This window comes from Aeromonas bivalvium (assembly GCF_000819765.1).
Taxonomy (GTDB): domain Bacteria; phylum Pseudomonadota; class Gammaproteobacteria; order Enterobacterales; family Aeromonadaceae; genus Aeromonas; species Aeromonas bivalvium.
Map to the genome: position 1 here is coordinate 220,555 of NZ_CDBT01000063.1, position 55,827 is coordinate 276,381.

The 55,827-nt window shown below is 61.9% G+C and carries 51 protein-coding genes and 7 tRNA genes (2 of these 58 cut by a window edge); 37 read left to right on the forward strand and 21 right to left on the reverse strand.

Annotated elements, in window-relative coordinates:
- Both znuA and BN1119_RS19105 read left to right on the forward strand, forming a co-directional pair.
- On the forward strand, nt 1-635 hold the 3' portion of the coding sequence (gene znuA / locus BN1119_RS19100; protein ID WP_042001998.1) for a zinc ABC transporter substrate-binding protein ZnuA. 307 nt of this gene lie to the left of the window's left edge; only the last 635 of its 942 coding nucleotides appear in the window; its start codon lies off the left edge, out of view; the stop codon is at nt 633-635.
- A gap of 47 nt (nt 636-682) precedes the next feature.
- A complete protein-coding gene (locus BN1119_RS19105) occupies nt 683-1,357 on the forward strand; it encodes a transglutaminase-like cysteine peptidase (RefSeq protein WP_042002000.1) in 675 nt (224 codons plus the stop codon).
- Here BN1119_RS19105 and BN1119_RS19110 read toward each other — a convergent pair.
- Together BN1119_RS19110 and BN1119_RS19115 are read right to left on the reverse strand one after the other, a co-directional pair.
- Nucleotides 1,352-2,293, reverse strand: coding sequence for a TAXI family TRAP transporter solute-binding subunit (locus BN1119_RS19110; protein WP_042002003.1), 942 nt, complete (start codon nt 2,291-2,293; stop codon nt 1,352-1,354). The genes BN1119_RS19105 and BN1119_RS19110 overlap by 6 nt on opposite strands.
- Nucleotides 2,290-3,591, reverse strand: a complete 1,302-nt coding sequence (locus BN1119_RS19115; protein ID WP_042002006.1) for a LapD/MoxY N-terminal periplasmic domain-containing protein — start codon at nt 3,589-3,591, stop codon at nt 2,290-2,292. Before BN1119_RS19115 ends, BN1119_RS19110 begins: the two co-directional genes overlap by 4 nt.
- Before the next feature lie 259 nt (nt 3,592-3,850).
- Between BN1119_RS19115 and mepM the strand changes: the two genes are divergently transcribed.
- Entirely contained in the window at nt 3,851-5,188 is a 1,338-nt protein-coding gene (gene mepM, locus BN1119_RS19120) for a murein DD-endopeptidase MepM (RefSeq protein ID WP_042002008.1), read from the forward strand.
- Between the two features lie 88 nt (nt 5,189-5,276).
- Here mepM and BN1119_RS19125 read toward each other — a convergent pair whose 3' ends face one another.
- Entirely contained in the window at nt 5,277-6,221 is a 945-nt protein-coding gene (locus BN1119_RS19125) for a D-2-hydroxyacid dehydrogenase (protein WP_042002010.1), read from the reverse strand.
- A 158-nt stretch (nt 6,222-6,379) separates the two neighbouring features.
- On the opposite strand from BN1119_RS19125, the gene BN1119_RS19130 reads away from it, so the two are divergent.
- Nucleotides 6,380-6,961 carry a YjaG family protein gene (locus BN1119_RS19130; protein WP_042002012.1) on the forward strand — a complete coding sequence of 194 codons (582 nt, stop codon included), beginning with the start codon at nt 6,380-6,382 and terminating at the stop codon, nt 6,959-6,961.
- Between the two features lie 60 nt (nt 6,962-7,021).
- Here the strand turns inward: BN1119_RS19130 and BN1119_RS19135 are convergent, their stop codons facing one another.
- Nucleotides 7,022-7,492, reverse strand: a complete 471-nt coding sequence (locus tag BN1119_RS19135) for a MarR family winged helix-turn-helix transcriptional regulator (protein ID WP_042002016.1) — start codon at nt 7,490-7,492, stop codon at nt 7,022-7,024.
- A 161-nt stretch (nt 7,493-7,653) separates the two neighbouring features.
- On the opposite strand from BN1119_RS19135, the gene BN1119_RS19140 reads away from it, so the two are divergent.
- Complete coding sequence (locus BN1119_RS19140; RefSeq protein WP_042002298.1) at nt 7,654-8,181, forward strand: hypothetical protein; 528 nt, start codon at nt 7,654-7,656, stop codon at nt 8,179-8,181.
- A 9-nt stretch (nt 8,182-8,190) separates the two neighbouring features.
- Nucleotides 8,191-9,792 (forward strand): BCCT family transporter, encoded by a 1,602-nt coding sequence (locus BN1119_RS19145; protein ID WP_042002019.1) that lies wholly within the window; start codon nt 8,191-8,193, stop codon nt 9,790-9,792.
- Nucleotides 9,793-9,954: 162 nt separating this feature from the next.
- On the opposite strand, the gene mutS is transcribed toward BN1119_RS19145, so the two are convergent.
- The gene (gene mutS, locus BN1119_RS19150; protein ID WP_042002022.1) at nt 9,955-12,534 is read right to left on the reverse strand and encodes a DNA mismatch repair protein MutS; all 2,580 of its coding nucleotides are present in this window, start codon (nt 12,532-12,534) and stop codon (nt 9,955-9,957) included.
- Nucleotides 12,535-12,695: 161 nt separating this feature from the next.
- On the opposite strand from mutS, the gene BN1119_RS19155 reads away from it, so the two are divergent.
- The 12 genes from BN1119_RS19155 to BN1119_RS19210 all read left to right on the forward strand — a co-directional run bounded on the left by BN1119_RS19155 (nt 12,696) and on the right by BN1119_RS19210 (nt 20,708).
- A complete protein-coding gene (locus BN1119_RS19155) occupies nt 12,696-13,187 on the forward strand; it encodes a CinA family protein (RefSeq protein WP_042002025.1) in 492 nt (163 codons plus the stop codon).
- 76 nt (nt 13,188-13,263) lie between these two features.
- A complete protein-coding gene (recA, locus tag BN1119_RS19160; RefSeq protein ID WP_042002028.1) occupies nt 13,264-14,328 on the forward strand; it encodes a recombinase RecA in 1,065 nt (354 codons plus the stop codon).
- 34 nt (nt 14,329-14,362) lie between these two features.
- On the forward strand, nt 14,363-14,869 hold the full coding sequence (locus tag BN1119_RS19165) for a regulatory protein RecX (protein WP_042002031.1): 507 nt from the start codon (nt 14,363-14,365) through the stop codon (nt 14,867-14,869).
- 793 nt (nt 14,870-15,662) lie between these two features.
- On the forward strand, nt 15,663-18,287 hold the full coding sequence (gene alaS, locus BN1119_RS19170) for an alanine--tRNA ligase (RefSeq protein ID WP_042002034.1): 2,625 nt from the start codon (nt 15,663-15,665) through the stop codon (nt 18,285-18,287).
- Nucleotides 18,288-18,303: 16 nt separating this feature from the next.
- On the forward strand, nt 18,304-19,551 hold the full coding sequence (locus BN1119_RS19175; protein WP_042002038.1) for an aspartate kinase: 1,248 nt from the start codon (nt 18,304-18,306) through the stop codon (nt 19,549-19,551).
- Nucleotides 19,552-19,644: 93 nt separating this feature from the next.
- Nucleotides 19,645-19,833, forward strand: a complete 189-nt coding sequence (gene csrA, locus BN1119_RS19180) for a carbon storage regulator CsrA (protein ID WP_005315760.1) — start codon at nt 19,645-19,647, stop codon at nt 19,831-19,833.
- A 214-nt stretch (nt 19,834-20,047) separates the two neighbouring features.
- Nucleotides 20,048-20,140 (forward strand) — tRNA-Ser (locus tag BN1119_RS19185).
- A 4-nt stretch (nt 20,141-20,144) separates the two neighbouring features.
- Nucleotides 20,145-20,221 (forward strand) — tRNA-Arg (locus tag BN1119_RS19190).
- Between the two features lie 98 nt (nt 20,222-20,319).
- Nucleotides 20,320-20,396, forward strand: a tRNA-Arg gene (locus tag BN1119_RS19195).
- A gap of 24 nt (nt 20,397-20,420) precedes the next feature.
- Nucleotides 20,421-20,497 (forward strand) — tRNA-Arg (locus tag BN1119_RS19200).
- 29 nt (nt 20,498-20,526) lie between these two features.
- Nucleotides 20,527-20,603: transfer RNA gene (locus tag BN1119_RS19205), tRNA-Arg, on the forward strand.
- 28 nt (nt 20,604-20,631) lie between these two features.
- Nucleotides 20,632-20,708 (forward strand) — tRNA-Arg (locus tag BN1119_RS19210).
- 342 nt (nt 20,709-21,050) lie between these two features.
- Here the strand turns inward: BN1119_RS19210 and pbpG are convergent.
- The 6 genes from pbpG to pepA form a co-directional block, all read right to left on the reverse strand.
- Nucleotides 21,051-21,809, reverse strand: coding sequence for a D-alanyl-D-alanine endopeptidase (gene pbpG / locus BN1119_RS19215; protein WP_409337756.1), 759 nt, complete (start codon nt 21,807-21,809; stop codon nt 21,051-21,053).
- A 200-nt stretch (nt 21,810-22,009) separates the two neighbouring features.
- Nucleotides 22,010-22,681 carry a DedA family protein gene (locus tag BN1119_RS19220; RefSeq protein ID WP_042002045.1) on the reverse strand — a complete coding sequence of 224 codons (672 nt, stop codon included), beginning with the start codon at nt 22,679-22,681 and terminating at the stop codon, nt 22,010-22,012.
- 5 nt (nt 22,682-22,686) lie between these two features.
- Nucleotides 22,687-23,991 carry a hemolysin family protein gene (locus tag BN1119_RS19225; protein ID WP_042002048.1) on the reverse strand — a complete coding sequence of 435 codons (1,305 nt, stop codon included), beginning with the start codon at nt 23,989-23,991 and terminating at the stop codon, nt 22,687-22,689.
- A 153-nt stretch (nt 23,992-24,144) separates the two neighbouring features.
- On the reverse strand, nt 24,145-26,997 hold the full coding sequence (locus BN1119_RS19230; protein WP_042002051.1) for a valine--tRNA ligase: 2,853 nt from the start codon (nt 26,995-26,997) through the stop codon (nt 24,145-24,147).
- Nucleotides 26,998-27,050: 53 nt separating this feature from the next.
- A complete protein-coding gene (locus tag BN1119_RS19235; protein WP_042002054.1) occupies nt 27,051-27,503 on the reverse strand; it encodes a DNA polymerase III subunit chi in 453 nt (150 codons plus the stop codon).
- 162 nt (nt 27,504-27,665) lie between these two features.
- Nucleotides 27,666-29,174 (reverse strand): leucyl aminopeptidase, encoded by a 1,509-nt coding sequence (gene pepA / locus BN1119_RS19240; protein ID WP_042002056.1) that lies wholly within the window; start codon nt 29,172-29,174, stop codon nt 27,666-27,668.
- A gap of 171 nt (nt 29,175-29,345) precedes the next feature.
- On the opposite strand from pepA, the gene lptF reads away from it, so the two are divergent.
- Nucleotides 29,346-30,470, forward strand: a complete 1,125-nt coding sequence (gene lptF, locus BN1119_RS19245; protein WP_042002059.1) for an LPS export ABC transporter permease LptF — start codon at nt 29,346-29,348, stop codon at nt 30,468-30,470.
- 124 nt (nt 30,471-30,594) lie between these two features.
- Nucleotides 30,595-31,665 (forward strand): LPS export ABC transporter permease LptG, encoded by a 1,071-nt coding sequence (gene lptG, locus BN1119_RS19250; RefSeq protein WP_042002062.1) that lies wholly within the window; start codon nt 30,595-30,597, stop codon nt 31,663-31,665.
- A 65-nt stretch (nt 31,666-31,730) separates the two neighbouring features.
- Here the strand turns inward: lptG and BN1119_RS19255 are convergent, their stop codons facing one another.
- The gene (locus tag BN1119_RS19255; RefSeq protein WP_042002066.1) at nt 31,731-32,255 is read right to left on the reverse strand and encodes an RDD family protein; all 525 of its coding nucleotides are present in this window, start codon (nt 32,253-32,255) and stop codon (nt 31,731-31,733) included.
- 142 nt (nt 32,256-32,397) lie between these two features.
- Between BN1119_RS19255 and BN1119_RS19260 the strand changes: the two genes are divergently transcribed.
- The 11 genes from BN1119_RS19260 (at nt 32,398) to BN1119_RS19315 (ending at nt 43,167) form a co-directional block, all read left to right on the forward strand.
- Nucleotides 32,398-32,483 (forward strand) — tRNA-Leu (locus BN1119_RS19260).
- A 135-nt stretch (nt 32,484-32,618) separates the two neighbouring features.
- Complete coding sequence (rlmD, locus tag BN1119_RS19265; protein WP_042002069.1) at nt 32,619-33,974, forward strand: 23S rRNA (uracil(1939)-C(5))-methyltransferase RlmD; 1,356 nt, start codon at nt 32,619-32,621, stop codon at nt 33,972-33,974.
- A gap of 122 nt (nt 33,975-34,096) precedes the next feature.
- Nucleotides 34,097-34,606 (forward strand): GNAT family N-acetyltransferase, encoded by a 510-nt coding sequence (locus BN1119_RS19270; RefSeq protein ID WP_209434939.1) that lies wholly within the window; start codon nt 34,097-34,099, stop codon nt 34,604-34,606.
- A 373-nt stretch (nt 34,607-34,979) separates the two neighbouring features.
- Nucleotides 34,980-35,753 carry a TatD family hydrolase gene (locus tag BN1119_RS19280; RefSeq protein ID WP_042002078.1) on the forward strand — a complete coding sequence of 258 codons (774 nt, stop codon included), beginning with the start codon at nt 34,980-34,982 and terminating at the stop codon, nt 35,751-35,753.
- Between the two features lie 225 nt (nt 35,754-35,978).
- Nucleotides 35,979-37,253 (forward strand): NupC/NupG family nucleoside CNT transporter, encoded by a 1,275-nt coding sequence (locus BN1119_RS19285; protein WP_042002081.1) that lies wholly within the window; start codon nt 35,979-35,981, stop codon nt 37,251-37,253.
- Nucleotides 37,254-37,374: 121 nt separating this feature from the next.
- The gene (locus BN1119_RS19290; protein ID WP_042002084.1) at nt 37,375-37,545 is read left to right on the forward strand and encodes a XapX domain-containing protein; all 171 of its coding nucleotides are present in this window, start codon (nt 37,375-37,377) and stop codon (nt 37,543-37,545) included.
- A 387-nt stretch (nt 37,546-37,932) separates the two neighbouring features.
- A complete protein-coding gene (deoC, locus tag BN1119_RS19295; protein WP_042002087.1) occupies nt 37,933-38,706 on the forward strand; it encodes a deoxyribose-phosphate aldolase in 774 nt (257 codons plus the stop codon).
- Nucleotides 38,707-38,788: 82 nt separating this feature from the next.
- Complete coding sequence (deoA, locus tag BN1119_RS19300; RefSeq protein ID WP_042002089.1) at nt 38,789-40,120, forward strand: thymidine phosphorylase; 1,332 nt, start codon at nt 38,789-38,791, stop codon at nt 40,118-40,120.
- A gap of 14 nt (nt 40,121-40,134) precedes the next feature.
- A complete protein-coding gene (locus tag BN1119_RS19305) occupies nt 40,135-41,343 on the forward strand; it encodes a phosphopentomutase (protein ID WP_042002091.1) in 1,209 nt (402 codons plus the stop codon).
- A gap of 145 nt (nt 41,344-41,488) precedes the next feature.
- Nucleotides 41,489-42,205, forward strand: coding sequence for a purine-nucleoside phosphorylase (gene deoD / locus BN1119_RS19310; protein ID WP_042002093.1), 717 nt, complete (start codon nt 41,489-41,491; stop codon nt 42,203-42,205).
- 197 nt (nt 42,206-42,402) lie between these two features.
- On the forward strand, nt 42,403-43,167 hold the full coding sequence (locus BN1119_RS19315; RefSeq protein WP_244463765.1) for an RT0821/Lpp0805 family surface protein: 765 nt from the start codon (nt 42,403-42,405) through the stop codon (nt 43,165-43,167).
- Between the two features lie 3 nt (nt 43,168-43,170).
- Here BN1119_RS19315 and BN1119_RS19320 read toward each other — a convergent pair whose 3' ends face one another.
- Entirely contained in the window at nt 43,171-43,809 is a 639-nt protein-coding gene (locus BN1119_RS19320; protein ID WP_042002096.1) for an AhpA/YtjB family protein, read from the reverse strand.
- 118 nt (nt 43,810-43,927) lie between these two features.
- On the opposite strand from BN1119_RS19320, the gene serB reads away from it, so the two are divergent.
- Together serB and BN1119_RS19330 are read left to right on the forward strand one after the other, a co-directional pair.
- Nucleotides 43,928-44,935 (forward strand): phosphoserine phosphatase SerB, encoded by a 1,008-nt coding sequence (gene serB / locus BN1119_RS19325; protein ID WP_042002099.1) that lies wholly within the window; start codon nt 43,928-43,930, stop codon nt 44,933-44,935.
- A 24-nt stretch (nt 44,936-44,959) separates the two neighbouring features.
- Nucleotides 44,960-45,865: an alpha/beta fold hydrolase gene (locus BN1119_RS19330; protein ID WP_042002102.1), complete on the forward strand. Its 906-nt coding sequence runs from the start codon at nt 44,960-44,962 to the stop codon at nt 45,863-45,865.
- A gap of 71 nt (nt 45,866-45,936) precedes the next feature.
- Here BN1119_RS19330 and BN1119_RS19335 read toward each other — a convergent pair whose 3' ends face one another.
- The gene (locus tag BN1119_RS19335; RefSeq protein WP_042002105.1) at nt 45,937-48,324 is read right to left on the reverse strand and encodes a PilZ domain-containing protein; all 2,388 of its coding nucleotides are present in this window, start codon (nt 48,322-48,324) and stop codon (nt 45,937-45,939) included.
- 100 nt (nt 48,325-48,424) lie between these two features.
- On the opposite strand from BN1119_RS19335, the gene radA reads away from it, so the two are divergent.
- The gene (gene radA / locus BN1119_RS19340) at nt 48,425-49,789 is read left to right on the forward strand and encodes a DNA repair protein RadA (protein WP_042002107.1); all 1,365 of its coding nucleotides are present in this window, start codon (nt 48,425-48,427) and stop codon (nt 49,787-49,789) included.
- Between the two features lie 70 nt (nt 49,790-49,859).
- Here the strand turns inward: radA and BN1119_RS19345 are convergent, their stop codons facing one another.
- Both BN1119_RS19345 and BN1119_RS19350 read right to left on the reverse strand, forming a co-directional pair.
- The gene (locus BN1119_RS19345; RefSeq protein ID WP_042002304.1) at nt 49,860-50,240 is read right to left on the reverse strand and encodes a PilZ domain-containing protein; all 381 of its coding nucleotides are present in this window, start codon (nt 50,238-50,240) and stop codon (nt 49,860-49,862) included.
- An 82-nt stretch (nt 50,241-50,322) separates the two neighbouring features.
- Nucleotides 50,323-50,808, reverse strand: coding sequence for an Rsd/AlgQ family anti-sigma factor (locus BN1119_RS19350; RefSeq protein ID WP_042002110.1), 486 nt, complete (start codon nt 50,806-50,808; stop codon nt 50,323-50,325).
- A gap of 339 nt (nt 50,809-51,147) precedes the next feature.
- On the opposite strand from BN1119_RS19350, the gene hupA reads away from it, so the two are divergent.
- Both hupA and BN1119_RS19360 read left to right on the forward strand, forming a co-directional pair.
- Entirely contained in the window at nt 51,148-51,420 is a 273-nt protein-coding gene (gene hupA, locus BN1119_RS19355; protein ID WP_005305063.1) for a nucleoid-associated protein HU-alpha, read from the forward strand.
- Nucleotides 51,421-51,522: 102 nt separating this feature from the next.
- Nucleotides 51,523-51,948: a hypothetical protein gene (locus BN1119_RS19360; RefSeq protein ID WP_042002116.1), complete on the forward strand. Its 426-nt coding sequence runs from the start codon at nt 51,523-51,525 to the stop codon at nt 51,946-51,948.
- A gap of 64 nt (nt 51,949-52,012) precedes the next feature.
- Here BN1119_RS19360 and BN1119_RS19365 read toward each other — a convergent pair whose 3' ends face one another.
- The 5 genes from BN1119_RS19365 to BN1119_RS19385 all read right to left on the reverse strand — a co-directional run bounded on the left by BN1119_RS19365 (nt 52,013) and on the right by BN1119_RS19385 (nt 54,933).
- A complete protein-coding gene (locus tag BN1119_RS19365) occupies nt 52,013-52,429 on the reverse strand; it encodes a DUF4426 domain-containing protein (protein WP_042002119.1) in 417 nt (138 codons plus the stop codon).
- Between the two features lie 21 nt (nt 52,430-52,450).
- Nucleotides 52,451-52,753, reverse strand: a complete 303-nt coding sequence (gene yggU, locus BN1119_RS19370) for a DUF167 family protein YggU (RefSeq protein WP_042002121.1) — start codon at nt 52,751-52,753, stop codon at nt 52,451-52,453.
- Nucleotides 52,753-53,304 (reverse strand): YggT family protein, encoded by a 552-nt coding sequence (locus tag BN1119_RS19375; protein ID WP_042002125.1) that lies wholly within the window; start codon nt 53,302-53,304, stop codon nt 52,753-52,755. Before BN1119_RS19375 ends, yggU begins: the two co-directional genes overlap by 1 nt.
- Nucleotides 53,305-53,317: 13 nt before the next feature.
- The gene (proC, locus tag BN1119_RS19380; RefSeq protein ID WP_042002128.1) at nt 53,318-54,142 is read right to left on the reverse strand and encodes a pyrroline-5-carboxylate reductase; all 825 of its coding nucleotides are present in this window, start codon (nt 54,140-54,142) and stop codon (nt 53,318-53,320) included.
- A gap of 89 nt (nt 54,143-54,231) precedes the next feature.
- Nucleotides 54,232-54,933, reverse strand: coding sequence for a YggS family pyridoxal phosphate-dependent enzyme (locus tag BN1119_RS19385; protein ID WP_042002131.1), 702 nt, complete (start codon nt 54,931-54,933; stop codon nt 54,232-54,234).
- 39 nt (nt 54,934-54,972) lie between these two features.
- Between BN1119_RS19385 and tapT the strand changes: the two genes are divergently transcribed.
- Nucleotides 54,973-55,827, forward strand: the 5' portion of a protein-coding gene (gene tapT / locus BN1119_RS19390) for a type IVa pilus ATPase TapT (RefSeq protein WP_042002134.1). The gene runs 180 nt beyond the window's last position; 855 of the gene's 1,035 nt are visible here — the first part of the coding sequence; the start codon lies at nt 54,973-54,975; its stop codon lies off the right edge, out of view.

The window sequence follows — 55,827 nt, forward strand, 5'->3', positions numbered from 1 at the left end:
CGCTGTTCAACTACGCGACCCAGGGCGCCCATCATGATGGCGAGCATGAGCATGAGCATGAGCATGAGCATGCCGCCCATGAGCACGGTGGCCATGATGAAGGCCATGAGGGGCATCACCACGAGGGAGTGGATCCCCATCTCTGGCTGGGGCCGACCCAGGCCAAGGTGATTGCCAAGGCGATCGCAACCGAGCTTGGCAAGCTGGACCCGGCCAATCAGGCCCGCTACACCGCCAACCTGGCCACGTTCGATGCCAAGGTGGATGCCAAGGACAAGGTGATCGCCCAGCAGATGAAGGCGGTCAACCAGAAGGGTTATTTCGTGTTCCATGAGGCCTATGGTTACTGGGAGCGTCACTACGGCATGAGTTCCAAGGGCCATTTCACCGTGAGCCCGGAGCGTCGCCCCGGCGCCAGGACCCTGGTGGAGATCCGCAAGGCGCTGGAAGAGAAACAGGCGAGCTGCATCTATGCCGAACCGCAATTCTCGCCGGCGGTGATCGAGTCGGTGGCCCGCAATACCGGCGCCAAGGTGCTGCTGCTCGATGAGGTGGGTGAAACGGTCGCCCTGGGGCCGGATGCCTATCCCAGTTTCATGCAGCAATTGGCCGATGCCTTCGGCCAGTGCCGATAGACCCAGGGGTCTATACTGACCTCCAGCCCTATTGCGGAGAGTCGTGCATGAACCGGATTGCTCTGATGTTATGGGGGGTTGCGCTGGCCAGTGCGCCGCTGCACGCCTCCCAGTTATCCACTTACCTGGCGGATCCCCAGTTGCAGGCGAAGCTGGCGGATGTGTATGGTCAGGGAGCCGTGAAGCGGGCGCAGGCCTATGCCCGCCTGTTGAGCCCTCGGGCCGGCACCACGGATCAACAGAAAATTACCTTGGTAAACAATTACTTCAATAACCTTACCTATAGCGTGGATCCCAGGCTGTGGGGCATGGATGATTATTGGGCCAACCCGATCGAGTTCATCGGTGCCAGGGGAGGGGATTGCGAGGATTACAGCATCGCCAAGTATTACACCCTGATGGAGCTGGGGGTGGAGGAGAAGAAACTGAGGCTGGCCTATGTCAAGGCGGTGAAGTTCAACCAGTTTCACATGGTGACGCTTTACTTCCCGACGCCCAAGTCAGACCCTCTGGTGCTGGACAACATCAATGGCCGTATCCTCCCCGGCAGTCAGCGCACCGACCTGATCCCTGTCTACAGCTTCGATGCCAAGAGCATCTGGGTCATGAAGTCACGTCGGGAAGGCACCCTGGCGGGCAGCGCCGACAGATTGGCACAATGGACTTCCATGAAGAGCCGCTTCTCCAGCGAGCACCTGCGATCCCCCCGTCGCCAGCTATAGTTTTCCCGCCGCCTTGAGCTCGGCGAAGTAGCGAGCCGCCCCGGCATGCTGGGGCGCCATCAGCACGGCGCCCGTCTTGTTGCGCGCCCGGTGAAACAGGTTGGCGTAACCATAGGTCTGTTCGTTGAACTGGATCTGCTGGCCCAGCATGGCCTTGGTGAGTCGGTAAACGTCCGCTTCCGATACATCTTCCCGGCTAACCAGAGTCGCTGCGATGGCGAAGGTGGGGACGGGCTTGGTATTGCCCGGATAGATCCGCGCCGGGATCCGGCTGGGTTGATAATAGGGGCGGCCCTTGATGAGTTGGTCACGCACAGCCCCTTCGATCGCCATGAAGGTGATGGGGCAGCGTTTGGCCGCATCGAGCACCATGCGGTTGGGATGGCCGATGACGAGGGCGACGGCATCTATCCGCTTGTCACACAGGGCTTCGGCCACGTTGCCCACGCTCTTGAGATCGAGATCCTGCTCCCGTGATCCCACTACGGCCATCAGGGCCAGAGCCGTCTTGCGCGTGCCCGATCCCTTGAGACCCAGATCGATAGGAGCCGTCTTGAGCTGCTCCAGGCGGGTGATATCGCCATCGGCGCGTATCATCAGGGTGAAGGGTTCGGCGTGGGTGGCAAACAGGCTCTTCAGCCCGGGTTGGGGGGCCCCCGCAAATGCCCCTTCTCCCTTGCTGGCTTGGTACAGCCAGTCCGACTGGACGATGGCGTAATCACTCTTCTTTCTTGCCAGTCGGTCCAGATTCTCCAGCGAGCCGGATGTCGCATTGGGCTGGCAGCGCATGTCCTCATCCTGTTCATGGGCCAGTCGGCAAAACTCCTTGGCCATCTGATAGTAAATGCCTTGCTCCGAGCCCGTGTCTATCTTGAGCGGGGAGGCGGCCTGAAGGGAGGGGGCCAGTATCAGGGGCAGCAGAGACCAGATCTTCATGATGATGCTCCCGCGGCATAGCCATCGATACCCCAGGCTCTCAGTATGTCGCTGTCAGTGATGGAGCTGGCCTCGGCCAGCACCGTATAGCCTGAGCCATGCAGGTTCTGGCTGACCAGGTTCCAGTAGAGGGGGGCGTTGGTGACGGCCAGACTGATGAAGGTGGGTTTGACGGGATCGAGCAGGGTCAGCACCTCGTTGTTGAGGGGAATGGCACTGAAGGCCTGCGCCACCCCGGCACGCTCCAGCGCCATGAAGGCGATGACCCCATTGGCCGGCAGGGTGGCCAGATCCCAGCGCCAGTCGATGACCCGTCCCTTGGGCACCCCGGCCAGGGTTGTCGCCAGCAGATCCCACTCTTCATGAGCGAGCAGGCTCAGGGGCAGGGATAGTCCATCATGGCCACGGTCGAGCCAGTCAGTCACGGCCTGTTGCAGTGCCGTGATGGAGGTCTCGCACGAGAATGGCTTAAGGGGCAGCAGGCGGCGATACAACAAGATGTCGCCCTGGGTGGAATAGAAATGCTGCTGCTGCCACCCCTCATCGAGGGGGCGCAGGTTGAGCAGCGGCAGATGGCTGCTCGCTTCCTGCTGTTTGCCGAGCTGGGCGATCTTGAGCCTCTGTTGCAGCATGTCCCGTTTGCGCTCCGAGACCAGCTGGTTGACCGAACCCGCCACCGCCTTGAGCTCCTTGAGCCAGGGAGTGGGCAGCTCAGAACCGTAGTGGTGTTTACGCACCAGATCGAGCTGTTGATTGATCTCGACCAGGGGACGCAACAGGCGATGGCAGATCCAGGGGATGAGCAGGCTGAACACCAGGAGGCCGGCAAGCAGGGCGAGGCCGGTGCGGCTGATGGCGCCCCACAGATGCTGGTAGGCATAACCGCTGTGCCCTTCCAGGGTCAGGCTGCCCAGTATGCGCCAACCATCGGTCAGCTCCTGCTCGACCTTGACCGGGGGCATGGCGATGAGGTGGGGCAACCAGGCGGGGACGTTCTGCTGGGTGCTGGCAAAGACCTTGTGAAACAACATCTGGCCATCCGGATCTATCAGGGTGATGGCGCTGACGAAGCCGCCGTCGAACATGGCGTTGACTATGGTCTCCGCCAGCACCTTGTCCTCGTTGAGCAGGGTACCTTGAAGCACCAGACCGAGGGCGGTAATGGCGGTCTCAAGATTGGCCGACATCTGGTCGAGGATAGATTGTCGCACCGTGGTGATTTCCAGCATGAACAAGAGTACGGCGCCAATCAGGAACAAGATGATGATGATCCCGTTTAACAATTTTGCTAACGACATAGCCACTCCCTGGACAAGGTTAAGCAACATGGGCGGGTCAGAGGCGATCAGGATCTGATCTGGTTCTTAAAAGTAGGAAAAAATGGCAGAAAGAGGGTGATCTTTTCTGCCAAAGCGTGCCTGTTATGAATAAAATGTGATTCTGGTGCGAATTGCAGTGAACTTTTCAGGTTATGCAGGGTCAAATGTGCAGCTTTATGCAAATTAATAACAACGAATTGACCCGATAACACTCTCAGAACTAATGACAGGAAAGCGGATGAAACGTCTTCGTCCCTTGGTGGCGAGTGCTGCCAACTGGGAACCCCCGGTTCCCCGCAAACATTTCTATGCCATGTTGTTGCTGACGGGGCTGACCCTGTCTGCGGTGGCCATATTGCCTGCGCCTGGCGATATTCTGGAGCGCCCCTTGCGTCTCGAGTTGCCGATCTCGACCAGCGGCACCGCCACCAATGAAGACAACACGGAATTCAACGCCATCCCGGACCATGAATTGATGGATCCGGCGCTGCCCGATGATGACATCCCCGCCGATACCGGTCCCGAGTGGCAGGACTACCGGGTGCGCAACGGGGAAAACCTCACCACCATCTTCAACACCCTGGGTCTGTCGACGACCACCCTCTACAAGGTGCTCGATGCCGATGGCAAGAACAACCTGGCCCGGCTCAAGCCGGGGCAGAACATAGAGCTTCTCATCGATCAGGACAACATCCTGCAAGAGATGAAGATCCGCCTCAATATCAAGCAATCCCTCGAGTTCAAGCGTGTCGACGACAACTACAGCGTCAACATGATCACCGAGGCGGTGGAGTGGCAGAAGCGAGGCTTCGATGGTGTCATCAATGGCAGCTTCTATGTCAGTGCGCGCAACGCCGGGGTGCCGGCCAGCCACATCAAGAAGATTGCAAACCTGTTCCAGTGGCGCCTCAATTTTGCCAGCGATCTGAAGAAGGGTGACAAGTTCAAGGTCCTGATGCAGCAGGAAACCGTCCAGGGCAAGAATACCGGCAACAGCCAGCTGCTGGGGGTCGAGGTGCTGAGCAAGGGCAAGCGTTTCTCCGCCTGGCTGGCGGAAGATGGCAATTATTACGATGCCGAGGGCCAGAGCCTGGAGCGCGGTTTCCGTCGCTATCCGACCCATAGCCGCTATCGCATCAGCTCCACCTTCAACCCGGCGCGTCGCCATCCCATCACGGGCCTGGTGCGCCCCCACGAAGGGACCGACTTCGCCATGCCCATCGGCAGCCCTGTGCTGGCGACGGGGGACGGTGTCGTCCTCAAGGCGACCCGTCACCCCCTGGCGGGGACCTATGTGGTCATCAAGCACGGCCGCACCCTGACGACCCGCTACCTGCACCTGAGCAAGCTGCTGGTGAAACCGGGGCAGAAGGTGAAGATGGGGGACAAGATAGCCCTCTCTGGCAACACGGGCCGCTCCACCGGTGCCCACCTGCACTACGAGGTGCGGATCAACAATCGCCCGGTCAATCCGATGACGGTCAAACTGCCGATGGCCGAGCCCCTCAGCGGCAAGGCCAAGCGCCAGTTCCTCGCCAAGGTACAAGGCTATCGAAAAGAGCTGGCGGCGAGCTGATCCCCGCCGGTATGGCCATCACGAAAAAGAGCCCGTCCGGGCTCTTTTTTGCTTTATGGGGAAGAGTTAGCCCAGGCTTGGCAGGGCCTTAGTAACCCTTGTCAAAATCGATGCGGCCATCGAGCGGCTGACCATCGAGGAAGCGAATGTAGTTGCGCACGAAGATCTGGGCCACGTCCTCGGGGAAGCTGTAGGCACTGTTGTGCGGGGTCAGGATGAGGTTGGGGGTCGACCAGAGCGGGTTGTCATCGGGCAGGGGTTCCTGTTCGAAGACGTCCAGTACGGCGTGGGCCAGCTTGCCGGCCGCCAGGGCGTCGAGCAGATCCTGGGTGTGGACGGCGCTGCCCCGGCCGACGTTGAACAGTATGCTCTGGGGCTTGCAGTGCGCGAAGCGTTCCCGGGTGAAGAGGTGATGAGTCTCGCGGGTGGCGGGCAGCACGCTCACGACCACGTCGCTCTGTCCCAGCAGGCGGTTCAGGGCCGCCAGTTGATAGACCTCGTCGAACCCGGCCCGCTCGTGGCCGCTGCGGCTCACCCCCAGTACCCGCATGCCGAAATGGCGGCCGGTCTGGGCGATATGCTGGCCTATGCTGCCGGTACCGAGGATCAGCAGCGTCTTGCCCTTCAGGCCCTGATAGGGATGGCTCTGCCAGATCCGCTGCGTCTGCTGCTCGCGATAGCGCGGCAGCTGGCGCGTCAGGCTGAGCAGCTGGCCGAACACATATTCGCTCATCAGCGGGCCGAAGATGCCTCGCACATTGGTGAGCTGATAGTCACGGCGGCAGCGGCTGTCGAGCAGCACATCGACCCCGGCATAGCTGGATTGCAGCCAGCTGAGCTTGTTCGCCTTGGCCAGCAGGGGTTTGGCGCGAGCGGGCTCGGCCAGCAGTATGTGCGCCTCGCCGATGAGCGACTCGGCCTCGGCTGGGGTGTCGGCGCGCAGAATGCGAAGATGGGGCAGGCGGGCAGCCTGGAGCAGGCGCTGATAGTGGGCATTGTCCTGACTGAGCAGCAGCAGGGTACGTTGGCTCATTGGCGAATTCCTCATAAGGCATGCGGCGGGGACAGGAGCCGCTGCCTTCATCTTACGCGACTTGCCAGGGCAACAAAGTCGACCAGCTCGCTTTTTCGTTTTCGCCGCGCCCCCCGTGGGCTACAATCTGCCCCACATTTTGTAAAGGATCCCCCGCCGTGTTTGGTGACAAGTTTTATAAGCGACTGGCCGAGCTGCAGCCTTGGCAGCAAACCGTCTATACCCTGGCCCTGGCCGAGCGTATGTATCCGAACTATGCCCTGTTTGCCCAGGCCTCTGGCTTCGGTGATGCCAAGGCCTATCGCCATGCCCTGGATCAGATGTGGAACTACCTCACGGTCAAGGGCTCCCGGGTCAATCTGGGGGCCATTCTGGAGGCGTTCGAGGTCTATATTCCCGAGCCCAGCAAGTTCGAGTCCTACGGCGCCTACCCGGCGCTGGATGCGTGCGTGGCGCTGGGCTGCGCCTACAACTCGGTTATCTGCCGGGTGGGGGAAGAGGCCACGGATGCCAGCCACGCCTCGGTGGGCACGGTGGCGGGTTTCATCGAGCTGCTGGCAGAGCGGGAGCTGACGGAAGAAGAGCTCTACGAGCACGAATACATGGAGGCGGAGCTGGAGTTTCAGGTCGAGCTGCTCAAGCGGGTCGCCCATGAGCGTGACAGCGACCGCATCCTGGCCATCAAGGGCTTCGCAGCCCAGGACGGTGTCTCCAATATCGGCATCTCGCTGGACGACTAGATCCGCGCGACGTTCAGATGAAAAAAAGCTCCCCTCGGGGAGCTTTTTCGTTGATGGGATTCAATCCGTGAGGGGGTTGACGCTGAGCACGGGGGCGGCATCTATGTCGCTGGCGTTCATCATGTGGGAGATGCGCTGCAGGGAAGAGAGCAGCAGCGTCTGCTCCCACCCTTCCAGTGCCTGGAAGCGCTGGATGAAATGATCCTGCAGCGGTGTCGGCGCATTGCTGAGCAGTTGCCTGCCTTGTTCCGTCAAGGTGGCGTGGACCTTGCGCTTGTCGGTCTGGCTGCGCACGCGCTCCACCAGCTGACGACTCTCCAGCCGATCCATGATGGTGGTGGCGGTGGCCTGACTCATGTTGGTGTGGTTGGCCAGCTGGCGCATGGAGATCTGCCCCAACTCATTTATTCCTTTGAGCAGCAATAGTTGTGGTGCTGTCAGGCCCGCTTCTTTGATCAGGCGCTTCGAATGCATATCGATGGCGCGGATGATTTGGCGCAGCGCGATCAACACTTCATCATGTTTTTCCATGGGTTCAGACCAGTAAAGGGGCGTTGTGGGAGCGGATTCTCGGACTTATCAGTATTCCGGTCAATAGGCTCAGCATGGCAATTAGTTTCAGGTCGAAGCATTTTTATGTTATTTTGTGTGCCCTTTGCCAAATTTAAACCTGATATTTGAGGAACGCTATGATGATAAACGATCTGGATATCAAGTCTCTGGTTTCCGAGTTAACCGTGGTGCGCGTGCGCTATGAGCTGCCTGACACCTCAGCCTTTATCCGTTATCAACCCCGTTATGATGAGGATCCCAACACCCTCAAGGTGCATCATTACGACGGCGAGATCCCGCTCTCTTGCACCAACACCGGGGAGTTCACCCTCAAGGCCCTGGTCAACGAGCTGCGTTATGCCTATGTGCTGGTCCATCTGTTCCCCGATGAGAGCGCCATGAACTTCTATCTCTCCGGCCTGGACAATGGTCTGGCCCAGCTGGAATTCATCGGCGGCAGCTACGACTTCAATCGCCTCTGGATCAGCAGCGGCATCTCCAACTGCGGCATTCCCATGGCCATCTTCCTCGGCAAGCGCCACGCGGTGAATGGCCAGCCCTCCGTCAGCCTGGTCGACCACAGGGAAGAGAGTGCCGGCAAGCTGGTCTACCGCGCCATCGGCGGCGCCGGTGACCATGTCGGCGAAGACTTTTACAACCAGGACTAAGGAGGGTCAATGCGAGCGACCAAAGGCATATTCAAAGGGCTCAACCCCACCATGGCGACCACGGCACTGACCGTGATCACCCTGTTCCTGCTGTTCGGGGTATTTGATCCCGACACGGCGGCGTCCTGGTTCAGCGGGGCGAAGGACACCATCATTGCAAGTTTCAAATGGTACTACATCCTGGTGGTTGCCCTCTTCCTGTTCTTCGCCATCTATCTGATGTTCAGCCGCTTTGGCAGCATCCGGCTGGGGGATGACGATCAGGAGCCGGAATTTGGCTACTTCGCCTGGTTCTCCATGCTGTTCAGCGCCGGCATGGGCATTGGACTGGTGTTCTGGAGCATCGCCGAACCCATGTATCACCTGCAGGCGAACCCTTTCATCGAGCAGGGCATGACGTCGGAGGCGGCCCAGGTCGCCATGCGACTCACCTTCTACCACTGGGGTCTGCACCCCTGGGCCATCTATGTGATCGTCGGCCTGTCCCTGGCTTTCTTCAGCTATCGGCGCAAGTTGCCCCTGGCCATTCGCTCCGTGCTCTATCCCATACTGGGCGACAAGATCTATGGTGGCTGGGGCCATGCCGCCGATGTGCTGGCGGTGTTCGGTACCGTGTTCGGGGTGGCGACCTCCCTCGGTCTGGGTGTGGCCCAGATGAATACAGGTCTCAATCAGCTGATGGGGATGGAGGTCTCTCAGGCCAACCAGCTCTGGCTCATCGCCGGCATCAGCCTGATTGCGACCCTGTCCGCGGTCTCCGGTGTGGGACGAGGAGTCAAGATCCTCTCCGAGCTGAACATCTGGCTCAGTGCCTTGATCCTGCTGGTGTTCGTGGTGATGGGACCGACGACCTACATCCTCAACTCTTATGTGCAGAACATAGGGGATTACCTGCAAAACCTGGTCAAGCTGAGCTTCTGGACCAACACGGAAGCGAACGGCACCTCGGCATGGCAATCCTCCTGGACTGCCTTCTACTGGGGCTGGTGGATAGCCTGGGCACCCTTCGTCGGCATGTTCATCGCCCGCATCTCCAAGGGGCGGACCATACGTGAGTTCGTCATGGGGGTGCTGCTGGTGCCGTCCCTGCTTGGCATGTTCTGGCTGACCGTGTTCGGCGGCAGCGCCATCCACCTCGAGCTGTTTGGCGCCGGTGGCGTCACCGAGGCGGTGAACCAGGATGTGACCCAGGCGCTCTACAAGACGGTGGATATGCTCGATTGGGGCAGCATTGGTCTGATCGCCAAGGGGGTGCTGACCCTGCTGATCTGCACCTACTTCATCACCTCCTGTGACTCGGGCACGCTCGTGATCACGACGCTGCTCTCCATCGGCGAGAGCGAACCGCCGGTGCGCCACCGTGCCATCTGGGGTCTGGGTCAGGGGCTGGTCGCCGCCATCCTGCTGATATCGGGGGGCCTGGCCGCCCTGCAGGCCGCCAGCATCATAGCGGCGCTGCCCTTCTCGGTGATCATGCTGGCCATGTGCTACTCGCTGATCCTCGGCCTCAAGCAGGAGAGCCAGCGTCAGATGGTATATCGCCAGAACCTCAAGCGGCACGATGGCTCGGTTCACATCAGCCTCAAGGATCGCATCGGTCCGGGCACCTGATGGGCGTCTTGCCGGGCACGTCGCAATGAAAGAGGGGAACCCCAGGGTTCCCCTCTCTTTTTGCCCTGACATTGACGTCGACGTGCCCCGGCGCAGATCGTCGGCAACAAGAAGGGAGCCAATGGCTCCCTTTTTTTCCTTGCGGACCCTTTGCCGGCAGCGTCAGAGCAACTGCTTGAGGCGATAGAGCAGATCCAGCGCCTGGCGGGGGGTGAGCTCGTCCGGTCGCAGCGCCTCCAGCTCCTCCACCACGGGGTGGGGCTGGGGGGCCGGCGCGGGCTGCGCCTGGCGCTCGTCGCCGCTGGGGGCGGGGACGGCGCGCTCCAGCTCCGCCAGCTTGTGGCGTGCCTGATGGATCACCGACTTTGGCACTCCCGCCAGGGCGGCCACCTGCAGGCCGTAGGAGCGGCTGGCCGCCCCCTCCTGCACCGCGTGCATGAAGGCGATGGTGTCGCCGTGCTCCACCGCATCCAGATGGACGTTGGCGAGATTGGGCAGCAGCTCGGGCAGGCGGGTCAGCTCGAAGTAGTGGGTGGCAAACAGGGTGTAGGCGCCAATCTTGCTTGCCAGCTGTTCGGCGCAGGCCCAGGCCAGGGAGAGGCCGTCGTAGGTGCTGGTGCCGCGTCCTATCTCGTCCATCAGCACCAGGCTCTGGGCGGTGGCGTTGTTGAGGATGTTGGCGGTCTCCGTCATCTCCACCATGAAGGTGGATCTTCCCGAGGCCAGATCGTCCGATGCCCCGATCCGGGTGAAGATGCGATCGATGGGGCCGATGCGGGCGCTGTCGGCGGGCACATAGGCACCGATATGGGCCAGCAGCACGATGAGTGCCGTCTGGCGCATGTAGGTGGACTTACCCCCCATGTTGGGGCCCGTGATGATCAGCATCTGCCGCCCCTGCTTCAGGCTGACCGGGTTGGCGATGAAGGGATCCTTCATCACCTGCTCCACCACGGGGTGGCGCCCCCCTTCTATCAGGATCTGATCCTCGTCGGTCAGGGTGGGGCACTGGTAGTTGAGGGTCTCTGCCCGCTCCGCCAGGTTGGCCAGCACGTCCAGCTCCGCCAGGGCGGCAGCCGACTCCTGCAGCTCGGCCAGCTGGGGCAGCAGGGCATCGAGCAGCTCCTCGTACAAGCGCTTCTCCAGCGCCAGGGCCCGGCTCTGGGCGGTCAGTATCTTGTCTTCGTACTGCTTGAGCTCATCTATGATGTAGCGCTCGTTGTTCTTGAGGGTCTGACGGCGGATATAGTGGCTCGGCACCAGATGGCTGTTGGCCCGGCTCACCTCGATGAAGAAGCCATGGACCTTGTTGTAGCCCACCTTGAGGGTGTTGATGCCGGTCTCCTGCTTCTCCCGCTCCTCGATGCGGGCCAGTACGGCGGTAGCGCCGTCCGCCAGATCCCGTATCTCGTCGAGCTCGGCATTGAAACCGGCGCGGATGACGCCGCCATCGCGGATCAGCACCGGAGGCGTCTCCATGATGGCGCGCTCCAGCAGATCCTGCAGCTCGGGGAAGGTGGCGGCCCGCTCCCTCAGCCGTTGCACCGCCTCATGCTCACTGCCCGCCAGCAGGGTCTGCAGGTGGGGCAGCTGGGCGAAGGCCTGGCGCAGCCGGGTCAGGTCACGGGGGCGGGCGGAGCGCAGGGCGAGGCGGGCTAGCACCCGCTCCATGTCGCCCACCTGGCGCAGCAGAGCCCCCAGCTCGTCATAGAGGTTCTGTTCGATCAGTTCGGATATGGTGCTCTGGCGGCCGCGCAGCAACACCCGATCGCGAATGGGCTGGTGCAACCAGCGTTTGAGCAATCGACTGCCCATGGGGGTCTGGGTGCGATCCAGCACCTCGGCCAGGGTATTCTCATAGCCACCGGCCAGGTTCTGGGTCAGCTCCAGGTTGCGGCGGGTGGCGGCATCCATGATGATGGCGTGGTCCGGTTGATCCAGTCGCACCGCACGAATGTGGGGCAGGGCGGTGCGCTGGGTGTCCTTGACGTACTGCATCAGGCAGCCGGCGGCGCACAGGGCTGTCTCGCTGCGCTCCACCCCGAAGCCCACCAGATCCTGAGTACCGAACTGCTGACAGAGCAGCTTGCGGGCCGTGCCCAGTTCAAACTCCCACTCGGGGCGGCGACGCAGGCCGCGGCGACCCGCGATATGGGTCATGAACTCGAAGGATTCCGGATAGAGCAGCTCGGCCGGGTTGGTGCGCTGCAACTCGGCGAGCAGGGTCTCTTCCTTCTCGAACTGGTTGATGAAGAAGCGGCCGGAGCCTATGTCCAGGGTGCCGTAGCCGAACTGGCGGCCGTCGTGATAGACGGCGGCGATCAGGTTGTCCTGACGCTCGCTGAGCAGGGCCTCGTCGGAGACGGTCCCCGGCGTGACGATGCGGATCACCTTGCGCTCCACCGGCCCCTTGCTGGTGGCCGGATCTCCCACCTGTTCGCAGATGGCGGCGGACTCCCCGAGCTGCACCAGCTTGGCGAGATAGCCCTCGATGGCATGATAGGGCACCCCCGCCATGGGGATGGGGGTACCGGCGGACTGACCGCGCTTGGTCAATGAGATGTCGAGCAGCTGTGCCGCCCGGCGGGCGTCGTCATAGAACAGCTCATAAAAGTCCCCCATCCGATAGAACAGCAGTATCTCCGGGTTCTCGGCCTTGAGGGTGAGGTACTGCTGCATCATGGGCGTATGCTGGCTGAGGGCGGCGCTGGGCGCCCCTGTGTGGGCGGATAATGCGTTCATGTTCGATCCCGGATGGTGGCCGAGTGGCCGGTGCGATGAGTCGTTTTGGCTGGCATTTTACACGGAACGGGGCAGGGGGGGGAACCTGTTGGCCATGACCCTGGCGGTTGCGATGGCCCCGAGGGGAATAGCATAATGGCCATTCGACCACGGGAGGTGCCATGACCCTTGATAGAGAGATAGCCAGCCTCGCCCTAGAGCTGGGCCAGGCCCTCACCGCCAGGGGCGGGCTGGCGACCACGGCGGAATCCTGCACCGGTGGCGGCGTCGCCTACGCCATCACTGAGGTGGCGGGCAGTTCGGTCTGGTTTGACCGCAGCTTCGTGACCTACAGCAACGAAGCCAAGCAGCAGATGCTGGGGGTGAGCGTCGACAGCCTGCTGCGCCACGGCGCCGTCAGCGAGACTGTGGTGCTGGAGATGGCGAGGGGAGCGCTGGCTCGCTCCGATGCCAGCATCAGCGTTGCCATCAGTGGCGTCGCCGGGCCGGGCGGGGGCAGCGATGACAAGCCGGTCGGCACCGTCTGGTTCGCCTGGGCCGAGCAGGGGGGGCGACAACGCTCGCTGCTCGCCCGTTTCGATGGGGATCGCCACCAGGTGCGACAACTGGCCATCAGACAGGCTTTGTCCGGTCTCCTCGCCTTGCTCAAGTAAAAGGGCTTGATACTGTATGAATAGACAGTATACTTGACCCAACTTCACCTTATCACGATTTCCAGCGGAGATTGGCATGGATCAGAACAAGCAGAAGGCACTGGCGGCAGCGCTGGGTCAGATTGAGAAGCAGTTTGGTAAAGGCTCCATCATGCGTCTGGGCGACAGCAAGACCATGGACATAGAAGCCATCTCGACCGGCTCCCTCTCTCTGGACGTGGCGCTCGGCATCGGCGGCCTGCCCTGTGGCCGTGTGGTGGAAATCTACGGCCCGGAATCCTCGGGCAAGACCACGCTGACCCTGCAAGTCATCGCCGAGGCTCAGCGTAAAGGCAAGACCTGTGCCTTCGTCGATGCCGAACACGCCCTGGATCCCGTCTATGCCGCCAAGCTGGGGGTCAATGTCGACGATCTGCTGATCTCCCAGCCGGATACCGGCGAACAGGCGCTGGAGATCTGCGACATGCTGGTACGCTCCAACGCCGTGGACGTCATCATCGTCGACTCGGTGGCGGCCCTGACGCCGAAGGCGGAGATCGAAGGCGAGATGGGGGATTCCCATGTCGGCCTGCAGGCCCGCCTCATGTCCCAGGCGCTGCGCAAGCTGACCGCCAACATCAAGAACGCCAACTGCCTGTGCATCTTCATCAACCAGATCCGGATGAAGATCGGCGTCATGTTCGGCAGCCCCGAGACCACCACGGGTGGTAACGCCCTCAAGTTCTACGCCTCCGTGCGTCTGGATATCCGTCGCACCGGCGCCATCAAGGAAGGGGACGAAGTGGTCGGCAACGAGACCCGGGTCAAGGTCGTCAAGAACAAGGTGGCGCCCCCCTTCAAGCAGGCCGAATTCCAGATCTTCTACGGTGCCGGTATCTCCAAGGAGGGCGAGCTGGTGGATCTGGGCGTCAAGCACAAGCTGATCGACAAGGCCGGTGCCTGGTACAGCTACAACGGCGAGAAGATCGGTCAGGGCAAGGCCAACGTCATGAAACTGTTTGCCGAGAACAAGGCGATGGCGGGGGAGATCGAAGCCAAGCTGCGTGAACTGCTGCTGACCAAGGGCGGCGCCCCGGACGAGAAGGTGGCCGTGGCCGCCATCGACGAGTTCGAGCCTGAAGATGAACAGGAATTTGAATAACAACAAGGCCGGGCTAACCCCCGGCCTTGTTGTTATGGAGGGGCAGGACGCACCGCCCGAGTTGACCTTCGAAGAGCGGTTCGCCGCCGCCCGTGCCTATGCCATGCGCAGCCTGGCCAGGCGCGAGAGCGCCGAGTCAGAGTTGCTGATGCGCCTGCGCAAGCAGGGCCATGATGAGGCGGTGAGTCAGGCCGTGCTCGATTATTGCCGCGACCATCACTGGGTATCCGACGAGCGTTACGGCGCCATGGCAGTACGGGCCGGGGCGGCCAAGGGTCATGGCCCGACCAGGATCCGCTTCGATCTGCGCCGCAAGGGGCTGAGCGATACCGAGCTGGAGCTGGCATTCGCACAACCCGAGCTGGACTGGTTCGAGCTGGCGCTGACCCTGCTTGAGCGGCGCACCGATGGCTCCGCGCTCAAGGAGTTCAAACCGCGCATGAAGTGGCTCAAGTTCCTGCTGGGGCGCGGTTTTAGCCAGGATCAGGCGCGTTATGCCATCGCCACCTTGCAGGAGCGAGCCGAGCAGGAAACGGAGTGACGCTGACAGATAGCCTCCTGGCGCACCTGGCTAGGGGCGCCGGATCCGTCCGTCAGGGACGAAGGCCGGGCTCTGGGCTGGCGCGCGGCTCGCTCGCCGTGCTCCCAAATCTGTCCTGTCGTTGCCAACGGGTTAGATCCCTTCAAGCCGGTTCCCTTTTTGAATGGCCTGCGCTTGATTCCCTGAATAGCCCCTTCATCGATACCCTGTTCCTGCGCCTCGAGCACACTCCTGACCGTCTTGTCCTATCTCGACGAGCGGGCCTCATGTTGAATGCTCTGCGCTTGATTCCCTGAGTGGCCTCTTCATCGACAACCGGTCCCAACATCTAAAGTTCGCTCTCTTGTCACCGGGTTCTGGATCTGTCTCGTAAGGCTATCCCCTCGTTGGCCGCGTTTTCCCTCCTTGTGTCCTTTTCCTGGCAGTGCGCCACGGGCCGGATCTCCCTGGTTAGGTCTCTTCACCGCCATGCAAGCCGACCCCCTATGTGGAACGGATCGCGTTTCACTTCGTCGGCTCGGTTCTTGGCGGGAGGGGAGTGGCGCCATCGATGGCGATGCTCATGGCGATTTACCCCGTCTGGCATGGCGGCTTCATGGGCTGGCGGCGCTTGCATCCAGCCGTCGATGGCGTCTGGCCGCTGCCGCTCAGCCCATCAGCAACAGTGCGTTCCTGTGAGGTCACGCCACCCCGGCTTTTTCGGGGCCCCGTGGCCTGCGGGTTTTACTTTACTGCGCAGAAAACTTACATTAGGGCGATTAAAAGTCCGTATCCGAATCAAGCAGGATTTTCCATGTATATGTCCACGTCAGAGATCCGCAGCGCGTTTCTCGAGTACTTCCGCTCTCAGGGGCACCAGGTGGTGTCGTCCAGTTCACTGGTGCCGCACAACGATCCGACTCTGCTGTTCACCAATGCAGGGATGAACCAGTTCAAGGATGTCTTCCTCGGTGCCGACAAGCGTGCCTACAACCGGGCCACCAGCTCCCAGCGCTGCGTGCGTGCCGGCGGCAAGCACAATGACCTGGAAAACGTGGGCTATACCGCCCGTCACCACACCTTCTTCGAGATGCTGGGCAACTTCAGTTTCGGCGACTATTTCAAGCAGGATGCCATCCGCTTCGCCTGGGAATTCCTGACCGGTACCCTCAAGCTGCCCAAGGAGCGCCTGCTGGTCACCGTCTATGAGACAGATGACGAGGCATTCGACATCTGGGCCAAGGAGATCGGTGTCCCGACGGATCGCATCGTGCGCATCGGTGATAACAAGGGGGCGGCCTTCGCTTCCGATAACTTCTGGCAGATGGGCGATACAGGCCCCTGCGGCCCCTGCACCGAGATCTTCTACGACCATGGCGACCACATCTGGGGTGGCCCTCCCGGCTCACCGGAAGAGGATGGCGACCGTTTCATCGAGATCTGGAACGTGGTCTTCATGCAGTTCAATCGTCAGGCCGATGGCACCATGGAGCCGCTGCCTCGCCCGTCCGTGGATACCGGCATGGGGCTGGAGCGTATCTCCGCCATCATGCAGGGCGTGCACTCCAACTACGAGATCGACATCTTCCAGGCGCTGATCAAGAAGGCGGCCGAGATAGTGGGTTGTAGCGACCTGAACAACCAGTCCCTGCGAGTCATCGCCGACCACATCCGCTCCTGTGCCTTCCTGATTGCCGACGGCGTCATGCCCTCCAACGAGGGGCGTGGCTATGTGCTGCGTCGCATCATTCGTCGCGCCGTGCGTCACGGCCGCAAGCTGGGTGCCACCGAGGTCTTCTTCTACAAACTCGCTGCCGAGCTGTCGGTGCAGATGAAGGATGTGGCCGAAGAGCTTATCGCCCAGCTGCCCCTGGTCGAGCGCGTGCTGCGCATCGAGGAGGAGCAGTTCGTCCGCACCCTGGACAGGGGGCTGCTGCTGCTCGAAGACGTGCTGGCAAACCTGGGGGATGCCAAGGTCGTGCCGGGCGAGGTGGTCTTCAAGCTTTATGATACCTACGGCTTCCCGGCGGATTTGACCGCCGACGTGGTGCGCGATCGCGACATCGCCATCGACGAAGAGGGTTTCCACGCCGAGATGGCGAAGCAGCGCGCCCGTGCCAAGGAGGCGTCCAGCTTTGGCGTCAACTACAACGACGTGCTCAAGCTCGACTTCGAGACCCCCTTCACCGGCTACAAGACCCTGACCGAGCAGACCCGGGTGCTGGGCATCTACAAAGAGGGCGTTCAGGTGAGCGGCCTCATCGCCGGCGAAGAGGCCGTGGTGGTGCTGGAGCAGACCCCCTTCTACGCCGAGTCTGGCGGTCAGGTGGGCGATACCGGGATCATCCGGGTGGATGACGGCATCTTCGCCGTGACCGACACCCAGAAGGCGGGCAAGGCCATCGTCCACACGGGTTACCTGGAGCTGGGCACCCTGGAAGAGGGCGCCGCAGTCGTGGCCGAGGTCGATGGCGAACGCCGTCAGGCCGTGGCTCTCAACCACTCCGTTACCCACCTGTTGCACGCGGCCCTGCGTCAGGCGCTCGGTGATCACGTGACCCAGAAAGGCTCTCTGGTGGGCGCCGAGCGTCTGCGCTTTGACTTCTCCCACTTCGAGGGGCTGACCATGGCGACCATTCGCCGGGTCGAAGAGCTGGTGAACGCCCAGATCCGTGCCAACCACGAGGTCGCCACCCAGGTGATGGATCTGGAAGCGGCCAAGGCGGCCGGCGCCATGGCGCTGTTTGGCGAGAAATACGAAGACGACGTGCGTGTCGTACGCATGGGTGACTACTCCACCGAGCTGTGCGGCGGAACCCACGCCAAGCGCACCGGTGACATCGGCTTTTTCAAGATCATCGCCGAGAGCGGCATCGCCGCTGGCGTGCGCCGCATCGAAGCGGTGACCGGCAAGGGCGCCATCGACTTCATGCACCAGATAGGTGAGCAAATCGAGGAAGCCGCGGCCCTGGTGAAGGGGGATCAATTCTCCATCGCCGATAAAGTGCGTCAGATGATGGACAAGGCCAAGATGATGGAGCGCGAGCTGGAGCAGCTCAAGGCCAAGCTGGCCGCGCAGGCCGGTAACGATTTGCTGGGCCAGGTGATCGAGATCAATGGCCAGAAGGTGCTGGTAGCGGCACTGGAAGGGGCAGATCCCAAATCCCTGCGCGGCATGCTGGACGAGCTGAAGAATCAGATGAAGTCCGGTGTCGTGCTGCTGGCGACCAGCGGTGAGGGCAAGGTCAATCTGATCGCCGGTGTGACCAATGACCTGACCGGCAAGGTCAAAGCCGGTGAGCTGGTCAACCTGGTGGCCCAGCAGGTGGGCGGCAAGGGCGGTGGTCGTCCGGACATGGCACAGGCGGGGGGCACCCAGCCAGAGGCCGTGCCTGCGGCACTGCAATCCGTTCACTCCTGGCTGGAAGAGCGCCTGTAATCGGGCGAGGTGATCTGTGGCACTCTATGTACAGAAATTTGGCGGTACATCGGTCGGTTCCCTGGAGCGGATCGAGGCGGTCGCCGAGCGGGTCGCTCAGACCAGGGCCCAGGGCCATGATGTGGTGGTGGTGGTCTCCGCCATGTCGGGGGAAACCAACCGCTTGCTGGGCATGGCCCAGCAGTTGGACCCAGATGCCAATCGGCGCGAGATGGATGTGCTGGTCTCCACCGGCGAGCAGGTCACCATTGCCCTGCTGGCCATCGCCTTGACCCGTCGGGCCTGTCCGGCGGTCTCCATGACCGGGGATCAGGTGCGTATCCACACCGATTCCGCCCATGGCAAGGCCAGGATCACCCACATAGACACGGCCTCGCTGCGCACCGAGCTGGGTGCGGGCAAGGTGGTGGTGGTGGCCGGATTCCAGGGACGTGATGAGCACAATGCCATCACCACCCTGGGCCGGGGTGGCTCAGATACCACTGCGGTGGCGATCGCGGCGGCACTCGAGGCTGACGAATGCCAGATATTCACCGACGTGGACGGGGTCTATACCACGGATCCGCGCATCGAGCCCAAGGCCCGTCGTCTCGCTACCATCACCTTCGAGGAGATGCTGGAGATGGCGAGCCTGGGGGCCAAGGTGCTGCAGATCCGTTCGGTGGAATTTGCGGGCAAGTACCGGGTGCCGCTAAGGGTGCTGTCGAGCTTCATCGATGGCGAGGGAACCTTAATCACATATGGAGGTGAGAGGATGGAAGCGCCCCTGGTATCGGGCATAGCGTTCAATCGCAACGAGGCCAGCCTGACCATACTCGGTGTGCCGGACAGGCCCACGGTCGCGGCCCAGATCCTGGGTCCCATCAGCGATGCCAATATCGACGTGGACATGATTGTTCAGAATACGTTGGGGGATGGCAGTGCAGATTTTACCTTCACGGTGAATCGCGATGACTACCGACGGGCCCGCGCCCTGCTGGAGCAGACCGCCAGCGACCTGGGGGCGGCCTGTGTGCAGGGCAATGGTGAGATAGCCAAGGTTTCCATCGTCGGGGTGGGGATGTGGAATCACCCCGGTGTGGCCCGCACCATGTTCAAGGTACTGGGTGAGGAGGGGATCAACATGCAGTTGATTTCCACCTCCGAAATCAAGATATCCGTGGTGATTGACGAGAAGTATCTGGAGCTGGCGGTACGGTCCCTGCATGGCGCCTTTGGGCTGGATCAGGCGCCGAGCGAACAGCCGCTGGGCAACAATCCCTGATTGATTTAGTTTCAACCATTTACCATATCGATATCTTTGTAAGATAATGTCCCATGTCGATATGAATACAAAACAGGATACAGGAGCAAGCGAATGCTTATTTTGACTCGTCGTGTAGGGGAAACCCTGATGATTGGTGACGAAGTGACTGTCACCGTACTGGGCGTGAAAGGCAACCAGGTACGCATCGGTGTGAACGCACCGAAAGAGGTTTCCGTACACCGCGAAGAGATCTACATGCGGATACAGGCCGAGAAAGTACCGGGCCAGCCAAATTTCTAAGCCGCTTTTCATAGCTGCGTTCAGGCGACACCTCCCCGTGTCGCCTTTTGTTTTTCTGGGGGCTCAGAACGCTTTGCAAGGCAGTAAACTGCGGGATAAGTATCGATTTTGTTTGAATATTCCACGCTTTGACCAAATGCTGAGCGAACACGCTTTTTTCTACAAAAAAGTGTTTGACTAAAAATCCCTGTGAAGTATTATCAGCCCCGCAAACGGAGAGGTGGCCGAGAGGCTGAAGGCGCTCCCCTGCTAAGGGAGTATGCGGCTTATACCCGCATCGGGGGTTCGAATCCCCCCTTCTCCGCCATTTTGCGCCCGTAGCTCAGCTGGATAGAGTACCTGGCTACGAACCAGGTGGTCAGAGGTTCGAATCCTCTCGGGCGCACCATATTACGACTCGAAAGGGTCATGTGTTGACCATCAGCAAGTCGACACGCTAGAAAAGGCTTACTGATGAGTAAGCTTTTTTTATCGCTTTAAATCAGGGCGCCCGTAGCTCAGCTGGATAGAGTACCTGGCTACGAACCAGGTGGTCGGAGGTTCGAATCCTCCCGGGCGCACCATTTAACGCACAACAGATTTCATGAGCGCCCGTAGCTCAGCTGGATAGAGTACCTGGCTACGAACCAGGTGGTCAGAGGTTCGAATCCTCTCGGGCGCACCATTTTGAAAGCAGTACACAAAAGTTTGTGAGCGCCCGTAGCTCAGCTGGATAGAGTACCTGGCTACGAACCAGGTGGTCGGAGGTTCGAATCCTCCCGGGCGCACCATTTTGAAAGCAGTACCAAAAGTTGATGAGCGCCCGTAGCTCAGCTGGATAGAGTACCTGGCTACGAACCAGGTGGTCGGAGGTTCGAATCCTCCCGGGCGCACCATACAGACAGCCTCGACCTAGGTCGGGGCTGTTTTTTTATGTGCGTGAGGCTGCGTTCTGTCGCCGCACAGCACGCACCGGCCATGCAGCTTCGCCTGCCCTCTCGCCCTGTCATGGCGTTCCGCCTTCTCTCCTGTCGCTTCGTCCATCCTGGGCCATGTCCTTGCCAGCAGGCACGGCTGTCCCTGTGCCTGGCAAGGTCGCCTCACCATGGTCTCCAGGCATCCTCCTCGCCCGTCGAGCCATCATCTCCCTTGCCCAGGTGGCTAGGTGTGCCTGAGTACGCTGTGCGGGCAATAAAAAAGGATGCCGCAGCATCCTTTCTCCTTCCTTTGTTCACGTCTCAGCTCTTGAGCCACTTGCGAATGCGGTTGGCATCACCGATGGGGGTGCGCTTGCCGAAGGAGTTGAGCAAGACGATGGCCAGCTCCTGGCGGTCCGGTTTGGCGCGCATCAGCAGGCAGCGTCCCGCTTCGTTGGTAAAACCGGTCTTGGAGAGGCGTACATTCCAGTCCGGGTTCTTGACCAGGGGGTTGGTGTTGTTGAAATGGAGGCTGTAGTCCGGGGTGCGAAAGCGCATCTCCTCATCGCCGTCCTGGGTGAACTGGCGGATCAGTGGCTGGCGATAGGCTGCCGAGAGGAGCCTGGCCAGATCCTGGGCGGTGGAGACATTGCTGCTGGAGAGGCCGGTGGCATCATGGAAGCGGCTGTTGCGCATGCCCAGTTGTCTGGCCTTGTGGTTCATGGCACGAATGAAGGCAGCGCGTCCCCCCGGGTAGTGGCGGGCAAGCGCCGAGGCCATGCGATTCTCCGAAGACATCAGCGCCAGGTGCAAAGCATCGCGGCGGCTGATCCTGGTGCCCATGCGTATCCGGGAGTAGGTGTGCTTGATGGTATCGCGATCATGGCCATCCACGGTGAGGATCTGGTCGAGATCCTGCTTGGCATCGAGCACCACCAGCGCCGTCATCAGCTTGGTGAGGGAGGCGATGGGGCGTCGGCTGGCGGCATTCTTCTGGTAGAGCGTCTTGCCGCTATTCACGTCCAGCACCAGGGCGCTGCTCGAGCGCAGCTGCAGCTTGGCCGGGTTGGGCGCAGCCATGGCCTGGCCGGGCAGAAACAGGCCAGCCAATGTACTCAACAGCGCCAAGGCGCGGATCTGACCCCTCATACAACACTCCATCCAACACGAGAAAAAAGGCGGTAGATTCACGCATTTTTGCCCCGGCTTTACAAGGGGAGCCACGGCTATTTTATTAATGAGCGTGATTAAAAAAGGCCATGTCACCATGGCCTCTTCGCTTACGGTGACAGGCGCCCCGGCGCCCGCTTGCGCCGCAGCAGGGTGCGCCAGAGCAGGGCCAGCAGACCGGCGGCGAGCAGCACCAGCGGCAGGTAGAGGATGATGCTGAGGAACTGGGTCTCGTACTGGGCCGCCAGCCTGGTGTGGCTCAGGTAGTAGCCCAGGCTGACCAGGGGGCTGACCCAGAGAATGGAGCTGACGAGATTCACCATCAGAAAACGCCCCTGGGGGATCTCGGTGGCCCCGACGATATAGGGGTAGACGGTGCGCACGAAGGCGATGTAGCGCGCCGTGATCAGGGTCAGGATGCCGTACTTGTCCAGCAGGTAAAACACCTTCTCCTTGTGCTTCTCGTCCATGTGGGACATCAGACGATGGTAGGCGCGGGTGTGGCCGAGCAGGCGGCCCTGCATGTAACCAAGCCAGGTGCCGACGAAGGTGGCCAGGATCAGCAGGGGAACCACCCAGAGGGAGAGTACCTCCTGATAGACGAGTACCCCCGTCAGCAGCAACAGGCTGTCACCGGGCAGAAATGCCGTGGGGATGAAGCCATTCTCCAGTACCAGAAACGTCAGCAGCACACCGCAGACCATGAACGCCATCTTGGGATCGGACAAGGTCACCAGGTCATGGTGCATGAAGGCGTGTGCCAGTTGATAGAAGTCTTCCATCGCGTTTACTCCGCGGCTTGCGCCGTCTGCTCGGGTACGGGCGTCGCCAGCACCTTGTCGATACGCAGACCATCCATGTCGACGATTTCCAATTGCCACTGGGCCAGGGCAACCTGATCCCCGGTCTGGGGCATGCGCCCCAGCAGCATCATGATGAGGCCGCCCAGGGTGTGATAGTGATGTTCCTCCTCTTCCGGCAGCCGGTTGAGCCCCAGGCAATCCTTCAGCTCGGGCAGGGGGATGAGGCCGTCGAGCAGCAGGCTGCCGTCGGCGCGCTGGTAGACCCAGTGATCCTGGGCCTCCCCTTGTTGAAAGTCACCGGCCAGGGCTTCCAGCAGATCCTGCTGGGTGACCAGCCCCTGCAACTCGCCATACTCATCCACCACCAGCACCATGTGCTCGGCATGACTGCGAAAATGGTTGAGCAGCTCCAGGCCGTTGAGGGTCTCTGGCAGCAGGCTGCCATCCTGGGTGAGGGCCGCCAGATTGATGTCCTCGCCGCGCACATAGGCGTGCAGAACCTTGTTGACGTTGAGTATGCCCACCAGGTTGGAGAGGCTGCCGTCGCAGACCGGGAAGAAGCTGTGACCATACTCCACCATGCGCATCAGGTTGACCTCGGTGGGTTGGGCCAGATCCAGATAGCGGATGTCGCTGCGGGGCACCATCATGGACTCGAGGCGGCGCTCGTCGAGGCGAAACACGTTGCGCAGCATGGTGCGCTCATGGTCCTCGATGACCCCGGCCTGGGAGCCCTCCTCCAGCATGGCGTGGATCTCCTCCTGGGTCAGTTGATGGCTGTTCTCCTGGCTGACCCGCAGCAGCCGCAGGCAGCCATGGGTCGAGGCGGAGAGCAGCCAGACGAAGGGGCGGGTCAGGGTCGCCAGCCAGAGCATGGGGCGAGCCACCAGGCAGGCGATGCGTTCCGGACTGATCTGGCCGAGACGTTTGGGCACCAGTTCGCCGACAACGATAGAGAGATAGGTGACGCTGACCACCACCAGTACGGTGGCGAGCAGGCTGCTGCCGCTGGCGCTCAGCCCCCACTCCTGCAACCAGAGGGCGAAGGGCTTGGCCAGCACGGATTCACCATAGATGCCGTTGAGCAGGCCTATGCTGGTGATGCCTATCTGCACCGCAGAGAGAAAATGGGTGGGGTCCTCGGCCAGACGCAGGGCGATGGCGGCCGATCCTGAGCCCTCGGCGGCGAGTTTGCCGAGCCGCGCCTTGCGGGCCGTGACGATGGCAATTTCAGACATGGCAAAAATGCCGTTCAGTACGATCAATCCAATCAGGATCAACATTTCCATACAGGAAGCTAACTCCACGGGGTGAATACTGCGGCAGTGTAATGAATTTGACGAGGCCGCGCTTGTAAAACTCATGATGGAGCGTCGGCGCGGCGGCCAGGGGACACAAAAAAGCCCCCTGCTGACAGGGGGCTCTTGGGAGGGACGTGACCCTTACAGGGCGGCGATCTCGGCCTGCTGGGCCTCGAGTTTCACCAGCTGGTGACGGTAATCTTCCAGCTTCTCGCGCTCCTTGGCGATGACGGCTTCCGGCGCCTTGGCGACGAAGGCCTCGTTGCCGAGCTTGCCTTCGATACGGCCGCACTCACCGACCAGACGGGCAACCTCTTTGGCCAGACGGGCCAGCTCGGCCTCCTTGTCGATGAGACCGGCCATGGGGATCATCAGCTCTGTGCTGCCGATCAGTTTCTTGACCGACAGGGGGGCGACTTCACCTTCGCCAAGCACGCGGATGGATTCCAGGCGGGCCAGGGACTTGAGGAAGGCCTCGTTGTCGGTGGCCCGCTGGGCGTCCTTGCCATCGCACTTGAGCAGCACGTTGAGGGGCACGCTCGGCGCCACGTTCATCTCGGCGCGGATGTTGCGGATGCTGACGATGAACTCCTTCACCCACTCACTATCCGCCATGGCGGCTTCGTCTACCTTGGCGGCATCGAACTCGGGGAAGGCCTGCACCATGATGGTGTCGGCGTTGACACCGGTCAGCGGCGCCACCGACTTCCAGATGGTCTCGGTGATGAAGGGGATGATGGGGTGCGCCAGACGCAGCAGGGTCTCCAGCACGGTCACCAGGGTGTGACGGGTGGCGCGCTGCTCGGCGTCCGAGCCCTTGCCCAGCACCGGCTTGGTCAGCTCCAGATACCAGTCGCAGAACTGGTTCCAGATAAATTCGTACAAGACGCCGGCCGCGATATCGAAGCGATAGGTGTCGAGGGCGGTGCGGAAGTCACGGATGGCCAGCTGCAGCTGGGACTGGATCCAGCGATCCGCCAGGCTGAACTGCATTTCGCCGCCGTTAAGGCCGCAATCCTGATCTTCGGTGTTCATCAGCACGTAGCGGGAGGCGTTCCACAGCTTGTTGCAGAAGTTGTTGTAGCCATCCAGGCGCTTCATGTCCCAGTTGATGTCACGACCGGTAGAGGCCAGCGCCGCCAAGGTGAAGCGCAGGGCGTCGGTGCCGTGGGCCTCGATCCCTTCCGGGAACTGCTTGGCGGTACGCTTGCCGATCTTCTCGGCCATCTGCGGCTGCATCATGTTGCCGGTGCGCTTCTCCAGCAGATCTTCCAGGGAGATGCCGTCGATCATGTCGAGGGGGTCCAGCACGTTGCCCTTGGACTTGGACATCTTCTGCCCTTCTTCGTCACGGATGAGCCCCGTGATGTAGACGGTCTTGAACGGGACCTGCGGCTGGCCGTTTTCGTCCTTGATGAAGTGCATGGTCATCATGATCATCCGGGCGATCCAGAAGAAGATGATGTCGAAGCCGCTCATCAGCACGTCGGTGGGGTGGAAGGTCTTGAGCGCCTCTGTGTTGTTCGGCCAGCCCAGGGTGGAGAAGGTCCACAGGGCGGAGCTGAACCAGGTGTCGAGCACGTCTTCGTCCTGACGCAGCACGGTCACGGACGGGATGTTGTGCTTGGCGCGCACCTCGGCTTCATCACGGCCCACGTAGACCTTGCCGGCCTCGTCATACCAGGCCGGGATGCGGTGACCCCACCACAGCTGACGGGAGACGCACCAGTCCTGAATGTCGCGCATCCAGGAGAAGTACATGTTTTCGTACTGCTTGGGCACGAACTGGATACGGCCATCTTCCACCGCCTCGATGGCGGTCTTGGCCATGGGGGCCACGCGCACGTACCACTGGTCGGTCAGCATGGGCTCGATGGGCACGCCGCCGCGATCGCCGTAGGGCTGCTGCAGCACGTGATCCTTGATCTCGGCCAAAAGGCCCAGCTCGTCCAGCCTGGCGACGATGGCCTTGCGGGCGGCGAAGCGCTCCATGCCGGCGAACTCGCTCGGCAGGGCGGCGTCATAGGCGGTGCTGGGGTTGCCGTTGGCATCGACCACTTCGGCCTCGGCACGCACGTGAGCGTCCAGGGTGAAGATGTTGATCATCGGCAGGTTGTGGCGCTTGCCCACTTCGTTGTCGTTGAAGTCGTGGGCCGGGGTGATCTTCACGCAGCCGGTGCCCTTCTCCATGTCGGCGTGCTCGTCGGCGACGATGGGGATCAGACGGTTCACCAGCGGCAGCAGTATGTGCTGGCCGATCAGCGCCTTGTAGCGCGGGTCTTCCGGGTTCACCGCCACGGCGGTATCGCCCAGCATGGTCTCCGGACGGGTGGTGGCGACGATCAGGTGATCCTGGCCATCGCTGGTCTTGGCGCCGTTGGCCAGGGGGTAGCGAAGGTGCCACATGTGGCCCTTGATCTCGCGGTTTTCCACTTCCAGGTCAGAGATGGCGGTGTTGAGCTTGGGATCCCAGTTCACCAGACGCTTGCCGCGATACATGAGGCCATCTTCGTAGAGACGCACGAACACTTCCTGGACGGCGGCGGAGAGGCCCTCATCCATGGTGAAGCGCTCGCGCTCCCAGTCCACGGAGTCGCCGAGGCGGCGCATCTGGCGGGTGATGGTGCCGCCGGACTCTTCCTTCCACTGCCAGATCTTGTCGATGAAGGCGTCACGGCCGTAGTCGTGACGGGTCTTGCCCTCTTCGGCGGCGATCTTGCGCTCAACCACCATCTGGGTGGCGATGCCGGCGTGGTCACAGCCCGCCTGCCACAGGGTGTTCTTGCCCTGCATGCGGTTGTAGCGGATCAGGGTGTCCATCAGGGTCTGCTGGAAGGCGTGACCCATGTGCAGGCTGCCGGTGACGTTCGGCGGCGGGATCATGATGCAGAAGGAGTCTTTGCTGGTGTCGCCGTGGGGCTTGAAGTAGCCCTGAGATTCCCAGTGCTGGTAGAGCGCCTGTTCGATGGCGTTGTGATTAAAAGTCTTTTCCATGGTCTCGCCGTAATCTGGATGGATGGATTCTGGTGCTGGATCTCGCGGGGCAGTCAGGGCTGCGCCGGATCCGGGGGAGCAACGGGCTGATCCCTCATCTCGAGGGTATGGCCTGCCTGGCGATAGTGCTTGTAGCGCTCGCGGGCTTGCTGCTTCTGCGTTTCGTCAGTGGGGACAAAATCTACCACTTGAGCGAAGTGTCCTGCAAACAAAGGTGTCTGCCGGGCCAGGTTGATGAGGCGGGCATAGCGCCGCTTCGGTGGCTGATGGCCTATCTCCACCGGAGCCTGACCGCTCTCCCCCTGCAACTGGTGCGGCACGAAGCGATCCGGCGGCAGTTGCCACAACAGCTCGTCCAGGCGCAGGGCCTGGGCCTCGTCTTCGCAGAACAGGTAGATATGGCCCGCGCTCCAGCCATCGGCCGCAAGCTGGCAGGCGAGACGTTCGACCGCAGACGCCTGAGCGTCGTCGGGCGCACTCATCAGGTAAAAGGTCACTTGGCTCATCAGCTTGGTCCCGTTTGGCTGTGACGGACGCTTGACCGCCGTGAGGGTCGACGGCGGGTATGCCTGCCGACGCTCAATGAAACAAGGAAGAGGCGAGCCTCTTCCTTGTGGTACTGGGCAACTCCCTGGCTTCCGACGCATTCATCGGAAGGGGCAGGGGAGTTACTCCTTCTCTTCGATATCGACGCCGGCCCGGTTGAGCAGGAACTGGGTCAGCAGGGGCACGGGGCGCCCGGTGGCGCCCTTGTCCTTGCCACTCTTCCAGGCAGTGCCGGCCACATCCAGGTGGGCCCAGTTGTATTTCTTGGTGAATCGTGACAGGAAGGCGGCGGCCGTGATGGTGCCGGCCGGACGGCCCCCTATGTTGGCCATGTCGGCAAACGGGCTCTCCAGCTGTTCCTGGTATTCGTCGAACAGCGGCAGGCGCCAGGCGCGATCGCCCGCCTGCTCGGAGGCCCCCAGCAGCTCATGGGCCAGCGGGTTGTGGTTGGCCAGCAGGCCCGAGGTGTGGTGGCCCAGGGCGATGATGCAGGCACCGGTCAGGGTGGCCACGTCGATGACCGTATCCGGGTCGAATCTGTCCACATAGGTGAGGGCATCGCACAGCACCAGGCGACCTTCCGCGTCGGTGTTGAGCACTTCGATGGTCTGGCCGGACATGGAGGTGAGGATGTCCCCCGGGCGATAGGCATTGCCGCCCGGCATGTTCTCGCAGCCCGCCAGCACGCCGATGACGTTGATGGGCAGCTGCAGTTCGGCCAGGGCGTGCATGGTGCCGAGCACGGAGGCGGCGCCGCCCATGTCGTATTTCATCTCGTCCATGCCGTCCGCCGGCTTGATGGAGATGCCGCCGGAATCGAAGGTCAGCCCCTTGCCCACCAGCACGATGGGCTTGGCCTCGGGATGACCCTTGTATTCGATGATGGCCATCATGGCTTCGTTTTCGGAGCCGCGGGCCACCGCCAGATAGGAGTTCATGCCGAGCTCGGCCATCTCCTGCTCACCCACCACCTTGGTGGTGATGTTGTCGAAGGCATCGGCCAGACGACGGGCCTGGGAGGCGAGATAGGCGGGGTTGCAGACGTTGGGCGGCATGTTGGCCACGTCGCGACAGACGCGCACCCCTTTCGCCACGGCCAGGCCGTGGGCGATGGCTTTCTCGCCTATGGTCAGTTCCCGACGCGTCGGCACGTTGAACACCAGCTTGCGCAGGGGGCGGCGTGGCTCGGCCTTGTTGGTCTTGAACTGATCGAAGCTGTAGAGGCCCGCCTTGGTGCTCTCCACCGCCTGGCGCACCTTCCAGTAGGTGTCCCGACCTTTGACGTGCAACTCGGTCAGGAAGCAGACAGCCTCCATGGAGCCGGTTTCGTTCAGGGTGGTGATGGTCTTGTTGATGATCTGCTTGTATTGGCGTTCGTCGAGCTCCCGCTCCTTGCCGCAGCCCACCAGCAGCACCCGTTCGCTCAGCACGCCCGGTACTTGATGGAGCAGCAGCATCTGGCCCGGTTTCCCTTCCAGGTCACCACGGCGCAGCAGCGAGCTCAGGTAGCCATCGCTGATCTTGTCCAGTTGTTCGGCCACCGGAGAGAGGCGGCGGGGTTCAAACACACCGACCACGACGCAGGCACTGCGCTGCTTCTCAGGACTGCCACTCTTTACACTGAACTCCATGGAATCTCCTACATCCTAAAGACAAAAGGCACCTTTTATTGAATAATGCAGTGCTTGTTGGGTATCAGAGGCGGAGCGAACAGCCACAGGCTCCGCAGTTCAAACTGGTAAAAATCCAATATAGGGCCCTATTTTTCAGGCATTCGACTAAAAACACAAGTTTACTTGGGAATGACTGTGATCGTTTTCCGATATTTGTTCAGGGAAACCCTGAAAACCCAGCTGGCGGTGCTGTTCGTACTCCTGCTTATCTTCGTCAGCCAGCAATTCATCAAGATCATTGGCGATGCCGCCGATGGCGAGGTGCCGACGCGCCTGATCTCCACCCTGATGCTGCTCAACCTGCCCAACATGGCGCTGCTGATGCTGCCAATCAGTCTGTTTTTGGCCATCTTGTTCGCTCACGGTCGTCTCTATGCTGAAAGTGAGATGACTGTGATGCATGCGGTGGGGGTGAGCCCGCGCCGGGTCATGCTGACCACCATGGTGCTGGCCCTGCTTACCGCCCTGGTCGCCGGTTTCAACACAGGTTGGGTCGCGCCGCTTGCCAAGGAGCGGGAGTATCAGGTGATCGACGAGTTCAAGGCCGATCCCGGCATCTCCTTCCTGCAGGCGGGGCGTTTCATGGACCTCGACGGCGGCAAGCTGGTGGCCTATATCCAGGATCTCAATGACAAGGGATCTGTGCTGCAGAAGATCTTCGTGCTGCAGCGGGCTCAGGGCACGACACCGCCCTCCGTGGTGATCGCGACCGAAGGTCAGGTGACGGTGGATGAGAATGGTCTGCAGTGGCTGACCCTGAAGGATGGCTCTCGCTACGAGGGGGACTTCAACACCAGGAAATTCCAGATCTCCGATTTTCGGGAATACAGCCTGGTGATCCGCCAGCAGGAGGCGGAGCACTCCAATCGCAAGTCGGCGGCCAAGCCGACCATGGAATTGTTCGGTACCCAGGATAACCAGCTGATGGCCGAATTGCAGTGGCGCATCTCCCTGCCGCTCTCCATTCCTGTGCTCACCTTCCTGGTGGTGCCCCTGGCCCGGGTCAACCCACGCCAGGGGCGCTACGCCAAGCTGCTGCCGGCCATCCTGCTCTATCTCTCCTATTTCCTGTTGCTGTCCGCGGCGCGTTCGGCCATCGACAGCGGCCGCCTGCCCCACTGGCCCGGCATGTTCTGGGTGCCGGTGGCCTATCTGCTGTTGATCGGGGTGCCGCTCAACCTGCAGGGGACCGCCTGGTGGAACGGGGCCAAGGGGCGCTTCTTCAATGGAGGATCCGCCGATGCTGCCAAATAGGGATTCTGCCGATGTGTGACATTCTCGCCAGGCATGTTGATGGGGTCGCCTTTAAGTCGAACCTCTGCGGTGCGCGATATTCCAAGAGAAAAAGCATGATGCTGCAATATAGGAACCTCTGCTGATGTTTGGCATTCTCGACAGATACATAGGCCGGGTCATCTTCATGTCGATCCTGCTGTGCGAGGTGACCCTGGTCGGCCTCTCCGCCCTCATCAAGTATGTGGAGCAGCTCAAGTCGGTCGGTGACGGCAACTATGACATGGTGAGCGCCTTCTATTTTGTCATGCTCTCCATGCCCAAGGAGGCGGTGCTCTTCTTCCCGCTGGCGGCCCTGCTGGGTGGTCTTATCGGCCTCGGCCAGCTGGCGAGCAGCTCCGAGCTGGTGGTGATGCAGGCGGCGGGTCGCTCCAAGCTCAGCATAGTGGTGGCGGCGCTCAAGACGGCCATTCCGCTGATGCTGGTGTTCAGCCTGGTGGGTGAGTATGTGGCTCCCATCGCCAAGCGCACCGCAGACGATATCAAGGCCGGTGCCATGTCCGAGGGGCGACTGACCATCTCGGCGTCCGGGGTATGGGCGCGGGACGGCAACAACTTCGTCAGCATCAACGGGGTGCGCAACGATGGCGCCCTGACCGGCATCACCCTCTACCGCTTCACCCCGGCGCGCAAGCTGATCGATGTGGTGCAGGCCCAGGAGGGAATGTTCGAGCAGCACCACTGGGTACTGAAATCGGTCCATGCCACCCGCTTCGATGATCCGACCCGGGTCGTGAGTGAGGATCTGCCACAGATGACCTGGCAATCGGATCTCACCCCCAAGCAGCTGGGGGTGGTCAGCATAGATCCCGAGAACCTCTCCATCTCCGGGTTGCGGGACTATGTCGGCTATCTGGATGCCAACAAGCAGGATGCGGGGCGCTACAAGCTGGAGCTGTGGCGCAAGTTGCTGGCGCCGCTCTCGGTGGTGGCCATGATACTGCTGGCCTCCTCCTTCATCTTCGGGCCGTTGCGCTCGGTGAGCATGGGGGCGCGGATGCTGATGGGGATCATGACCGGCTTCGTGGTCTATGTGAGCGATCGGGTGTTCGGCCCGGTCAGCCTGGTCTATTCGGTGCCCCCCATCATAGCGGCCGTGGCACCCAGCCTGCTGTTCGGCGGTGTGTCCCTCTATATCCTCAGTCGCAGGCGCTAGATAGGGTCACAGTGGCTAGAAACAAGAAAGGGCACCTGGGTGCCCTTTCTGCTGTCTGCTCTTAGTCATGACTTGTTGAGCATGTTTAGGTTCTCATCCTTGCTCAGCACGATGACCTCGCACTCAGCCCAGATATCCTGAAACGCCTTGGGCCGCTCGCCGCCCAGCAGGCACATCAGGTTGCCCAGACCGAATGCCGCCGTGGCGAGCCGGATCAGCGCCTGGGTGATGCGGATATTGCTGCCATCCACATTCTGGATGCGCAGCCGCCAGGCGCGCATGCCGATGGTCTGGCCGGCCCGGGTCCAGAACCAGACATAGAAACCCATGATCACCAGCGCCAGCCAGGCGCTGTAGAGGGGGCTGGTCAGCAGCCAGCTGGCATCTCTGCCCTCGGGCACGGTCGCCAGGCCGGTGGCGAGCAGCAACTGGGCCACCCCCATGCCGATGAAGCCGGCGATCACCAGCAGCGAGATGACCACCAGGTAGTCATAGAGCAGGGCGCCTAGACGGCGCAACAGACCTGCGGAGGGGTGAGTGTGGACGGGGGGCGTCGCCGGAGGAGGCGTGACTGACTTGCGCTTGGCCATGGGGGTTTTCCATCAAGAAGTTGAGGGCATTCTAAGTAACTGGGCAATCGACGGCAAGACGTTGAATAAATGAGCAAACAGCGAGAGGCCTGCGAAAAACACCTTGCATGGTCAGGCGCCATTCGTATAATCCCTCGCAGTTGCCCGGGTGGCGAAATCGGTAGACGCAGCGGATTCAAAATCCGCCGGTGAATAACCGTGTCGGTTCGAGTCCGACCCCGGGCACCATCATCAAACCAGCTCAATGCTGGTTTTTTTGTGCCTGCAATTTGGGCCGATCTCCGCTAAACTCTGCCACCCTTTATTTGGGGTAGCCGGGTCAGCCCTGCTTCCACCCTTTCTTCTATGCCTTCGGAGCCGCTCATGCCGTTAGTGGGACACCAACATCAGATCGATATTCAGGAACTGACCGACAAGGGGGATGGCAAGGGTCGCCTGTTCGATCGCCCCCTGTTTGTCGAGGGTCTGCTGCCCGGTGAGCAGGCGCTGGTCGAGTTGACCGAGGTCAAGCCGAACTATCTGCACGGCAAGCTGGTCGAGCTGACCCAGCCGTCCGCCGACAGGGTTCCCGACTTCTGCCCCAACACAGAGTGCGGCGGCTGCCAGGTGCGCCCGCTGGCCTATCCGGCCCAGCTCAAGCTGAAACAATCCCTGGTGCAGAGCGCGCTGGAGCAGGTCGGGCTGGGTGAGACCCAGGTCAACCGCATCCTCGGCATGGACAGCCCCTTCGCCTACCGCAACAAGGCGCAGTACGCCGTGCGTGGCAGCGAGGCCGGCGCCGAAATAGGCTTCTACCGCAAGCACTCCCATGATCTCATCACCGCCGACGACTGCGCGGTGCAGGACTCCCTGCATGTGGAGCTCAATGCCCGGGTGCGTGGCTGGATGCGCGAGCACGACATCGCCGCCTATGACGAGGTGGCCCACACCGGCTGCGTGCGCAACCTGATGACCCGCAAGGGCTTCAAGAGCGGCGAGCTGATGGTGGTGCTGGTGACCCTGGGTGAAGCGCTGCCCTTCGAGGCCGAACTGCTGGCTATCTTAAGCGATCTGCCCATCACCACGCTGGTGCAGAACATCAATGACGAGCGCACCAACCGCATCCTGGGAACGAGCAACCGGGTGCTGCTGGGGGAAGGGGTGATCCGCGACAAGATCCACGAGCTCGCGTTCGAGATCTCGCCCCTCTCCTTCTTCCAGAACAACCCGAGCCAGACCGATGTGCTCTACTCCAAGGCGCTGGAATACAGCGAGCTGACCGGCAACGAGACTGTGTTCGACATCTATTGCGGCATCGGCACCATCTCCCTGTTCCTGGCTGGCAAGGCCGCCAAGGTGGTGGGCATAGAGTCGGTGGAGAGCGCCATCAGCGATGCCCGCCGCAACGCCGCCCTGAACGGCATAGAGCACACCGAATTCCACGTGGGCAAGGCCGAGCAACTGATGCCCGAGCTGCACGCCCAGGGCGTGACCGCCGATGTGGTGGTGATGGATCCGCCCCGCAAGGGTTGTGACAAGGCGGTGCTGCAGACCCTGGTCGCCATGGCACCGCGCCGCCTGGTCTATGTCTCCTGCAACCCCCAGACCCTGGCCCGGGATCTCGCCTGGCTGGTCAAGCAGGGCTTCGTGCTGGACGAGGTGCAGCCGGTGGACATGTTCCCGCACTCCATGCACGTGGAAGCAGTCGCCCGCCTGAGCCGCCTGCCGGCGCAGGCCTGAGCGGGCTGCTGCGCTATGAGGACATGGCATTAGCCAGATGGCCCTGATAAAAACGACTCCAAATGGAGTCGTTTTTTTATGGCCGTAGACCGGCATGACAACCAGGCAGGGAGAGCGGGGTGATGATTCGTTTGGCGGACGTGGAGGATGCGGCGGCGCTGGGTCACTTCTTTGGGCAGCAGGATCGGGAGACCCGCTTCATGCTTTATGAGGCGGGGGAGCGCCCCTCAAATATCGAGGGGCAGCGCCAGCGGCTCGCGGCCATGGCAGAGGTCCCCAATCAGGCCATGTGGCTGCTGGTGCTGGCCGAAGAGGTGCAGGGGTTTGCCGTGCTCATCGGCGGCGGCCTGGCGCGCAACCGCCACTGCGCCCTGGTGGTGATGGGATTGCGGTCGAGTGCGCGCGGCCAGGGCTGGGGCGAGCGGCTGCTGCGTACCCTGATCGCGAGCGCGCCGGATTGCGGCATCAGCAGACTGGAGCTGGGGGTGATGGCCCATAACGAGGTGGCTCATTCACTTTATCGCAAGTGCGGTTTCCTGGATGAGGGGCTGCGGCGGCAGGCGTATCGGCTGGACGAGGGCTATGTCGACGAGATCAGCATGGGGCTGCTGTTGCCGCTCAGCGAGCCATGATGCCGCTGGCGTGCCAATCCTTGGTCAGAGAGGAGGGATGAGGCAGGCTGGTGGGCAGATACAGTGGCGCAAGGAGCAGACTATGAAGCAGAGCTTGCTGGCCTGGCTGGCCCGGTATGATGCCTGGTCACGGCGTTGGGGGCTGGCCCCCGAGTATGGCCGTTGTTGCACCCCCAGGCGTGACGAGGCCCGGGCCGATCGCGGCGAAGAGTCGGAGCCATGCGCAGAGGCCTACGATCGGTGCACGGCCGAGCGGCACGGGCGCCGATGAGCCGCTATGATGCCCCGGGCCGGTGGGGCTAAACTCAGACCTGTCGTGGCCCATCCGTTGGCGGTGGCCACGCTCTTTCCTTATATAGCGAGCCCATGTTCCATGCCCTTGTTTGACAGCCATTGTCACCTCGACGCCCCCGAGTTTGATACCGACCGCACCGGCCTGCTGGCCGAATGTCGCCTGCGCGGCATCACCGGATTCATGGTGCCCGCCATCGGCGCCGACAACTGGCAGCGGGTGATGGCGCTCTCGGCCAGGGAGCCCGATATCTGCTTTGCCCTTGGGGTTCATCCCTGTTTCGTGGCGCAGCAACCCCCGGATGTGATGGCCCGGCTGACGACGCTGGTGCAGCAGCGGCCTTCGGGTCTGGTGGCCATCGGCGAATGCGGTCTGGATGGGCGCTCCCATCTGCCTCAGGCGGGCCAGCAGCAACTGTTCGAGGCGCAAGTGAGGCTGGCCATGACCCTGGATCTGCCGCTGATCGTGCATTCGGTGCGGGCCAACGACACTGTGCTCAAGCTGCTGCGTCGCCACAGACCCGGCCGGGGCGGCGTGATCCATGCCTTCAGCGGCTCCCTGCACCAGGCCGAGCGCTTCTGGGAGCTGGGCTTCAGGCTGGGGATAGGGGGCACCATCACCTATGAGCGGGCCAACAAGACCCGGGAGGCGGTGGCGGCCATGCCGCTTGAGGCTCTCTTGCTGGAGACCGACTCTCCCGACATGCCCCTTTGTGGCCATCAGGGCATGCGCAATACCCCTTTGTCCCTGCTGCGGGTGCTGGATGAATTGGCAGCGCTCAAACGTTTGCCTGTTTCGCATGTTGCTGCGGTGTTATATGAATCCACTCAAGATATTTTCCATCTCAGTAAATAGATATTTAACACTCCGATAACTCAATGGGAGTTCGGGGCGAAAAAAATGCCGGATAAAAATCGTTTGCGGTCTAATTTAACGCCAGTTAGCCGATTTGATGCTTACGAAATGTGACCGCCCTTATACTTTGTCGCGAGCCAGTTAGTATAATGCGCACCCTTGATTGATAAGTTTGGGACACAACTTATTAACAAGTTGGAAGGTGCTACTACGAGGAAGATAACAATGAGTTTGATCATGGGTCTGGTAGGGATGGCAACACTCATCCTTATCGCGGTGCTGTTCTCCAGCAACCGCAAGGCAATCAATATACGTACCGTGGCAGGTGCGTTTGTTATTCAAGCCGGTCTGGGGGCATTCGTTCTGTATGTTCCGGTAGGCCGCGATATTCTGGTCGGCGTATCCAGTGCCGTCTCCAGTGTCATCAGCTATGGCCAGGACGGTATTAATTTCCTGTTCGGTGGCCTGGTCAGCGACAAGATGTTTGAAGTATTTGGTGGCGGTGGCTTCGTATTTGCCTTCCGTGTTCTGCCGGTCATCATCTTCTTCTCCTCTCTGATTGCTGTGCTCTATTACCTGGGCATCATGCAGCTGATCATCAAGCTGCTGGGCGGCGCATTGCAGAAAGTGCTGGGTACCTCCCGTACCGAATCCCTGTCCGCGACGGCCAACATCTTCGTCGGTCAGACCGAAGCGCCGCTGGTGGTGCGTCCCTTCATCGGCAAGATGACCGACTCCGAGCTGTTTGCCGTCATGTGTGGTGGTCTGGCCTCCGTTGCCGGTTCCGTCCTGGCCGGTTATGCCGCCATGGGCGTCAAGATGGAATACCTGATCGCCGCCTCCTTCATGGCCGCCCCCGGTGGTCTGCTGTTCGCCAAGTTGCTGGTGCCGGAAACCCAGAGCCCGAACTATGACGAAAACAGCGCCGATGGCGACCTGGACGACAAGCCTGCCAACGTGATCGATGCCGCCGCTGCCGGTGCTTCCTCCGGTATGCAACTGGCCCTGAACGTCGGCGCCATGCTGCTGGCCTTCATCGGCCTCATCGCCATGATCAACGGTATCTTCTCCGGTGTGGGCGGCTGGTTCGGTTACCCGCAACTCTCCCTGGAGCTGCTGCTGGGCTGGATCTTCTCCCCGCTGGCCTTCCTGATCGGTGTACCCTGGAGCGAGGCGACCGTCGCCGGTTCCTTCATCGGCCAGAAGCTGGTAGTGAACGAGTTCGTGGCTTACCTGAACTTCGCCCCCTACCTGAAAGATGAAGTGCTGATCAACGGCGTGGCCATGTCCGACCACACCAAGGCGATCATCTCCTTCGCTCTGTGCGGCTTCGCCAACCTCTCCTCCGTTGCCATCCTGCTGGGTGGTCTGGGCTCCATGGCACCGAACCGTCGCGGCGACATCGCTCGCTTCGGTCTGAAAGCCGTACTGGCCGGGTCTCTGTCCAACCTGATGTCTGCTACCATCGCAGGCTTCTTCCTGGCCCTGTCCGCCATGTAACCGCGGTCAGACAAGCCTTAAGCCGAACGCCACAGCAGATGCTGTGGCGTTCGCATTTGGGGGGCTGACAACCGTTTTCCTCCCTAGACTGATAAGAAAGCGTGAGTCACACGGAGGTGTTATGAACGAAGTGCTACTGGCCATGGCGGCTGGCTTCATCGTCGGCTTGTTGTTTTCCTTCCTCAAGTTGCCGATCCCGGCCCCCCCGGTATTGTCCGGGGTGATGGGGATCGTAGGAGTCTATCTTGGCGGTATCGCCTACTCCTGGTTAGTGACCCGTTTCTTCTCTTAGAACGGGATGAACAGACGGATTTGCCCGGTGTGAGATACCCCTGGAATTGGCAAATCCGGCTTGCAAACAGGGGGTATCTCGGCTGAAATAGGCATTGCCAGCAGGGTGCTGGCATTGACTAATACCCGATGGGATCGGGTGTTGGCGGTCAAATGGAATTGATTGGGAACCAGGCTCTGATGTGCATGACCTGTCTCAAGTCTTCATGGAACCAAGTCCGCACTTTTGTAAGAAAGTGACAGGGCTCTTGCCTTATTTACAGTCTATTGCCCGTGCAGTCGCACTGTATTTCCATGCCCCCAAGCTGGGTGGAACCTGTCAGCAAATGGTGTTGTCGCAGCTGACATGTCCCCTTGCCGGGCTTAATCAAAGACTTTGGAGAATATCATGACCGATCTGAAACTGGCCGCCCAACGCGCCCTGAACCTGATGGATCTGACCACCCTGAACGATGATGACACCGATCAGAAGGTGATCGATCTGTGCCACAAGGCCAAGTCTCCGGCCGGCCTGACTGCCGCCGTCTGCATCTACCCCCGTTTCATCCCCATCGCGCGCAAGACCCTGCGTGACATCGGCGCCGCCGACGTGCGCATCGCCACCGTGACCAACTTCCCCCACGGCAACGACGACATAGAGATCGCCGTGGCCGAGACCCGTGCCGCCGTCGCCTACGGTGCCGACGAGGTGGACGTGGTCTTCCCGTACCGCGCCTTCATGGCCGGCAATGAACAGATCGGTTTCGATCTGGTCAAAGCCTGTAAGGAAGCCTGTGGCGACAAGGCGCTGCTGAAAGTGATCATCGAGACCGGCGAGCTGAAGGAAGAGGCGCTGATCCGTCGCGCCTCCGAGATCTCCATCGACGCCGGTGCCGACTTCATCAAGACCTCCACCGGCAAGGTGCCGGTCAATGCGACTCCTGAAGCTGCCCGCATCATGATGGAAGTGATCAAGGCCAAGAACCCGAAAGTGGGCTTCAAGCCTGCTGGTGGCGTGAAAGACGCCGCCGTGGCGGGTCAGTACCTGGCCATGGCCGAAGAGATCCTGGGCATGGAGTGGGTCTCCCCGCGCACCTTCCGCTTCGGTGCCTCCAGCCTGCTGGCCAGCCTGCTGGCGACCCTGGGCCACGGCGACAAGCCCGCCAATACCAGCGGTTACTAAGTGGTGACAGGGGGCGGTGCGCCGCCCCCTTTCTGGTTTGGTTCGGTCTGTGTTCGTGCGTGATGCACGGAGGGAATGAAAGATGTTTTTACCTCAAGAAATTATTCGCAAGAAGCGCAACGGTGAAGCGCTCAGTACCCAAGAGATTCAATTCTTCGTCCAGGGAATTACCAACAACACCATAGGCGAAGGGCAGATAGCGGCCCTGGCCATGGCGGTTTACTTCAAGGACATGACCATGGATGAGCGGGTCGCCCTGACCTGCGCCATGCGCGATTCCGGCATGGTGCTGGCCTGGGACCACCTCAATCTGGGTGGCCCCATCGTCGACAAGCACTCCACCGGTGGCGTGGGTGACGTCGTCTCCCTGATGCTGGGCCCCATGGTCGCCGCCTGCGGCGGTTTCGTGCCCATGATCTCCGGTCGTGGCCTGGGTCACACCGGCGGTACCCTGGACAAGCTGGATGCCATTCCCGGCTACCAGACCTCGGTCGACAACGATCGCTTCCTGAAAGTGGTGAAAGAGGCGGGTGTGGCCATCATAGGCCAGACCGGCGATCTCGCTCCGGCCGACAAGCGTATCTATGCGGTGCGTGACATCACGGCCACCGTCGAATCCATCGCCATGATCACCGGCTCCATCCTCTCCAAAAAGCTCGCCTCCGGTCTGGAAGCCCTGGTGATGGACGTGAAAGTGGGCTCCGGCGCCTTCATGCCGACCTTTGAGGCCTCCGAAGAGCTGGCGAAAAGCATTGTGGCCGTGGCCAACGGTGCCGGCTGCCGCACCTCGGCACTGCTGACCGACATGAACCAGGTGCTGGCCTCCAGCGCCGGCAACGCCGTGGAAGTGCGCGAGGCGGTGCGTTACCTGACCGGTGAATACCGCAACCCGCGCATCCACGAAGTGACCCTGGCCCTGTGCGCCGAGATGCTGATCTCCGCGGGCCTCGCCAGCGACGATAGCGATGCCCGCCGCAAACTGCAGGCGGTGCTGGACAACGGCAAGGCAGCCGAGATCTTCGGTCGCATGGTGACCGGCCTCGGTGGTCCGGTGGACTTCATGGAGCGCTACGACGCCTACCTGCCCAAGGCCGCCATAGTGCGCCCCGTGTATGCGGCGCAGAGCGGCTTCGTCACCGCCATGGATACCCGCGAACTGGGCCTGGCCGTGGTGGCCATGGGGGGTGGTCGCCGCGCCGCCGGGGACAAGCTCGATTATGCGGTCGGTCTGACCGACTTTATCCGCCTGGGGCAGAGCGTCGAGGCTGACAAGCCGCTCGCCCTGATCCACGCTCAAACAGAAGCCCAATTTGCCGAGGCCGCCCGCATGGTGCAGGCTGCCGTGAAGATCGGTGACACCCGACCAAAGGCACTGCCCGAGGTTTACCGTCGCATCGGTCTGGCCGATTTGTAACAGGGGGAACACCCATGAAACGTACCTTTATTCTGATGATGGACTCCTTCGGTATTGGCGCTGCCGCCGATGCCGAGAAGTTCGGAGACGTGGGCGCCAACACCCTTGGCCATATCGCCAAGGCTTGCGCCGCCGGTGAGATTGAAGGCCGTGGCGCCCTCAAGCTGCCGAACCTCAACAAGCTGGGCCTGGGCCACGCGGGGGAGCAGGCTTCCGGCTACTTCCCGGCTGGCTTGAAGAAAGATATCGAGGTGGTCGGGGCCTACGGCTTCGCCCAGGAGCTCTCCTCCGGCAAGGACACCCCGTCCGGCCACTGGGAGATCGCCGGTGTGCCCGTCTTGTTCGAGTGGGGTTACTTCCACGATCACCACAACAGCTTCCCCCAGGAGCTGCTGGACGCCATCGTCGAGAAGGCAGGCCTGCCGGGTTACCTCGGCAACTGCCACGCCTCCGGCACCCAGGTGCTGGACGATCTGGGCGAAGAGCACATGCGTACCGGCAAGCCCATTCTCTACACCTCTGCCGACTCCGTGTTCCAGATTGCCTGCCACGAAGAGACCTACGGCCTCGAGAAGCTCTATGAGCTGTGCCACATAGTGCGCGAGCTGCTGGAGCCCTACAACATAGGCCGCGTCATCGCGCGTCCATTCGTGGGCAGCGGCAAGGGCGACTTCAAGCGTACCGGCAACCGTCACGACTACTCGGTGCTGCCGCCGGCGCCGACCGTGCTGGACTACATGAAGGATGCAGGGGGCCAGGTGGTCTCCATCGGCAAGATCGCCGACATCTATGCCCAGCAGGGCATCACCAAGCAGGTGAAGGGCACGGGCCTGACCGAGCTGTGGGACAGAACCCTGGAAGAGGTGAAAGCGGCCGGTGACAACACCATCGTCTTCACCAACTTCGTGGACTTCGACTCCTCCTACGGTCACCGCCGTGACGTCAAGGGCTACGCCGATGCGCTTGAGTATTTCGACTCCCGCCTGCCGGAGCTGTTCGAGATACTGCAAGATGGCGACGTGGTGGTGCTGACCGCCGACCACGGCTGCGATCCGACCTGGAGCGGCACCGACCACACCCGTGAATACATCCCGGTGCTGTTCTACGGCAAGCCGGTCAAGGCGGGCTCCGTCGGCCGTCGCGAGACCTTCGCCGACATCGGCCAGAGCATAGCGGCCTACCACGGTCTGCCCAAGCTGCAATACGGCACCAGCTTCCTCTGATGCCCTGGGCAGGGCGGCATCTTCAGGTGCGCTCTGCCCGATTGCAGCAGGGTCTCTGCTTTTTGTAACTGACCCGCCTGCCACTCAGGTGGCGGGCAATTTTATAAAACAATAAAACTCAACCTAGTGTGAAGGAATCAAGAGAATGGCAACTCCTCATATCAATGCAAAAGATGGCGCCTTTGCTGACACCGTACTGATGCCGGGCGACCCCCTGCGTGCCAAGTACATCGCCGAGACCTTCCTGGAGAACGTCGAGCAGGTGTGCGATGTGCGCAGCATGCTCGGCTTCACCGGTACCTACAAGGGCCGTCGCATCTCCGTCATGGGCCACGGCATGGGCATCCCGTCCTGCTCCATCTACGCCACCGAGCTCATCAAGGACTATGGCGTGAAGACCCTGATCCGCGTGGGCTCCTGCGGTGCCGTGCGTGAAGACGTGAAACTGCGTGACGTGGTGATCGGCATGGGTGCCTGCACCGACTCCAAGGTCAACCGTCTGCGCTTCAAGGATCACGACTTCGCCGCCATCGCAGACTTCGATCTGGTGGCCAATGCCGTGCAGGCCGCCAAGAACAAGGGCACGCCGGTGCGCGTGGGCAACATCTTCTCCGCCGACCTGTTCTACACCCCGGATCCCTCCATGTTCGACGTCATGGAGAAATACGGCATACTGGGTGTCGAGATGGAAGCCGCCGGCATCTACGGCGTGGCTGCCGAGTACGGTGCCCGTGCCCTGACCATCTGCACCGTCTCCGACCATATCCGTACCGGCGAGCAGACCAGCTCCGAAGAGCGTCAGCTGACCTTCAACGACATGATCGAGATCGCACTGGACTCCGTGCTGCTGGGCGACAAGTAATCCCCATTCACATCATGCAAAACGGCGACCTCGGGGTCGCCGTTTTTTTATGGTCGATGGCCAGCATCCCTTCAGCCTTGGCACGGGGAGGAGGCCGCCAGGGAACAGGAAAAGAGAGGCATCAGATCGGCGCCTATACTCTCACCTGACCCCCAACAGAGGCTCAGGCGATGAAAAAAGGACAGATGCTCACCACTATGATCCTTGCCCTCGCGCTGGCCGTCCCTCAGGCCTGGCAGGCGGTGTGGGCGGCGGAAGGCAGGTTACAGCACAGGGCGCAGCAACCCAGGGTGCAACACAGGGCGCCTCAGCAAAGGGCAGTCCAACCGAGGACGGCCCAGCACAAGGCGGTGCCCGCGCGCAGGAACAATCAGGAGATGGTGAGCTTCAAGGGCAGCTGGCTCAATACCCCCGTCAAGGGCGGCAAGGTGCACGGGGGAGAGGGGCAGATCAGGCACCAGGAGCGCAATCTCACCGGCCAGCGGGATCATCGCATCGACAACAGCCGCAGCATTGAGGGCAACACCGTCTACATCAACAACAAGCACAACAGGATAGCGGTGCCCGCCGATCGACACCGGGTCTATCGTGACGTGGTGGTGGTGCGGCCCTATGGCCACTGGTACAACGGCTATGGCAACTACTATGACGACAATGATGCCTGGAAGTGGCTGGCCTTTACTGCCATCACCTTGAAAATACTGGATAACCTCAACGAAGCTCAACAGCGGGAGCATGAAGCGGCCCAGGTGCAGGCAACCACGGCCCCCCTGAATCAAGCCGTCACCTGGAGCGACGGCAGCGCATCGGGCTCGGTGACGGCGGTGCGGGAGGGGACCAGCAACAACGGCCGCTACTGCCGTGAGTTCCAGCAGACCATCACGGTGGCTGGCAAGAAGGAGGATGCCTACGGGACGGCATGCCAGAACCCGGATGGTTCCTGGGAGCTGGTCTCTGATTGAGACTTAACTGAGCCCTGGTGGGGGTTCGCTGCCATCGGGAGCGCTCGGTTGGGCGCTCTTTTTCTTGTGCTTGCGTACTCGCATGTAGTTGCGGCGCACGCCGTAGGAGATGAGCAATCCCGCCAGCAGCATCACCAGCAGCATCAGCCGCTGCTTCTCCTGGTTCACCTTTAGCTGGGTATCCTGTTTGGCCAGCATCAGCTGCTCTTCCAGGGTGATCCTCAGATAGCCAAGGGTCTTGTCACCCTCGAGGATCTCTTCGACATAGGGGAGTCGCCCCTTGCCGGATGTCGGGGGGCTGGCATTGTCCTGGCCGATGGGAAGCAGGCTGTCCAGCGGCAGAGCGTTGTCAGACTGGGCCAGGGGAACGCCCCTGGCGTCATAGAGGGTGACATCCAGGATCTCGGGGGAGAGGGCCAGCTCCTGGGCCAGCCGCGCCAGCTCGCTCTCGTTATCCTCCTTCAGCCAGCGGCGCATGTCCCGGCTGGCATAGCTGACCAGAGCCTGGGCCCGGGTACGCGCCTGATCGTGCAGGGCCGCCTGGCTGGCGCTCTGCATGTGGATCAACAGGGCCAGAACCCAGCAGCCGAGGGCGATACCGGCGCCCAGACTCAGCAGGCGTTTGACGGGCATATGACGCAAGGGGGCTCTCCTGATTGCGGGTGCAGGCGGGATCTTGGCGCTTGCCTGTATAAAAAGCAATACGCTACTCTGGGCCCGCACTTTCACCCCCCCGACATCCAAGGAAGGTTTTTCGCTCATGTTGTTGTCCCAGTTAGCCCAAGCCCCCACCGACTGGCCCGCCCAGCTTGCCTCTGCCCCGCTCTGGGAACTGCACATAGACGCCCTGCAGGGCACGAGCCACCCCTTGACGGGAGGATGGCTGGTGCTGTTCGGCCATGATCTGGCCGCGAGCCAGCTCAGGCAGCTGGCACCCCTGCTGGCGCTGGAGGGGGTGCAAGCCTGCCTCTATCCCGTGACCCGCCTCGCCGGTGTGCCCCTGCTGCTGATAGGGACAGACAGCTTCTCCAGTGCGTTGGCCGCCGCCATCAAGCAGGAGAGCTGGGCCATCGATATCTGCCATCTGGCGCACTTGCCTAGCCTGGCCGAGCCTGGGCTGCTGGTGATGGACATGGATTCGACCGCGATCCAGATGGAGTGCATCGACGAGATAGCGCGCCTGGCCGGGGTGGGGGAGCAGGTGTCCGCCGTCACCGCCGCTGCCATGCAGGGACAACTGGAGTTCGCCGACAGTCTGCGTCGCCGGGTCGCCTTGCTGGCCGGGGCGCCCGTCACCATCCTCGATCAGGTGGCCGCCGACATGCCCTGGATGCCGGGCTTGCAGTTGATGGTCGATACCCTCAAGCAGTCGGGCTGGACCCTGGCCATCGCCTCCGGCGGCTTCACCCGTTTCGCCGGCGAGCTGCAACAGGCCCTGGGGCTGGATGCCATCTTCGCCAATGAACTGGCGGTGGCGGATGGCAAACTGACCGGTCAGGTGGCGGGGGAGATAGTGGACGCCGATGCCAAGGCAAGGGTGCTGACCCGGCTCGCCGCCGAGCGGGGGCTGGCACAGGCCCAGACGGTGGCGGTGGGGGATGGCGCCAACGATCTCAAGATGATGGCGGCGGCAGGTCTTGGCATCGCCATTCATGCCAAGCCCCTGGTGCGCGCCCAGGCGAGCGCCAGCCTGACCCATCATGATCTGGAAGGGGTCATCTGCCTGCTGGGGGCCCGCGCCTGCGCCGAGATGCGCTGGCACCGCTGACGACACGCCATGGAGGGCGCCACAATGGAACTGCTGCAAAATTCTCACTTCATCCCCTGCGGGGAGCACAGACTGCACCTGCGCCAGATAGGCCTGGCGCAACCCAGTCAGGGCGAACCCATACTGATGGTGCATGGCGCCATCGAGAATGGCCGTATCTTCTATACCGGCTCGGGCAAGGGGCTCGCCTGCTTCCTGGCGCGCCACGGTTATCGGGTCTATGTGGCGGATCTGCGGGGCCGGGGCCTGAGCACGCCGGCCATCGCAGAGCGGGCCGACCATGGTCAGCATGAGCTGATCACCGAGGATCTGCCGACCCTGCAGGCCTGGATCTCGGCCCGCCACCCTGGGCAAAAGGTGCACTGGATGGCGCACTCCTGGGGCGGGGTGCTGATGGCATCGACCCTGGTGCGCTTTCCCGCCCTCGCCGCCGGGGTGGCGAGCCTGCTGTTTTTTGGCAGCAAGCGGGGGATCTCGGTTCACGGCCCGGAGCGCTGGTTCAAGGTGGATCTGATCTGGAACCGGCTCGCCCCCTGGCTGGCACGCCGTCGGGGTTTTCTGGCGGCGCGGCGTCTGAAGCTGGGGGCCGATGACGAGCCGCTGCGCTACCTGGAGGAGACGATCCCTTGGGTGAAATGCGGCCCCTGGCAGGATCCCCATGACGGCTTTGCCTATGACGAGGCGGCGAGCCGGGTCAACTGGCCCCCCTTGTGGATGATCTCGGCCAAGGCCGACAAGGTGCTGGGTCACCCGACCGACGTGCGCCGCTTCGGCGCCGAGATGGGGTCGCTCGCCCGTCACACCCGGCTTGGGCGCGACAACGGCAACCGCCTCGACTATGACCACATCAACATGCTGACGGCGCCCCAGGCCGCCGAGGATCACTTCCCCGCTATCCTGTCCTGGCTGCAACAGCCGAGCGCTCCCTGAGCCTGGCAACCCAACGAACGAAGAGGGGCGGACTGATGTCCGCCCCTCTTCGTTGTCCGTCTGCGGTGGCCCTACCCCTTGGCCGGGCCCAGACCGAGGCGCAGCAGGGTGGCCTGGGTGGTGTCGGTCAGCTCGCCGACGCCGACTACGCTCCACAGCTCATCTTCCAGCCGCTTGGCCTTGTGGATCGCGAACTTGGCGATGTAATCGAGTTCGCTGGCGATGAAGTTGGTATCGGGTCGCCCTGTGCGTGACAGGCCAAGCTGCACCGAATAGAACTCCCCCTTGGCCCTGGCCTGCTCGATGAAGGCCCGCTTGGCCGCCACGTCCGTCAGGCTGGCCGCCGCCACGCTGTGAAACTGGGGGGCGCCGTTGGCCAGCCGCTGCCAGCTGACATAGATCTCGGCCTCCCTTGGCAAGTCTTCCCGAGCCAGGGTGCGCAGGGGTTCCAGCAGCAGCTGGCGCAGCAGATCCCCCTGCAGCAGGGGATAGAGATTGGCCTGCCGGGGGGCGTCGGCGCAGGCCTGCAACAGGCGGGCGAGGGAGCGGGGCCGGGGCGCTTGTGCCAGGGTGGCGGGTCTGATGCTGTTCTTGCCCTTGTTGATGTAGACGGGGGTGCTGAAGACATGATGGCTGTAGATGTTGCGCAGGGCCCGGGCCAGGCCACGGTAGCGGCGCAGCCCCTCGGCCGTCTTGAGCTTGCTGCGGTTGCTCTCGATCAGCAGGCTGAAGAAGTGGCGCCCCGTGTGTCGCTCCGGTTCCCCTTCGATGCACAGGTGCAGCACGGTTCGGCTCTGGTTGAAGTTGACCAGGCGGTAGGGCAGGGTCTGCAGATCCAGATGCTTGGTGAGGGGTTGCAGCTTGGGCAGGGCCACGGTGACCAGATCCCCCTTGTTGCCGGGGAAGGGGGCCTCCAGCTCGATCTGCATGCCGTGGGCCGAGATGTCGCGGGTCCAGCCCACCCAGGCCTGCTCCCCCAGGCGCAGGGCGATTGCCGTCTTGTGCAGGTAGCGGGCCTCGCGCCTGAGCTGGACATAGTGCAGCGTCTCCACCTCGAAGGGGGCCGGGCCCAGGTCGTGGCCGAAGCGTTGCAGGGCATTGGCGTCGTGCTGCACCTGGGGCTGCGTCAGGTATTCCTCGCGTATCGTCTCGCTCGGTATCTCCTGCAACAGGCCGACATAGCCGAGCCGGTCCAGCCTGGCGCGCAGCAGGGTGTCCTGGCTCAGGAGCTGCTCCCGGGTCGGCAGGCTGCTGATGTCGGCCTCTGCCAGGGCGCAGGCTTCGAGGGAAAACTTGTAGACCCGAAAGCTGGGCCGCTTGGCCGCGACCTGAAAGAAGAGGGCGTGCAATCCGCTCTCGGCCAGCTCCTCGGCGCTGGCCGAGAAGAAGTAGAGGTGGCTGCGCACCGCGTGGGTGAAGCTGTAAATCAGGGTCTCGCGGCAGATGTCACTGTCTGGCAGCAGTTTGCGCAGGCGCGCCGGCGGGAAGAGCCCGGCCAGGGTCGGCTGGTTCTTCTCGTCGCGCCAGTATTCGAGCAGGTGCAGGTTGTTCTCGCTCTTGAGCACCACCTCGAGCCTGGGGGCCTCCCCCGGTTCCCCCTTGCTGAAAAACAGCGGCAGGCCGCTCATGCGCGGCAGGAAGAACTGCTCGTAACCCTTGATGATGGCCGCCGACAGCAGGTGATCCACGCTGACGCGATAGCGTCCCTTGTTGCTCTCGATGAAGTGGGCGAGATGGGCATCGAAGGGGGCGTTCTCCCCCTCGCGCACCAGGCGCAGCCAGTACCTGTCGTCACGACTCTCCTGGCCGAGGATGCGGTAGCCGATCCCCTGGCCGAGGCAGGGATGGGGGGCCTCCTTGTCCAGACCATGGAAGTGCACCAGCACCTGGTCGCCTTCCTCGAAGCGGGGCAGATAGGGCACCGAGATGCGAATGCCGCCGGTGGAGAGATCCGAGCTCTTGGCGCTGATGCGCTCGCCGCTGCCGAGCTGCAGCTCGAGAGGGGAGCTGAAGTGCATCCTGTCCTGGCTGCGGCCGACATAGCTGGCGAAGGTGATGAGGTTGACATCGAGCTGGCGCAGCTGGCCCGGCGCGGGCTGGTGGGGGGAGAGGGCGCGGTTGCCGGCCTGGCGCTGCCATGCCTGCATCGCCTCATAGACCCCCAGGGTGTAGCGATCCCGATAGAGGTAGCAGTGGGACTGGAACTGGGCAACCGCCTCATCGGGCATGAAGTGGGTGATGCCGGCAAACTCGAACACCCGGCAGGCCTGGGGCCACTCGCTGCGCATGTCGATGACGCGCCGGCAGTCGGCGCCGCGCCGGTTCAGCTCCATCTTCAGCAGGAAACGGGTGTTGCTGCTCTGTTCGGCGGTCAGGCGCAGGAAGAGCTCGTCGAAATCGGCCTCTCGCTGCAGGGGGATGAGTTGATCGATGAGTGGGTGTGGCTGGGCTGAGTCCATGAGTTCCTGCTACGGAAAGTCAATTTTCCGAGTCTGGGTTTGATCTGTCGGGCTGAACCGAGTATATCAAGCAGGCATTCATTCTGTCCCCGAGTTATCCATGGCCAAAAATAAAACAGCTTACGTCTGCTCCGAGTGTGGTGCCGCCTTCAGCCGCTGGCAGGGCCAGTGCGGCGAGTGCAAGGAGTGGAACACCATCACTGAGGTGCGCCTTGGCAGCGTCACGCCGGGCAAGGGGGCACGTTATGGCGGCTATGCCGGCGCGGTCGGCAGCCAGGTGCAGACCCTGGCCGAGATAGCGACCACAGAGATCCCCCGCTTCTCCTCCGGCTTCAAGGAGCTGGACAGGGTGCTCGGCGGCGGCGTGGTGCCGGGCTCGGCCGTGTTGATCGGCGGCAGCCCGGGGGCGGGCAAGTCGACCCTGCTGCTGCAGACCATGTGCGGCCTGGCGGAGCGGATGAAGACCCTCTATGTGACCGGGGAGGAGTCATTGCAGCAGGTGGCGATGCGGGCCAACCGCCTCGGCCTGCCCACCGACAAGCTGCGGATGCTGTCCGAGACCAGTGTCGAGCAGATCTGTCTCATCGCCCAGCAGGAGCAGCCCCAGCTGATGGTCATCGACTCCATCCAGGTGATGCATGTGGCGGACGTGCAGTCCGCGCCCGGCTCCGTCTCCCAGGTGCGCGAGGCGGCCGCCCTGCTCACCCGTTACGCCAAGCAGAATCATGTGGCCATCTTCATGGTGGGCCATGTCACCAAGGACGGCACCCTGGCGGGCCCCAAGGTGCTCGAACACTGCATCGACTGTTCCATCATGCTCGATGGCGGCCATGACTCGCGCTTTCGCACCCTGCGTTCCCACAAGAACCGCTTCGGCGCCGTCAACGAGCTGGGGGTGTTTGCCATGACGGGGCAGGGGATGAAGGAGGTGAGCAATCCCTCGGCCATCTTCTTGAGCCGGGGCGAGGAGCAGGCGCCGGGCTCCATCGTCATGGTGATCTGGGAAGGCACCCGGCCGCTGCTGGTGGAGTTGCAGGCGCTGGTGGATTACTCCCAGCTCTCCAACCCGCGCCGGGTGGCGGTGGGCATGGATCACAACCGCCTCGCCATGCTGCTGGCGGTGCTGCATCGTCATGGTGGCTTGCAGATGGCGGATCAGGATGTGTTCATCAACGTGGTGGGCGGCGTCAAGGTCGAGGAGACCAGCGCGGATCTGGCCCTGCTGCTGGCCATGGTATCGAGCTTTCGCGATCAGGCACTGCCCAAGGATCTGGTGGTGTTCGGCGAGGTGGGGCTCTCCGGCGAGATACGTCCCGTGCCCTCCGGTCAGGAGCGGCTGCAGGAGGCGGTCAAACACGGTTTTCGCCGCGCCATCGTGCCCCATGCCAATGCCCCCAAGCATGCCATCGAGGGGATGGAGGTGGTGCCGGTCAAGAAGCTGGCCGATGCCCTGGAGGCGCTCTGAGGGTGCAGGAGAAACGAGAGAGGGCGCCGCGGCGCCCTCTTTGCATTTCTGACGGCAACCGGCGTGCCGGTCAGGGATGGGGGTGATCCAGGTGCTCGGCCAGCAACTGTTCCAGCTCCCGGTGCAGCAGGGCCTCGTCCCCCACATTGAGTTCGATCATGCGCTTGAGGTGAGTGGCGCTGTCGATATCCATGTGATGGCAGTAAAAACCGAGGCGATCGCCCTCTTCATGGCTCAGCTCGACCTCCATGGTCAGCACTATGTCGCTGCCCGCCAGACGGAAACTCAGGCGATAGTCCCGATCCTGCCCCGAGTGCCAGTCGGTGGGGCGCACCAGCAGGGCGCCCTGCAGGGAGACATCGACCAGCTGGGTGGTCCAGCTCTGGGCCCCCTGACTCAGGCTGGCCAGGGTGGCGTAGAGTATGCGTGAGAAGTGGCGGCGCTCTGTCATCATCATGTCCTGCTTGGAGATCCTGACCCTGAGTGTAACCCAGACGCCAACCCGGAACGTTGCGCTGGTGCCAAGATTGCACTCAACCGGGTTGACCGCTCAGGGTTTCGACCACATGCAGGGCGCTGATCAACCTGTCCTCGTATTTGAATCTGTCCTCCAGGACTGGCCCCAGCTTGTTGAGATCCTCATCCAGGCTCAACAGCTGCTCTTCGCTGGCATCGCTGTATTTGTCATTGAACTCGAGGGCAAATTCGGTGCAGCTGCGGATACGGGGGTAGATGCGCTTGGCCAGCTCCAGGCTGTCGCCACTGGCCTGTTCGAAGGCATTCACCACATGGTGATAGATCTCGAAATGCCCGGCGCTGACATAGTCGACCAGCTGTTCGCAAAACTGCTGCAGTTCGGGACAACCGGGAAGGCAACGTTGCTGCTTGCTGCGGGAGGGGCTGAGCCCGGCGAGGCGGATGTACTCGACCAGCAGGGCCTGCCTTGCCTCGAGCCAGTCATCGATCGCCTTGTGCTTTCCTGTCAGTGCGCGCTTGGTCTTTTCCAGTTCAGTTAACATAGTCCCTCCGTGGGGCATAGACTGGGAGCATTCTGGCTCCGGCGTCCTGAGTGACGACAGCAAGGGCCATCAGGCAATGGGATCTTGGCTCGGCCTCGTATTGTAAGGATATTGTTACCTCATCCAGGGGGAGCGTGACAAGTCCCTTCCATGACAGGGGCTGTTTTCGCGCGGTTGCGGTCAGAATAAGCCGCATCCTGGCTGGATCTGTGACTTTTTTCTCACTTCTTGATGAAAAGCCCAGCATTTGAGTCGGGCCTCGGGATAAAGCCTTTGCCTGAGTCTTTTTTTTTGCATAGAGTGACCAAGTGCTAAATGCCCGATCATAAAGGAAATGTTATGAACAAAGCTCAACTTGTCGATGCGATTGCCGCCAAAGCGGATCTGAGCAAGGCTCAGGCGAAAGTGGCCCTGGAAGAGATCATCAATGGTATCACCCAGAGCCTGAAAGAAGGTGATGCAGTCCAGTTGGTAGGGTTTGGCACCTTCAAGGTGAACCATCGCGCTGGCCGTACCGGTCGCAACCCGCAAACCGGTAAAGAGATCCAGATTGCCGCCGCGAACGTGCCCTCCTTTGTGGCCGGCAAGGCACTCAAAGACGCCGTCAAGTAATCTTCCAAAACCCGGCGCCCGCCGGGTTTTTTCTTCCTTCTGTCACCGCTTTTCGTTTCGGATACACTCAAGTTATACAGCTTGCTGTAGTGGAGGTAGACGATGGAACAGAAAAACGCCATTCGGCAGGTTGCCGTCCCCTGGGCTCCGTCCCGTCAACTTCCCCCTGGCCTGGTGGTGGCAGAGCTGCATCAGGACGTATGGAGCGATGCCCTGACCGTGGTGCTCGGCCGTGCCCGCAGCATAGACTTGCCCCCCCAGATCCTGTGTCGCGTGCACTTTCGCCATATCCTGGCGGTGCGGGTGATGGAGGATTGCGATCTGGCGGAGGGTAAGGATAGCCATGCCATCGAGGAGCAGATCCAGCTCATCACTCCATCCCGCTTCGCCAGCTGGTTTCATCAGGAATCCGATGGCCTGCATCTGGACGATGACATCCAGCACTACCGCATCTCGACCTGGGATTATTGCGCCGATGTGCTCACCTCCCATGCCCCCGAGCTGCAGTTTGTCGATCCCGAGCCATGATGGCGCCGCCATGATAGAAAAAGGGGCATCAAATGATGCCCCTTTTTGATGGGAGTCCCGAGGATCAATCCACATAGAAGGTCTGCTGAAACTTGAGGGTCTCCTGCCGGCCATCCGCCATGATGTTGATGGTGAACTGATAGGTATCCTCGTTGCGATAGGGCAGCACCGCCAGATAGTAGATGGCGTCTCCCTCCTTGACCTGCTGGAAGCTGAGGGTGCGCAGGGTACCGGTCAGGTTCTTCGCCTGCCCCGTCATGCCCACCGCCAGTGCCTTGCCGCTCTTGTCCTGCACCGCAATGTTGAGGATGCCGTTGTAGCGGCTGCGCTCCAGCCCGTAGGCCTTGGCGACCTCAGGGGTCAGGAAGCTGGAGTTGAAGGCGTTATAGTGCACCTGCCAGGGGCCCAGGGTTTGAGACTGCTCCGCCCGCAGCGGCAGCGTCATCAACAGGGTCAGCAGGAAAACCCATGCTGTTTTCATCGCGTCATCCTTCTCATCGAATTAGCTTGGGGTCGTGGCAAGCAGGGCGGCTATTTCAGCCGGGACCTGTCTGGGCGTCTCGATCGCCACCGTCTTGTGGCGACCGAGCTCGCCACGCAACAGGCGAACCTGCCCCTTGGCGACCCGGAACTGTTTGGCCAGAAACCTGATGAGGTGGGCATTGGCCTGCCCATCCACCGGCGGCGCCGTGATGGCGACCTTCAGCTCCTCACCATGCAGGCCGACAATCTGATCCCGGCTCGCCTTGGGCTGGATGACCAGGTGCAGCACCAGGACATCGCTTTGCCAGGCGACGGCCGCCATCAGATCATCCACCACAGCTGACCAAACAGATCACCCAATAGATAGTTTATGGCCTGCAGGCCGATAAAGGCGACCAGCACGGAAAGATCCAGGCCGCCCAGTGCCGGCAGTATGCGGCGGATGGGGGCGAGGAAGGGTTCGGTGAGCTGGTGCATCACGTACTCGATGGGGTTGCGGCCCTGGCTCACCCAGCTCAGGATGGCGCGGATCAGCAGGATCCAGAAGATCATGGAGCCGGCCTTCTTCAGCACGGTCAGCAGGGCGAACAGGCTCAGGGTCAGCCAGTCGGCGACCATGACGTTCAGGGTCTTGAGCAGGGCCAGCTTGGCGAAGGCGATCAGCAGCGCCAGCACCACGGAGGCGAGATCCAGCCCCCCCAGACCCGGAATGATCCGGCGCAGGGGCACCACCAGCGGATTGGTCAGCTTGACCACCATCTGGCTCATGGGGTTGTAGAAATCGGCACGGGCCCACTGCAGCCAGACGCGCAGCAGCACCACCATGAGGTAGAGATCGAAGACGGTATTAATCAAAAAGTAAGCAGTGTTCATCTGAACTCCTGGTTTAGAAAAGGGTTTCCATCTCGGCGGCGCGAGCGACGGCCGCCTGCATGGCCTGGGCGGTGAGCGGCATCAGCCCCTGCTCCTGGAAGGTGCGCACGGCTTCGGCCGTGGTGCCTCCCTTGCTGGTCACCTGCTCGCGCAGGGCCTGCAGCGACAGCTGGGGATTCTGCTCGACCATGGCTGCGGCGCCCAGCGCGGTCTGTTGCACCAGCAACCTGGCCTGCTGCGGGCTGAAGCCCATGGCCTCTGCCTGTTCGGCGATGGCCTGCATGAACAGGAAGAAGTAGGCTGGGGCGCTGCCGGCGGCCGCGATGACGCCATTGATGCCGGCCTCCTGCTCGACCCAGAGGGTCTTGCCGACGGACTGCATCAGCTGCTCTGCGTACAGCCTGTCCTCTGCATCGATGGCGGCGGGGGCATAGAGGCCCGTCATACCAAGGCCGAGCAGGGAAGGGGTGTTGGGCATGGTGCGGATGATGCGTGGGTGGCCGCCGGCCATGTCGCTCAGGCGTTCGATCCGGATCCCGGCGGCGATGGAGATGAGCAGCTTGCCCTCAAGGGAACCCAGCTCGGACACCAGCTGCGCCAGCATGGTGGCCATCAGCTGGGGCTTGACGGCCAGCACTATGACCTCGCTCGCCCTGGCGGCCTTCGCATTATCCTGGGTGATGCCGATGCCAAATTGCTGCGCCAGCTCGTCGAGCTTGGGGCGGCTAGGGTTGGCGGCAAGGATCCGATCCGCCGGATAACCCGCTTGGCGAAGGCCGGCTATGATGCTGCGGCTCATGTTACCCGCCCCGATGAAGGCAATACTTCTCTGTTGCATCAAGCTCTCCTGCTGATGATGTCTGGGTATGTCGAGTTCGCTTGCGTCCCGCAGGGGGGGCGGCGACGCCTGTGTGTGGCCTGCGTGCCTCATGAATAGTCGCGGGCCCCGAAGATGGCGGTGCCGACCCGGACCATGGTACTGCCATGCAAGATGGCGGCCTCCAGATCCTCCGTCATGCCCATCGAGAGGGTATCGACCGTGGGATATTGTTGCGCAAGCCGGGTGAACAGAGCCTGCATGCTCTGCATCTGTTGCCCCAGCACGTCCGGGTCCTGGGTGTGCTGGGGGATGGCCATCAGGCCGCGCAGCCGCAGCCGATCCGACTGTGCGACCAGCTGGGCCAGCCGGAAAATCTCTGATTCAGATGCGCCGGATTTGCTACTCTCTCCACTAATATTGATTTGCAGACAGATATTTAGCGGTGCAAGTTGCGCCGGCCTCTGCCGGGCGAGGCGCTCGACAAGCTTGTCTCGATCGACGCTTTGCACCCAATCGAACCGCTCTGCCACCAGCCGGGACTTGTTGGACTGCAGGGGACCGATGAAGTGCCATTCAATATCGGCGAAGTCGCCCTGGCTGCGCAGGGCATCAATCTTGGCGCAGGCCTCCTGGGCATAGGATTCGCCGAAGCGGCGCTGCCCGGCCTGGTAGGCGTCACGGATGGCCTCGACGGGTTTGGTCTTGCTGACCGCGAGCAGGCGGATGTGGGCAGGGTCTCGTCCGGCCGCTGCGGCGGCCTGCTCCATGCGTGCCCTGACCCCTGTCAGCTGTTGCAGAATCTGGCTCATATTTCGTTAACTGTCTTGTGATGGGAGAATGACAAGTCTATGGATATCACAGAGTTATTGGCCTTTAGTGTAAAACATAACGCCTCGGATCTACATCTCTCGGCCGGGGTGCCACCGATGATCCGGGTTGATGGCGAGGTGCGCAAGATCAATTTGCCGGCGCTGGATCAGCGAGAAGTCCATGCCCTCATCTACGACATCATGAACGACCATCAACGCAAGGAGCTGGAGGAGAACCTGGAGGTCGACTTCTCGTTCGAAGTGCCCAACATGGCGCGCTTTCGGGTCAATGCCTTCCAGCAATCCCGGGGGGCCGGGGCCGTCTTTCGCACCATTCCGAGCACAGTGCTGACCCTGGAGGATCTCGATGCTCCCGAGATCTTCCAGAAGATCGCCGAGTATCCCCGCGGCCTGGTGCTGGTGACCGGGCCGACCGGCTCGGGCAAGTCCACCACGCTGGCGGCCATGGTCAACTACATCAACGAGAATTTCCATCACCACATCCTCACCATCGAAGATCCCATCGAGTTCGTGCACGAGAACAAGCGCTGCCTGGTGAACCAGCGGGAGGTGCACAGGGATACCAGAAGCTTCGCCAACGCCTTGCGTTCGGCGCTGCGGGAGGATCCGGACATCATACTGGTGGGGGAGATGCGCGATCTGGAGACCATACGCCTCGCCATGACGGCGGCGGAGACAGGTCATCTGGTATTCGGCACCCTGCACACCTCGTCGGCGGCCAAGACCATAGACAGGATCATCGATGTCTTCCCCGGATCGGAGAAGGACATGGTGCGATCCATGCTGTCCGAATCCCTGCGGGCCGTCATCTCCCAGACCCTGCTCAAGCGGATCGGCGGCGGCCGGGTCGCGGCCCACGAGATCATGCTGGGC

What these genes read in the sequence shown, in the direction of transcription:
- BN1119_RS19105 (WP_042002000.1), top strand. Translation starts at nt 683, where the DNA reads ATGAACCGGATTGCTCTGATGTTATGGGGGGTTGCGCTGGCCAGTGCG.
- BN1119_RS19110 (WP_042002003.1), bottom strand. Translation starts at nt 2,293, where the DNA reads ATGAAGATCTGGTCTCTGCTGCCCCTGATACTGGCCCCCTCCCTTCAG.
- BN1119_RS19115 (WP_042002006.1), bottom strand. Translation starts at nt 3,591, where the DNA reads ATGTCGTTAGCAAAATTGTTAAACGGGATCATCATCATCTTGTTCCTG.
- mepM (WP_042002008.1), top strand. Translation starts at nt 3,851, where the DNA reads ATGAAACGTCTTCGTCCCTTGGTGGCGAGTGCTGCCAACTGGGAACCC.
- BN1119_RS19125 (WP_042002010.1), bottom strand. Translation starts at nt 6,221, where the DNA reads ATGAGCCAACGTACCCTGCTGCTGCTCAGTCAGGACAATGCCCACTAT.
- BN1119_RS19135 (WP_042002016.1), bottom strand. Translation starts at nt 7,492, where the DNA reads ATGGAAAAACATGATGAAGTGTTGATCGCGCTGCGCCAAATCATCCGC.
- BN1119_RS19140 (WP_042002298.1), top strand. Translation starts at nt 7,654, where the DNA reads ATGATAAACGATCTGGATATCAAGTCTCTGGTTTCCGAGTTAACCGTG.
- BN1119_RS19145 (WP_042002019.1), top strand. Translation starts at nt 8,191, where the DNA reads ATGCGAGCGACCAAAGGCATATTCAAAGGGCTCAACCCCACCATGGCG.
- mutS (WP_042002022.1), bottom strand. Translation starts at nt 12,534, where the DNA reads ATGAACGCATTATCCGCCCACACAGGGGCGCCCAGCGCCGCCCTCAGC.
- BN1119_RS19155 (WP_042002025.1), top strand. Translation starts at nt 12,696, where the DNA reads ATGACCCTTGATAGAGAGATAGCCAGCCTCGCCCTAGAGCTGGGCCAG.
- recA (WP_042002028.1), top strand. Translation starts at nt 13,264, where the DNA reads ATGGATCAGAACAAGCAGAAGGCACTGGCGGCAGCGCTGGGTCAGATT.
- BN1119_RS19165 (WP_042002031.1), top strand. Translation starts at nt 14,363, where the DNA reads ATGGAGGGGCAGGACGCACCGCCCGAGTTGACCTTCGAAGAGCGGTTC.
- alaS (WP_042002034.1), top strand. Translation starts at nt 15,663, where the DNA reads ATGTATATGTCCACGTCAGAGATCCGCAGCGCGTTTCTCGAGTACTTC.
- csrA (WP_005315760.1), top strand. Translation starts at nt 19,645, where the DNA reads ATGCTTATTTTGACTCGTCGTGTAGGGGAAACCCTGATGATTGGTGAC.
- pbpG (WP_409337756.1), bottom strand. Translation starts at nt 21,809, where the DNA reads ATGGCTGCGCCCAACCCGGCCAAGCTGCAGCTGCGCTCGAGCAGCGCC.
- BN1119_RS19220 (WP_042002045.1), bottom strand. Translation starts at nt 22,681, where the DNA reads ATGGAAGACTTCTATCAACTGGCACACGCCTTCATGCACCATGACCTG.
- BN1119_RS19225 (WP_042002048.1), bottom strand. Translation starts at nt 23,991, where the DNA reads ATGGAAATGTTGATCCTGATTGGATTGATCGTACTGAACGGCATTTTT.
- BN1119_RS19230 (WP_042002051.1), bottom strand. Translation starts at nt 26,997, where the DNA reads ATGGAAAAGACTTTTAATCACAACGCCATCGAACAGGCGCTCTACCAG.
- BN1119_RS19235 (WP_042002054.1), bottom strand. Translation starts at nt 27,503, where the DNA reads ATGAGCCAAGTGACCTTTTACCTGATGAGTGCGCCCGACGACGCTCAG.
- pepA (WP_042002056.1), bottom strand. Translation starts at nt 29,174, where the DNA reads ATGGAGTTCAGTGTAAAGAGTGGCAGTCCTGAGAAGCAGCGCAGTGCC.
- lptF (WP_042002059.1), top strand. Translation starts at nt 29,346, where the DNA reads ATGACTGTGATCGTTTTCCGATATTTGTTCAGGGAAACCCTGAAAACC.
- lptG (WP_042002062.1), top strand. Translation starts at nt 30,595, where the DNA reads ATGTTTGGCATTCTCGACAGATACATAGGCCGGGTCATCTTCATGTCG.
- BN1119_RS19255 (WP_042002066.1), bottom strand. Translation starts at nt 32,255, where the DNA reads ATGGCCAAGCGCAAGTCAGTCACGCCTCCTCCGGCGACGCCCCCCGTC.
- rlmD (WP_042002069.1), top strand. Translation starts at nt 32,619, where the DNA reads ATGCCGTTAGTGGGACACCAACATCAGATCGATATTCAGGAACTGACC.
- BN1119_RS19270 (WP_209434939.1), top strand. Translation starts at nt 34,097, where the DNA reads ATGATTCGTTTGGCGGACGTGGAGGATGCGGCGGCGCTGGGTCACTTC.
- BN1119_RS19280 (WP_042002078.1), top strand. Translation starts at nt 34,980, where the DNA reads ATGCCCTTGTTTGACAGCCATTGTCACCTCGACGCCCCCGAGTTTGAT.
- BN1119_RS19285 (WP_042002081.1), top strand. Translation starts at nt 35,979, where the DNA reads ATGAGTTTGATCATGGGTCTGGTAGGGATGGCAACACTCATCCTTATC.
- BN1119_RS19290 (WP_042002084.1), top strand. Translation starts at nt 37,375, where the DNA reads ATGAACGAAGTGCTACTGGCCATGGCGGCTGGCTTCATCGTCGGCTTG.
- deoC (WP_042002087.1), top strand. Translation starts at nt 37,933, where the DNA reads ATGACCGATCTGAAACTGGCCGCCCAACGCGCCCTGAACCTGATGGAT.
- deoA (WP_042002089.1), top strand. Translation starts at nt 38,789, where the DNA reads ATGTTTTTACCTCAAGAAATTATTCGCAAGAAGCGCAACGGTGAAGCG.
- BN1119_RS19305 (WP_042002091.1), top strand. Translation starts at nt 40,135, where the DNA reads ATGAAACGTACCTTTATTCTGATGATGGACTCCTTCGGTATTGGCGCT.
- deoD (WP_042002093.1), top strand. Translation starts at nt 41,489, where the DNA reads ATGGCAACTCCTCATATCAATGCAAAAGATGGCGCCTTTGCTGACACC.
- BN1119_RS19315 (WP_244463765.1), top strand. Translation starts at nt 42,403, where the DNA reads ATGATCCTTGCCCTCGCGCTGGCCGTCCCTCAGGCCTGGCAGGCGGTG.
- serB (WP_042002099.1), top strand. Translation starts at nt 43,928, where the DNA reads ATGTTGTTGTCCCAGTTAGCCCAAGCCCCCACCGACTGGCCCGCCCAG.
- BN1119_RS19330 (WP_042002102.1), top strand. Translation starts at nt 44,960, where the DNA reads ATGGAACTGCTGCAAAATTCTCACTTCATCCCCTGCGGGGAGCACAGA.
- BN1119_RS19335 (WP_042002105.1), bottom strand. Translation starts at nt 48,324, where the DNA reads ATGGACTCAGCCCAGCCACACCCACTCATCGATCAACTCATCCCCCTG.
- radA (WP_042002107.1), top strand. Translation starts at nt 48,425, where the DNA reads ATGGCCAAAAATAAAACAGCTTACGTCTGCTCCGAGTGTGGTGCCGCC.
- BN1119_RS19345 (WP_042002304.1), bottom strand. Translation starts at nt 50,240, where the DNA reads ATGACAGAGCGCCGCCACTTCTCACGCATACTCTACGCCACCCTGGCC.
- BN1119_RS19350 (WP_042002110.1), bottom strand. Translation starts at nt 50,808, where the DNA reads ATGTTAACTGAACTGGAAAAGACCAAGCGCGCACTGACAGGAAAGCAC.
- hupA (WP_005305063.1), top strand. Translation starts at nt 51,148, where the DNA reads ATGAACAAAGCTCAACTTGTCGATGCGATTGCCGCCAAAGCGGATCTG.
- BN1119_RS19360 (WP_042002116.1), top strand. Translation starts at nt 51,523, where the DNA reads ATGGAACAGAAAAACGCCATTCGGCAGGTTGCCGTCCCCTGGGCTCCG.
- BN1119_RS19365 (WP_042002119.1), bottom strand. Translation starts at nt 52,429, where the DNA reads ATGAAAACAGCATGGGTTTTCCTGCTGACCCTGTTGATGACGCTGCCG.
- yggU (WP_042002121.1), bottom strand. Translation starts at nt 52,753, where the DNA reads ATGGCGGCCGTCGCCTGGCAAAGCGATGTCCTGGTGCTGCACCTGGTC.
- BN1119_RS19375 (WP_042002125.1), bottom strand. Translation starts at nt 53,304, where the DNA reads ATGAACACTGCTTACTTTTTGATTAATACCGTCTTCGATCTCTACCTC.
- proC (WP_042002128.1), bottom strand. Translation starts at nt 54,142, where the DNA reads ATGCAACAGAGAAGTATTGCCTTCATCGGGGCGGGTAACATGAGCCGC.
- BN1119_RS19385 (WP_042002131.1), bottom strand. Translation starts at nt 54,933, where the DNA reads ATGAGCCAGATTCTGCAACAGCTGACAGGGGTCAGGGCACGCATGGAG.